At 59.5% G+C, this 55,555-nt stretch carries 54 protein-coding genes, 6 tRNA genes and 3 rRNA genes (2 of these 63 only partly in view); 33 read left to right on the forward strand and 30 right to left on the reverse strand.

Annotated features, from left to right (window positions below; translation table 11 throughout):
* Both O5O48_RS06545 and O5O48_RS06550 read right to left on the reverse strand, forming a co-directional pair.
* Positions 1-496: the 5' portion of a 2-hydroxychromene-2-carboxylate isomerase gene (locus O5O48_RS06545; protein ID WP_269688476.1), read on the reverse strand. 92 nt of this gene lie to the left of the window's left edge; the window shows 496 of its 588 coding nt (coding positions 1-496); it begins with the start codon at positions 494-496; its stop codon lies off the left edge, out of view.
* A gap of 21 nt (positions 497-517) precedes the next feature.
* Positions 518-1,249 (reverse strand): SDR family oxidoreductase, encoded by a 732-nt coding sequence (locus O5O48_RS06550; protein WP_269688477.1) that lies wholly within the window; start codon positions 1,247-1,249, stop codon positions 518-520.
* 107 nt (positions 1,250-1,356) lie between these two features.
* Between O5O48_RS06550 and O5O48_RS06555 the strand changes: the two genes are divergently transcribed.
* Positions 1,357-1,836 carry a winged helix-turn-helix transcriptional regulator gene (locus O5O48_RS06555; RefSeq protein ID WP_228247057.1) on the forward strand — a complete coding sequence of 160 codons (480 nt, stop codon included), beginning with the start codon at positions 1,357-1,359 and terminating at the stop codon, positions 1,834-1,836.
* A gap of 10 nt (positions 1,837-1,846) precedes the next feature.
* Here O5O48_RS06555 and O5O48_RS06560 read toward each other — a convergent pair whose 3' ends face one another.
* The 6 genes from O5O48_RS06560 to O5O48_RS06585 form a co-directional block, all read right to left on the reverse strand.
* A complete protein-coding gene (locus tag O5O48_RS06560) occupies positions 1,847-2,179 on the reverse strand; it encodes a DMT family transporter (protein ID WP_228247056.1) in 333 nt (110 codons plus the stop codon).
* 131 nt (positions 2,180-2,310) lie between these two features.
* Complete coding sequence (locus O5O48_RS06565) at positions 2,311-2,691, reverse strand: VOC family protein (protein ID WP_228247055.1); 381 nt, start codon at positions 2,689-2,691, stop codon at positions 2,311-2,313.
* Between the two features lie 123 nt (positions 2,692-2,814).
* Positions 2,815-3,237, reverse strand: coding sequence for a GFA family protein (locus O5O48_RS06570; protein ID WP_269688478.1), 423 nt, complete (start codon positions 3,235-3,237; stop codon positions 2,815-2,817).
* A 103-nt stretch (positions 3,238-3,340) separates the two neighbouring features.
* Positions 3,341-3,970: an SDR family oxidoreductase gene (locus O5O48_RS06575; RefSeq protein ID WP_269688479.1), complete on the reverse strand. Its 630-nt coding sequence runs from the start codon at positions 3,968-3,970 to the stop codon at positions 3,341-3,343.
* 79 nt (positions 3,971-4,049) lie between these two features.
* Positions 4,050-4,352, reverse strand: a complete 303-nt coding sequence (locus O5O48_RS06580) for a DUF2845 domain-containing protein (RefSeq protein WP_269688480.1) — start codon at positions 4,350-4,352, stop codon at positions 4,050-4,052.
* Between the two features lie 102 nt (positions 4,353-4,454).
* Positions 4,455-5,378, reverse strand: a complete 924-nt coding sequence (locus O5O48_RS06585; RefSeq protein ID WP_269688481.1) for a hypothetical protein — start codon at positions 5,376-5,378, stop codon at positions 4,455-4,457.
* A gap of 228 nt (positions 5,379-5,606) precedes the next feature.
* Between O5O48_RS06585 and O5O48_RS06590 the strand changes: the two genes are divergently transcribed.
* Positions 5,607-5,954, forward strand: a complete 348-nt coding sequence (locus tag O5O48_RS06590; RefSeq protein ID WP_228247050.1) for a hypothetical protein — start codon at positions 5,607-5,609, stop codon at positions 5,952-5,954.
* Positions 5,955-6,067: 113 nt separating this feature from the next.
* Here the strand turns inward: O5O48_RS06590 and O5O48_RS06595 are convergent, their stop codons facing one another.
* The 11 genes from O5O48_RS06595 to ubiE form a co-directional block, all read right to left on the reverse strand.
* The gene (locus O5O48_RS06595) at positions 6,068-6,364 is read right to left on the reverse strand and encodes a hypothetical protein (RefSeq protein ID WP_269688482.1); all 297 of its coding nucleotides are present in this window, start codon (positions 6,362-6,364) and stop codon (positions 6,068-6,070) included.
* Positions 6,365-6,626: 262 nt separating this feature from the next.
* Positions 6,627-6,971 carry a hypothetical protein gene (locus O5O48_RS06600; RefSeq protein WP_269688483.1) on the reverse strand — a complete coding sequence of 115 codons (345 nt, stop codon included), beginning with the start codon at positions 6,969-6,971 and terminating at the stop codon, positions 6,627-6,629.
* Positions 6,972-7,196: 225 nt separating this feature from the next.
* On the reverse strand, positions 7,197-7,904 hold the full coding sequence (locus O5O48_RS06605; RefSeq protein ID WP_269688484.1) for a 16S rRNA (uracil(1498)-N(3))-methyltransferase: 708 nt from the start codon (positions 7,902-7,904) through the stop codon (positions 7,197-7,199).
* The gene (gene tatC, locus O5O48_RS06610; protein WP_233048490.1) at positions 7,901-8,677 is read right to left on the reverse strand and encodes a twin-arginine translocase subunit TatC; all 777 of its coding nucleotides are present in this window, start codon (positions 8,675-8,677) and stop codon (positions 7,901-7,903) included. Before tatC ends, O5O48_RS06605 begins: the two co-directional genes overlap by 4 nt.
* Entirely contained in the window at positions 8,664-9,038 is a 375-nt protein-coding gene (gene tatB, locus O5O48_RS06615; protein WP_088276117.1) for a Sec-independent protein translocase protein TatB, read from the reverse strand. The genes tatC and tatB overlap by 14 nt, the downstream gene beginning before the upstream one ends.
* Before the next feature lie 21 nt (positions 9,039-9,059).
* Positions 9,060-9,293, reverse strand: a complete 234-nt coding sequence (tatA, locus tag O5O48_RS06620; RefSeq protein ID WP_233048489.1) for a Sec-independent protein translocase subunit TatA — start codon at positions 9,291-9,293, stop codon at positions 9,060-9,062.
* Positions 9,294-9,320: 27 nt separating this feature from the next.
* The gene (locus tag O5O48_RS06625) at positions 9,321-9,650 is read right to left on the reverse strand and encodes a phosphoribosyl-ATP diphosphatase (RefSeq protein ID WP_088276119.1); all 330 of its coding nucleotides are present in this window, start codon (positions 9,648-9,650) and stop codon (positions 9,321-9,323) included.
* The gene (gene hisI, locus O5O48_RS06630; RefSeq protein WP_088276120.1) at positions 9,643-10,059 is read right to left on the reverse strand and encodes a phosphoribosyl-AMP cyclohydrolase; all 417 of its coding nucleotides are present in this window, start codon (positions 10,057-10,059) and stop codon (positions 9,643-9,645) included. The genes O5O48_RS06625 and hisI overlap by 8 nt, the downstream gene beginning before the upstream one ends.
* A 54-nt stretch (positions 10,060-10,113) precedes the next feature.
* A complete protein-coding gene (ubiB, locus tag O5O48_RS06635; RefSeq protein ID WP_228247042.1) occupies positions 10,114-11,712 on the reverse strand; it encodes a ubiquinone biosynthesis regulatory protein kinase UbiB in 1,599 nt (532 codons plus the stop codon).
* The gene (locus O5O48_RS06640) at positions 11,709-12,332 is read right to left on the reverse strand and encodes a ubiquinone biosynthesis accessory factor UbiJ (RefSeq protein ID WP_269688485.1); all 624 of its coding nucleotides are present in this window, start codon (positions 12,330-12,332) and stop codon (positions 11,709-11,711) included. The genes ubiB and O5O48_RS06640 overlap by 4 nt, the downstream gene beginning before the upstream one ends.
* Positions 12,332-13,093, reverse strand: a complete 762-nt coding sequence (gene ubiE, locus O5O48_RS06645; RefSeq protein WP_228247040.1) for a bifunctional demethylmenaquinone methyltransferase/2-methoxy-6-polyprenyl-1,4-benzoquinol methylase UbiE — start codon at positions 13,091-13,093, stop codon at positions 12,332-12,334. Before ubiE ends, O5O48_RS06640 begins: the two co-directional genes overlap by 1 nt.
* A gap of 160 nt (positions 13,094-13,253) precedes the next feature.
* Here ubiE and O5O48_RS06650 point away from each other — a divergent pair, with 160 nt between their 5' ends.
* From O5O48_RS06650 to O5O48_RS06660, 3 genes are all read left to right on the forward strand, one after another.
* The gene (locus O5O48_RS06650) at positions 13,254-13,529 is read left to right on the forward strand and encodes a polyhydroxyalkanoic acid system family protein (RefSeq protein ID WP_269688486.1); all 276 of its coding nucleotides are present in this window, start codon (positions 13,254-13,256) and stop codon (positions 13,527-13,529) included.
* A 195-nt stretch (positions 13,530-13,724) separates the two neighbouring features.
* On the forward strand, positions 13,725-14,135 hold the full coding sequence (locus tag O5O48_RS06655; protein WP_228247038.1) for a phasin family protein: 411 nt from the start codon (positions 13,725-13,727) through the stop codon (positions 14,133-14,135).
* 20 nt (positions 14,136-14,155) lie between these two features.
* A complete protein-coding gene (locus O5O48_RS06660) occupies positions 14,156-14,917 on the forward strand; it encodes a phasin family protein (protein ID WP_233048486.1) in 762 nt (253 codons plus the stop codon).
* 75 nt (positions 14,918-14,992) lie between these two features.
* Here the strand turns inward: O5O48_RS06660 and O5O48_RS06665 are convergent, their stop codons facing one another.
* The 10 genes from O5O48_RS06665 to O5O48_RS06710 all read right to left on the reverse strand — a co-directional run bounded on the left by O5O48_RS06665 (position 14,993) and on the right by O5O48_RS06710 (position 27,613).
* Positions 14,993-15,607, reverse strand: a complete 615-nt coding sequence (locus O5O48_RS06665) for a TetR/AcrR family transcriptional regulator (RefSeq protein ID WP_233048485.1) — start codon at positions 15,605-15,607, stop codon at positions 14,993-14,995.
* A gap of 7 nt (positions 15,608-15,614) precedes the next feature.
* Positions 15,615-17,240, reverse strand: a complete 1,626-nt coding sequence (locus O5O48_RS06670; protein WP_269688487.1) for a PHA/PHB synthase family protein — start codon at positions 17,238-17,240, stop codon at positions 15,615-15,617.
* Between the two features lie 106 nt (positions 17,241-17,346).
* Positions 17,347-18,213, reverse strand: a complete 867-nt coding sequence (phaZ, locus tag O5O48_RS06675; RefSeq protein WP_088276131.1) for a poly(3-hydroxyalkanoate) depolymerase — start codon at positions 18,211-18,213, stop codon at positions 17,347-17,349.
* 24 nt (positions 18,214-18,237) lie between these two features.
* Positions 18,238-19,920 (reverse strand): class II poly(R)-hydroxyalkanoic acid synthase, encoded by a 1,683-nt coding sequence (phaC, locus tag O5O48_RS06680; protein WP_269688488.1) that lies wholly within the window; start codon positions 19,918-19,920, stop codon positions 18,238-18,240.
* A gap of 184 nt (positions 19,921-20,104) precedes the next feature.
* Entirely contained in the window at positions 20,105-20,485 is a 381-nt protein-coding gene (locus tag O5O48_RS06685) for a gamma-butyrobetaine hydroxylase-like domain-containing protein (RefSeq protein WP_228247033.1), read from the reverse strand.
* 80 nt (positions 20,486-20,565) lie between these two features.
* Entirely contained in the window at positions 20,566-21,906 is a 1,341-nt protein-coding gene (gene hslU / locus O5O48_RS06690; RefSeq protein WP_228247032.1) for an ATP-dependent protease ATPase subunit HslU, read from the reverse strand.
* Between the two features lie 19 nt (positions 21,907-21,925).
* Positions 21,926-22,456: an ATP-dependent protease subunit HslV gene (hslV, locus tag O5O48_RS06695; RefSeq protein ID WP_088276135.1), complete on the reverse strand. Its 531-nt coding sequence runs from the start codon at positions 22,454-22,456 to the stop codon at positions 21,926-21,928.
* A gap of 124 nt (positions 22,457-22,580) precedes the next feature.
* The gene (locus O5O48_RS06700) at positions 22,581-23,153 is read right to left on the reverse strand and encodes an SPOR domain-containing protein (protein WP_233048483.1); all 573 of its coding nucleotides are present in this window, start codon (positions 23,151-23,153) and stop codon (positions 22,581-22,583) included.
* 4 nt (positions 23,154-23,157) lie between these two features.
* Complete coding sequence (gene argS, locus O5O48_RS06705) at positions 23,158-24,903, reverse strand: arginine--tRNA ligase (protein ID WP_233048482.1); 1,746 nt, start codon at positions 24,901-24,903, stop codon at positions 23,158-23,160.
* Between the two features lie 493 nt (positions 24,904-25,396).
* Positions 25,397-27,613, reverse strand: a complete 2,217-nt coding sequence (locus O5O48_RS06710) for a primosomal protein N' (RefSeq protein ID WP_269688489.1) — start codon at positions 27,611-27,613, stop codon at positions 25,397-25,399.
* 221 nt (positions 27,614-27,834) lie between these two features.
* On the opposite strand from O5O48_RS06710, the gene rpmE reads away from it, so the two are divergent.
* The 12 genes from rpmE (at position 27,835) to O5O48_RS06770 (ending at position 40,296) form a co-directional block, all read left to right on the forward strand.
* Positions 27,835-28,047, forward strand: coding sequence for a 50S ribosomal protein L31 (gene rpmE, locus O5O48_RS06715; RefSeq protein ID WP_088276158.1), 213 nt, complete (start codon positions 27,835-27,837; stop codon positions 28,045-28,047).
* A 7-nt stretch (positions 28,048-28,054) separates the two neighbouring features.
* On the forward strand, positions 28,055-28,873 hold the full coding sequence (locus tag O5O48_RS06720; RefSeq protein WP_233048479.1) for a thermonuclease family protein: 819 nt from the start codon (positions 28,055-28,057) through the stop codon (positions 28,871-28,873).
* A 130-nt stretch (positions 28,874-29,003) separates the two neighbouring features.
* Positions 29,004-30,266, forward strand: coding sequence for a malic enzyme-like NAD(P)-binding protein (locus O5O48_RS06725; RefSeq protein ID WP_088276140.1), 1,263 nt, complete (start codon positions 29,004-29,006; stop codon positions 30,264-30,266).
* 715 nt (positions 30,267-30,981) lie between these two features.
* Positions 30,982-32,518, forward strand: a 16S ribosomal RNA gene (locus O5O48_RS06730).
* Positions 32,519-32,584: 66 nt separating this feature from the next.
* A tRNA-Ile gene (locus O5O48_RS06735) sits at positions 32,585-32,661 on the forward strand.
* Positions 32,662-32,685: 24 nt separating this feature from the next.
* Positions 32,686-32,761: transfer RNA gene (locus O5O48_RS06740), tRNA-Ala, on the forward strand.
* Positions 32,762-33,039: 278 nt separating this feature from the next.
* A 23S ribosomal RNA gene (locus O5O48_RS06745) occupies positions 33,040-35,928 on the forward strand.
* A gap of 138 nt (positions 35,929-36,066) precedes the next feature.
* Positions 36,067-36,182 (forward strand): 5S ribosomal RNA (gene rrf, locus O5O48_RS06750).
* The 16S, 23S and 5S rRNA genes sit together here with 2 tRNA genes alongside, the layout of an rRNA operon.
* Before the next feature lie 323 nt (positions 36,183-36,505).
* Positions 36,506-37,459, forward strand: coding sequence for a thiosulfate ABC transporter substrate-binding protein CysP (gene cysP / locus O5O48_RS06755; RefSeq protein WP_269688677.1), 954 nt, complete (start codon positions 36,506-36,508; stop codon positions 37,457-37,459).
* Between the two features lie 9 nt (positions 37,460-37,468).
* On the forward strand, positions 37,469-38,332 hold the full coding sequence (gene cysT, locus O5O48_RS06760; RefSeq protein ID WP_228247477.1) for a sulfate/thiosulfate ABC transporter permease CysT: 864 nt from the start codon (positions 37,469-37,471) through the stop codon (positions 38,330-38,332).
* Between the two features lie 9 nt (positions 38,333-38,341).
* Entirely contained in the window at positions 38,342-39,205 is an 864-nt protein-coding gene (gene cysW, locus O5O48_RS06765) for a sulfate/thiosulfate ABC transporter permease CysW (protein WP_228247478.1), read from the forward strand.
* A complete protein-coding gene (locus O5O48_RS06770) occupies positions 39,205-40,296 on the forward strand; it encodes a sulfate/molybdate ABC transporter ATP-binding protein (RefSeq protein ID WP_269688490.1) in 1,092 nt (363 codons plus the stop codon). Before cysW ends, O5O48_RS06770 begins: the two co-directional genes overlap by 1 nt.
* Here O5O48_RS06770 and O5O48_RS06775 read toward each other — a convergent pair.
* Positions 40,293-41,150, reverse strand: coding sequence for a LysR substrate-binding domain-containing protein (locus tag O5O48_RS06775; protein ID WP_228247480.1), 858 nt, complete (start codon positions 41,148-41,150; stop codon positions 40,293-40,295). The genes O5O48_RS06770 and O5O48_RS06775 overlap by 4 nt on opposite strands.
* Before the next feature lie 360 nt (positions 41,151-41,510).
* Here O5O48_RS06775 and birA point away from each other — a divergent pair, with 360 nt between their 5' ends.
* From birA to rpoC, 16 genes are all read left to right on the forward strand, one after another.
* On the forward strand, positions 41,511-42,482 hold the full coding sequence (gene birA, locus O5O48_RS06780) for a bifunctional biotin--[acetyl-CoA-carboxylase] ligase/biotin operon repressor BirA (protein WP_228247481.1): 972 nt from the start codon (positions 41,511-41,513) through the stop codon (positions 42,480-42,482).
* On the forward strand, positions 42,472-43,221 hold the full coding sequence (locus O5O48_RS06785) for a type III pantothenate kinase (protein WP_228247482.1): 750 nt from the start codon (positions 42,472-42,474) through the stop codon (positions 43,219-43,221). The genes birA and O5O48_RS06785 overlap by 11 nt, the downstream gene beginning before the upstream one ends.
* Positions 43,221-43,898: an SPOR domain-containing protein gene (locus O5O48_RS06790; protein ID WP_228247483.1), complete on the forward strand. Its 678-nt coding sequence runs from the start codon at positions 43,221-43,223 to the stop codon at positions 43,896-43,898. Before O5O48_RS06785 ends, O5O48_RS06790 begins: the two co-directional genes overlap by 1 nt.
* Before the next feature lie 133 nt (positions 43,899-44,031).
* Positions 44,032-44,116: transfer RNA gene (locus tag O5O48_RS06795), tRNA-Tyr, on the forward strand.
* Between the two features lie 24 nt (positions 44,117-44,140).
* Positions 44,141-44,214: transfer RNA gene (locus O5O48_RS06800), tRNA-Gly, on the forward strand.
* Positions 44,215-44,238: 24 nt separating this feature from the next.
* A tRNA-Thr gene (locus tag O5O48_RS06805) sits at positions 44,239-44,314 on the forward strand.
* An 85-nt stretch (positions 44,315-44,399) separates the two neighbouring features.
* A complete protein-coding gene (gene tuf / locus O5O48_RS06810; protein ID WP_228247484.1) occupies positions 44,400-45,593 on the forward strand; it encodes an elongation factor Tu in 1,194 nt (397 codons plus the stop codon).
* A 56-nt stretch (positions 45,594-45,649) separates the two neighbouring features.
* A tRNA-Trp gene (locus O5O48_RS06815) sits at positions 45,650-45,725 on the forward strand.
* Positions 45,726-45,763: 38 nt separating this feature from the next.
* A complete protein-coding gene (gene secE, locus O5O48_RS06820; protein WP_228247485.1) occupies positions 45,764-46,132 on the forward strand; it encodes a preprotein translocase subunit SecE in 369 nt (122 codons plus the stop codon).
* Positions 46,133-46,141: 9 nt separating this feature from the next.
* On the forward strand, positions 46,142-46,675 hold the full coding sequence (nusG, locus tag O5O48_RS06825) for a transcription termination/antitermination protein NusG (protein ID WP_269688491.1): 534 nt from the start codon (positions 46,142-46,144) through the stop codon (positions 46,673-46,675).
* Positions 46,676-46,793: 118 nt separating this feature from the next.
* Positions 46,794-47,225, forward strand: a complete 432-nt coding sequence (rplK, locus tag O5O48_RS06830) for a 50S ribosomal protein L11 (protein WP_228247486.1) — start codon at positions 46,794-46,796, stop codon at positions 47,223-47,225.
* Positions 47,225-47,920, forward strand: coding sequence for a 50S ribosomal protein L1 (gene rplA / locus O5O48_RS06835; protein ID WP_088278024.1), 696 nt, complete (start codon positions 47,225-47,227; stop codon positions 47,918-47,920). The genes rplK and rplA overlap by 1 nt, the downstream gene beginning before the upstream one ends.
* A 217-nt stretch (positions 47,921-48,137) precedes the next feature.
* Entirely contained in the window at positions 48,138-48,638 is a 501-nt protein-coding gene (gene rplJ, locus O5O48_RS06840) for a 50S ribosomal protein L10 (protein WP_088278026.1), read from the forward strand.
* Positions 48,639-48,710: 72 nt separating this feature from the next.
* On the forward strand, positions 48,711-49,082 hold the full coding sequence (gene rplL / locus O5O48_RS06845; RefSeq protein WP_088278028.1) for a 50S ribosomal protein L7/L12: 372 nt from the start codon (positions 48,711-48,713) through the stop codon (positions 49,080-49,082).
* A 217-nt stretch (positions 49,083-49,299) separates the two neighbouring features.
* On the forward strand, positions 49,300-53,370 hold the full coding sequence (rpoB, locus tag O5O48_RS06850) for a DNA-directed RNA polymerase subunit beta (protein ID WP_228247487.1): 4,071 nt from the start codon (positions 49,300-49,302) through the stop codon (positions 53,368-53,370).
* A 64-nt stretch (positions 53,371-53,434) separates the two neighbouring features.
* On the forward strand, positions 53,435-55,555 hold the 5' portion of the coding sequence (gene rpoC, locus O5O48_RS06855) for a DNA-directed RNA polymerase subunit beta' (protein ID WP_088278032.1). Its footprint extends 2,079 nt past the window's final position; 2,121 of the gene's 4,200 nt are visible here — the first part of the coding sequence; the start codon lies at positions 53,435-53,437; the stop codon falls past the right edge of the window.

The raw sequence follows: 55,555 nt of genomic DNA on the forward strand, positions 1-55,555 counted from the left end.
GGCGCCCGATCGCTTCCTCGGTGGCACGCTTGAGCTGCTCCTTTACCGCCGGGTCACTGGCTTTGGCCATCACCTCTTCAGGGTCAAACCCGGCCTCGACCAGCACCTTGCCGACGATCTCGGGCTCGCCCATGTTCAGCTCGCTGATCCACATGGCATTGAAGATTGCCGTCAGCAGAGGCTCGAACTGTGGTGTGCCCTGATAGGCGGTAACCGCGCGCATCAGTTGCAGGGTGTTGATCGGGAAGAAGGGGTTCTGGTTCAGGGTGACGCCATAGCGGTTGGCGAAGCGCTGCATGTCGATGCGCGAATAGGCGCCCTTGGCCGGCACGGTTGCCGGGGAGCTGTTGCCGGTGGCCATAAATACGCCGCCCAGCAGCATGGGTTTGTAGACCAGGGTGGCCCCGGTGCGCTGGGCAATCGCCGGCAGCTGGCTCCAGGCCAGATAGCTGGCCGGGCTGCCGACGTCAAAATAAAACTCGATGGTCTTGCTCATGTGTCTCTCTCCGGAGCGGGATTAAAAGGTTTCCATCCACGGACGCAGGTCCAGCTCGTGGGTCCAGCTGTCACGGGGCTGGGCGTGGAGGGCCCAGTACTGGTCGGCAATGTGGTCGGGGTTGAGGATGCCATCCTGGTCCTTTAGCGCATAGCGCTCGGGGAAGTTGTCGCGGATAAAGGCGGTATCGATGGCGCCGTCGATGATGGGATGGGCGACATGGATACCCTGCGGCCCCAGTTCGCGGGCCATGCTTTGGGCCAGTGCCCGCAGCGCAAACTTGGCGCCGGCAAAGGCCGAGAAGCCCGAACCGCCACGCAGCGACGCCGTGGCCCCGGTGAAAATAATGGTGCCCTTGCCGCGCGGCAGCATCACCCTGGCGGCTTCCCGGCCGGTCAGAAAGCCGGCGAACCCGGCCATTTCCCAGACCTTGCGGTAGACCCGGGCAGTGGTCTCGGTAATGCCGAAGCGCACGTTGGCACCGATGTTGAAGATCGCCACTTCAACCGGGCCGATCTCCCGCTCGATGTGCTCGAACAGACCCACCATCTCCTCTTCGCTGCGCGCATCGCAGCCGAAGGCGTGGGCCTTGCCGCCGTCTGCCTCGATCTGGTTGACCAGCTCGCTCAGGCTGTCGGCATTGCGACGGGTCACACAGAGGGTAAAACCTTCCCGGGCGAAGCGACGGGCAATGGCGCCGCCGGTGGCATCACCGGCGCCGATCACGACCGCTACGGGCGCAGTTGCTGTCATGGCATGATCCTCGTTATCTATGGTTCTTTTTTGGAACTGACATGATAGTGGGTTTCATTTTGGAACTTGTCAAGCTACCCTGAGCACATCAACTGGAGGGTCAATACATGCGCTGGGAAGAACTGGGTGAGCAGCCCTGCTCCATGTCTCGCACCTTGGCGGTGGTGGGTGACCGCTGGACGCTGCTGATTCTGCGCGACTGTTTTCTCGGCGTGCGCCGCTTCGACGCGTTTGAACGGCGTATCGGTCTGACCCGTCACCTGCTGGCTGATCGGCTGAAGAAACTGGTCGAGCACGAGGTGCTGGCCAAGGTGCCTTATCAGCAGCGGCCGCTGCGCGAGGAGTATCGGCTGACCGAGAAGGGCATGGCCTTGCACCCGGTAATTTTGTCGCTGGTCAGCTGGGGCGATACCTGGATGGCGGACGAACGTGGTGCGCCCATCGAGCACTATCACAAAGGCTGCGGCCAGCGGATGAAACCGGTGATGGTCTGTTCCGAATGCGCCGAGCCGCTGGGGCCGCGGGATGTGGATGTGCGGCCGGGTGCGGCCTTTGGCGAAGAGGCGGAGAAGTTGCTGGCGGGCTGAGCGGGAGGCTTCAGTGCCCGGCGGTGTTGGAAAACAGGTTGATGACCATGACGCCGCTGATGATCAGCCCCATGCCGATTAGCGCAGGCAGGTCGAGCCTCTGGCCGTACAGGAGCCAGGCCACGACCGATATGAGCACCACGCCCACCCCGGACCAGATGGCATAGGCAATGCCCACCGGAATGGTCTTGAGTGTCAGCGAAAGAAAGTAAAAAGAGACCAGATAGCCAATTACCACAACCACCGATGGCAGCGGTTTGGTGAAGCCAGTGCTGGCTTTCAGGGCGGAAGTGGCAATCACTTCGGACACAATGGCTGTGATCAGGTAGACCCAATGGTTCATGCGTATCGCCTCGGTTGGTCAGGCGATGTTACGCAGGCCGCTGGCGCAGGAACAGACTGTTTTTTTGCGGCGGGTTGTGCGCAATCCGGCGGCTGCGAAAGCCGCCGAACTGCTCAAGGGAAGGGCTTGCCTCAGGGCATGCGATACATCGCACACAGCTTGTTGCCGGCCGGGTCGCGCAGGTAGGCCAGATACAGCTTCATGCCGTTGCCTTCACGTACGCCCGGCGGATCCTCGCAGTCGGTGCCGCCAGCTGCCAGACCGGCTGCGTGCCAGGCATCAGCCTGTTCCGGGCTTTCCATTGCGAAACCGATGGTGCTGCCGTTGCCGCAGCTGGCAGGTTCGCCGTTGATCGGTTTGGTGATCGCAAAGACGCCGGTCGGTGTCATGTAGAAGACGCGGCCCTTTGGATCGGCAAAGCCGGGTTTGCAGCCGATAACGCCCAGAGTGGCGTCGTAGAACGCCTTGGATTTTTCCAGATCATTGGCGCCAAGCATGATGTGACTGAACATCGGGTGATCCCTTTTCGTTGGTGTTGTTTTTACTGGTACGTCAACGCAAGCCTCCGCGTAAGCCGCGCTGCCGTCAATGCCTCCGTAGGGGGAGATTGATCGGCCATAAGGCGTATTTATTGATCAGTCACTGCCGTGCAGCGCGAACAGTTCGTCGCCGGTCAGTTGCTCGGTGCGCTGGGCGAAGCAATAAAACTCGGGTCTCTGGTCAATAAACACTTCTCGGGTCAACTGCCAGTCCTGCTGGTCGTCAAACAAGCCGACCGGAATAGCGTAGAAAGGTTGATCAAGCAGGCGGTAGAACAGGTGGGTGCCGCATTCCTTGCAGAAGCCGCGTTCGGCCCAGTCCGATGAGGCGTAGACGCTGATCTGCTGTGCGCCGTCAAACGCTACCGGCTGGTCGCTCTCGATTGCGAGTAGCGGACCGCCGCCCCAGCGTCGGCAGGTTGCGCAATGGCAGGCGCCTACCTGACTGTGGTTGATGGCGGCGCGCAGGGTGACGGCCCCGCACAGGCAGTGGCCTTCAAGTGTTTTGATCGCTGACATGGCAGGGCTCCCGCTGCTGATACTGGACAGGTTTCAGAATAGCCGAGCCTGCCCGATGCTGCGGCAGGCTGCGTATTTGTCGCCAGTGAAGCAGTGATCCGGATCAGGCGATCAGATCAGCGAAGGGGGTATCGCCCCGATAGAGCTCGTAGGTGATGTTACGGCTTTGCCCGGTCCTGATCACATGGGCAATGATACGCGCGGTATCGGCACGGGAAATATGCTGGCGTTCGGCGTCTTCAGGACGACGGGTGGTGATGCAGCCGGTCGCGGCGTCGTCGGTCAGACGGCCCGGACGCAGGATGGTGTAGGGCACGCCGGAGCGCTGCAGATATTCATCGGCGAAGCACTTGGCTACCAGATAGGGTTTGATTGGCGAGTGGCCGCGATCCGGGTTGTCGGCACCGCGTGAACTGACCATGACAAAGTGCTTGAGGTGGTGCTTGAGAGCGTAGTCAACCGCCTTGCGGGCGGCCCACAGATCGACCAGCAGGGTTTTGTCTGCACCGGTGCTGGCGCCAGAGCCGGCGGTGAAGATAACCCGTTCGCAGCCGACAAAGGCGTGCTCGAAGTCGCTCTCCAGATCGCCTTCGATGATCTCCAGCCCCGCAATGCCGGCCAACTTACCGGGGTTGCGAGTCAGGGCAACGACTTTCAGACCTGCCTGCTGCAGCAGCGGCAGCAATTGCAGGCCGATCTGACCGGTACTGCCGATAACCAGTGTCTTGCTCATGGACAGACATCCTCACGCAAGTGTCGCACCCTCTGCGCGGGTGCGTTTGTTGTTATGGGTGCACCGCCGCCCCTGAGGGTCAGCGGATGCGGGTAATGCGTACCAAGCGGTTGCCTTCGAACTCAAGGCTCTGGTAGTTGCCGTGAATCTGGTAGATCCACTCCTCGATATTCATGACCCGGATACGGTCGTTCAATTGCACGCTGTCGACGTAGCCGATGACCTCGCGCGAGATCGGCTCGCCGCAGGCCTGCAGCACCTCGAACTTGAGGTCGCCCTCATCAACGATACTGGTGCCGCAGCGCAGTGCATGTGCCGGCAGGCTGAATAGCAGGGCCAGGAGCGCTGCAAACAGTGCCCGACGACGCGATCGACTTAACATCCCTAACCTCCTGTCAGTGGGAGTTCGTTTGTCGATACTCCCACCGGCTCCGGCCCGGATGCAAGGGCCGCAACACCAGCAGATGCGCGCCAGTAACCAAAATCAGAGCGCAGCGGCCTCTGCCTCGTAGTTGGCATAGGAGTGCTTGAGGGTGGCGTGGTTGAGCAGCATCTCGGCTTTGAGTACCTCGCCGCTGGCGTCATAGATGCGCGTCAGTACCCAGTAGGACTCGGTGCGCTTGCTCTCGGACAGGGCGACGATCTCGCGGCGGATCAGATAGTCCTCGCCGACCAGCAGCGGGCCGTCGATCATGCGGATTTCCTGATCGGCGAACAGGCCGATAACCGGTTGCTTGACCGGGAAGGCGGCGTCTTTGCTGGTGTACTCGGCGAGTACGCTGACCATCTCGGTCGGAATCACCGCGCGGCCCCAGGGCGTGCTGCTGCCATCGGAATACCAGGGCGAGTTCTCGGTGATGCCGGCCAGCTTCTGGTTCAGCGAGAACGGGTAGAGCTTGCCCATGTGCTGGTCCGGGTCCATGCGGACCTTTTCGTCTACCGCACCCTTCATGCCAACGTGCAGGTCCGACAGAATCACCAGCTTCTCCGGTGCCCGCAGTTTGGCCATGCGTTCGTACAGCAGGCTCTCGCCCGGGGCGGCATCGATGCTGGCGCTGGCCTCCAGGACCGGCGTGCCGTCTGCCTTTTCGGCCCAGCAGCGCACGCGGGTCTGACCCGGAGCGGGGCGCTCAACAAAGGCGCGTACCTGTTCGCCTTCGACCACCATGTTCTGGAAGTGCGAGGAAAAGCAGCCGCGCTCAAACCAGGCCTGGCCCCAGATCTCGACCAGCAACGGGGTGAACTGGCTGAAGTGGGTGGGACCTTCGATCGGGCCGGCGCGAAAGCCCAGTTTCTCGGCCATGCTGTCGTCGTGAATCGAAGAGTGACCGCTGTACTCCTGGTCGGCCAGCATCTGCTTGGGCTCGCGCAGCGGGCCGCAGAGGTAGAGGGGGGTATCGAAACTCATGGGCGGTGTTCCTGAAAAGGGTGGATAGCTGCACGGCGACGGGCACGTGCCTGACTGAACGACCGAGTTTAGGCGGCAGTTCCGGATCGCGGCAAATGCTCTGTGGCGCGCTATTCATCGGGGTTATCGGCGCGGCGCCGGGCGCGCATTGCAGGGTTTGGATAGCAGGTATGGCGGAGTATGATGGCCAGCACGCCGCGGCTGCGGTCTTTGTACAAGGAACTTCACATGAAACTGATCAAGTACAGTGCGCTGCTGGTTGCGGCCGCGCTGCTGAGCGCCTGCGGCGGTCACGACTTCGAGGGTGTCTACGAGAGCCGTGCCGGTTCCAGCAACGACGTGCTGAACGCCTTTGCGGAGATGGCCGGGGCTGACCGCATTGTGATCGGCGACGACTACATCGAGTCCGAGGGCCGGCGCACGACCTTCGACGATATCTTCGAGCGCGAGTCGGCGGGCAAGCGCTATCTGGTGTTCAAGAGCGGCGAAACCGAAGAGGTCTGGACCATCGTCGACGACAAGACCCTCATGCAGGGTAATGAACTGGTCAATATCAAGCTGGTGCGGGTGGAGTAATTCCGTTGTGTCGGATGGCGATTTGAATCGGTAAATACGGGGTCAGCCGCGTGACAACTTATCCACTGCCGTAAGCAGACCGAGCTGGTTTCAATGCTGGTTCACGCGTTGGGTTAAGGTTGTTGGTAGTTGAGCAGCTGCTGGCTGTACTCAAGGTCTGCTGCTGTCGCCTGCGGCTGCATCGACGGGTTGAGCGGGTAGCCCTGGTTGGTTGCCTTCAGTACCACATCTCCGACGCCCTTGGCGTGCACGATCAGGTCCTTCCAGCCGGCGGTCTGCTGCGCTGATACGGCCAGTGGCAGTTGCACAATGGTGGTTTTCGACAGCAGCTCGTAGCCTTCTGCGCTGCCCTTGAATACGAACAGGGTAAAACCCGCGGAGCCGCACCAGTCTGGGCCGAGCGCGTACACCAGCGCGTCATCGAAGCCGTCGGCGTTGAGGTCGACCGTCGCGCTTTGATGGGCCGGGATAGCCGCGTCGAACTGATCGGCAAGCGCCTGCTCAAGCGGTGTTTCCTGGGCGACGCTGGTGCAGGCGGACAGCAGCAGCGCTGTGGCCAGTCCGGTGTACTTCAGGCTCTCTCTCCTCAGCTCCGGACTATGGGTAGCGGATCAGGTTGCGGCGCGGTTCCGCAGTAGCTCGGCGGCCTGCGTTCAGTGCCTTGCCAGGCCTTCATTCCGTTTCTGCATCGGGTTCAGCCGGCCCTTTGAGTTCGTACAGGTTGAGCCGGATGTACAGCGCCATTAATGCGTTCAGCACACTGCTGCAGGCCAGGACGATGTCGCCGGTTTTCAAGCTGGCAGTGATGCTGATAAACGAAGCGACCATGACGGCAGCGTAAGTAAACGGATGTTTGAACCACAGCCCGACGGTGAGCGCCGCGCTGATGACAAATACAATCGCTGCGGCTGGGTAGATGAAGGTCATTGCCAGCGCCAGCAGCGTTGTTGCTCCCTGGATAAGCATAAGGATGCTGTTAAGCACACGCGGTAATGGTGGCAGCGCGAATCTGTCCATGAATGGATTGCTCCTTGTGTGGCCCGGGCTGGCCTTTTGTCTTGCTGCGAGGATAGCCCAGCACAGGGAAGCAGCAAAGTAGCCCTGCTACAGGCCTGCATTCAGCCGGCTCGAGTCAGTGCGTTCTGATGTTCGAGCCTTGTCGCTAGTCGATGTGTCCGGAGCAGGCGTGCAATACTCGTCCCGTGTGATGTGGCCGTTCCGCTGCAAAAAGCGGGGCTGGTTTCAGAACAGGCGTGATATCAGCGCGGTGACCGCCGTCTCCACCCGCAGGATACGGTCGCCCAGTTGCACCGGCTGCATGCCGGCCTCGATCAGTTTGTCGACCTCATAGGGAACCCAGCCGCCCTCGGGGCCGATGGCCAGCGTCAGCGGCTGGTCGATGCCGCGTGGGCAGGCCGGGAAGTTGCCGGGGTGGGCAACCAGCGCCAGACGGTCGTCGATGATGCCGGGCAGGCTGTCCTCGACGAAGGGTTTGAAGCGTTTCTCGATGCGCACCGCCGGCAGCACGGTATCGCGCGCCTGCTCCAGGCCCAGCAGCAGGTTGTCGCGCACCACCTCCGGTTGCAGGAATGGGGTCTGCCAGAAGCTCTTTTCCACCCGCACGCTGTTGAGCAGGATGATCTCGGGTACGCCGAGGGTGGCGCAGTGCTGCAGAATGCGGCGGAACATCTTCGGGCGGGGCATGGCCAGCAGCAGGGTCAGCGGCAGTTTGGCGGGTGGTTGTTCGTTCAGCACGACGTTGAGCAGAGCGCTGTTCTTGTCCAGATCCAGCACCGTGCCCTGGCCCATCAATCCGTTGATGCGGCCGACACGCAGGGTGTCGCCAACGCCGACCTGCTGGATGTCCAGCATATGGGCCAGGCGGCGGCCGCTAAGGCGAACATGGTCCGCGTCGATGAAATCAGTCTCTTCAAGCAGCAGCAGGTTCATGCCTGCGGGCTGTCCTGCTGATCTTCTGACGTGCGCGGGCGAACCATTCGGCTGAACAGGATGCCGACTTCATACAGCAACCACATCGGTACCGCCAGCAGGGTCTGGGAGATCACGTCCGGCGGAGTCAGTACCATGCCGACGGTGAAGCAGCCGACGACCACGTAGGGGCGCGCCTTGCTAAGGCTTTGTACGTCAACGATGCCGACCAGCACCAGCAGCACGGTGGCGACCGGAATCTCGAACGACAGGCCGAAGGCCATAAACAGCGTGAGCACGAAGTCCAGATAGCTGTTTATGTCGGTCATCACCGCCACGCCATCCGGCGCGGCGCTGGTGAAGAAGCCGAACACCAGCGGAAAGACCACAAAGTACGCGAACGCCATGCCGCCGTAGAACAGCAGGATGCTGGAGACCAGCAGCGGGATGGCGATGCGCTTTTCATGCTTGTACAGCCCGGGTGCGATAAAGCCCCAGATCTGATGCAGCACGAACGGCATGGCGATAAACAGCGCGCTGACCAGGGTCAGTTTGAACGGGGTCAGAAACGGCGAGGCCACGTCCGTGGCGATCATGCTGGTGCCGGGCGGCATCAGCGCCCGCAACGGTTCGGAAATGAACGCGTAGATGTCGTTGGCGAAGTAGAACAGGCCGGCAAAGATCAGCAGCCAGATCAGCACGATGCGCAGCAGGCGCGAGCGCAGCTCGGTCAGGTGCGCGACCAGCGGCATGTCACCGGCAGATTTGGCTGGTGGCAGTTCAGGGTTGCTCATGGCGGGTGTCTTGCTGCTCATTGACGGGCTCGGCGCTGGATTTATCGGCGGTCGGGCCAGTTTGCGACGACTGTGTGACGGGCTTGTTACCGCTGGCAGTGTGCAGCTGATTGCTCGGGCTGCCGGCGTTCAGGCCCTGTTTTTCCAGTTCGGCGAGGATGCGCTCGTTGTGCAGCTGCTGACGAATTTCGTCGGCACCGATCTCACGCTCGACCTGGCTGCGCACCTCGGAGAAGCCGCGCTTGATCCGTCCTACGGTCAGGCTGACGGTGCGGATGGCACCGGGCAGCCGTTCGGGGCCGAGTACCAGCAGGGCGATGATCGCCACCACCAGCATTTCCATAAAGCCGATGTCGAACATGAGACGGAACCTGTCGGCGAATTACTGCTTGTTGGACGGAGCGTCCTGCTTGTGCTCTTGCGCCTTGGCGTCGAGCGTTTCTCCCGGCTTGTTTTCGACCGAGGGTTTGTCCTCATCGTTCATCGCCTTGCGGAAACCCTTGATTGCGCCGCCCAGATCGCCGCCGATGTTCTTGAGCCGCTTGGTACCGAACAGCAGTACCACGATGACCAGTACGATCAGCAGTTGCCACAGACTAATGCCACCAAAACCCATGTTTGCCTCCGGGGCCTATTGCCCAGTTTATTTGCTGCGGGACGCCTTTTCTTCCAGACCGGAGAGGTCGAAGCGGCGTGCCAGTTCGTTCAGGATGTCGTCCGGACCGAGGCCGAGATGACTGAGCATGACCAATGAGTGGAACCACAGGTCAGCGGTCTCGTAGATCAGGTCGGACTTGTCGTCGCTGTGCTGACAATCCTTGGCGGCTAGCAGTGTCTCGGTGCACTCTTCACCGACCTTTTCGAGAATCTTGTTCAGGCCCTTGGCGTGCAGGCTGGCAACGTAGGAGGTGTCGGCAGACGCCTGCTTGCGTTGTTCCAGTACGGCAGCCAGTTGGCTCAGGGTGTCAGACATGTTTTGGGTGCTCGTATAACGTTTTCGGGTCCTTGATGACGGCGTCGACGGTTTGCCACTGGCCGTCCTTCAGAACCCGGTAGAAACAACTCTCACGACCGGTATGGCAGGCAATGCCGCCGATCTGCTCGACCTGCAGGATGATCACGTCGGCGTCGCAGTCCAGCCGCAGCTCGTGCAGCTTCTGCACGTTGCCGGACTCCTCGCCCTTGCGCCACAGGCGCTGACGCGAACGGGACCAGTAAATGCCGCGGCCTTCCTGCACGGTCAGCTGGAGGGCTTCGCGGTTCATCCAGGCCATCATCAGGATACGCTGGGTATGTACATCCTGGGCAATGGCGGGAACCAGGCCGTCGGCATCCCAGTGGATGCTGTCGAGCCAGTCACTGGCGGGGGTCGAGTCGGTCATGGCGGGTCGTCTTTGAGTTAATGTCGCAAGTTTGCCAGTTCTGCGGGGTGCTGACTATCCGCGGCGCAGAATCAGCCAGCTTCCCAGTGCGATCAGGCCCCACTGGGCCGGGGCGGCGTCAAGCCAGAGCGCCGGGTCCGCGCCGCCCAGAGCGCTGGCGCCGAAGACCAGCAGAGCGATCCCGGCCAATTGCAAAGGCCAGCGCGAACGCTGTTGCGCACGGGGTTGCTCGGGCGCTCTGGCCAGCTTTCCCAGCGCCTGGTTGGTGGTATCAATCAGGGCCGGTACGCGTTCCAGATGCTGTTGCCAGGTCTTGAGCTGATGCTGCGGCAGCATGCGTTCGCGCATCCAGCGCTCCAAGTAGGGCTGGGCGGTATTCCACAGATCCAGATCCGGATACAGCTGGCGGCCCAGACCTTCGATGTTGAGCAGGGTTTTTTGCAGCAATACCAGTTGTGGCTGCACTTCCATGTTGAAGCGGCGTGCGGTCTGGAACAGGCGCAGCAGCAGCTGGCCGAAGGAGATATCCTTCAACGGGCGCTCGAAGATCGGCTCGCAAACACTGCGGATCGCTGCTTCGAACTCGTTGACCCGGGTATCGGCCGGCACCCAGCCCGAGTCGATATGCAACTGCGCCACGCGCCGGTAGTCACGCTTGAAAAATGCCATCAGGTTGCGCGCCAGATAGCTCTGGTCTTCCGGCGTCAGGCTACCGACGATGCCGAAGTCGATGGCGATGTACTGCGGCTCCCACGGGTGCTTGCGGGAGATGAAGATGTTGCCCGGGTGCATGTCGGCGTGGAAGAAGCTGTCACGGAACACCTGGGTAAAGAAGATTTCGACGCCGCGTTCGGCCAGTTTTTGCATGTCGGTGCGCTGGTCTGCGAGGGCGGCCAGATCGGTCACTGGAATGCCGTCGATCCGCTCCATCACCAGCACCTTGTGGCGACACCAGTCCCAGTGGATGCGGGGGATATATAGCAGCTCGGAGCCCTCGAAGTTGCGCCGCAGCTGCGAGGCATTGGCGGCTTCGCGGTGCAGGTCCAGCTCGTCGAAGATGGTCTTTTCGTAATCCTCGACCACCTCGACCGGGCGCAGACGACGACCATCGGCAGAAATGCGCTCCAGCAGGCGCGCAGCCAGAAACAGCCACTGGATATCCTGATCAATGGTTTCGCCAATGCCCGGGCGAACCACCTTGACCACCACCTCACTGCCATCTTTCAGGCGGGCAGCGTGGACCTGGGCTACCGAGGCGGAGGCCAGCGGCTGGTCGCTGAACTCGGCGAAGACATCCTCAATGCGTTGACCGAGCTGCTCTTCAATCCGTGCCCGGGCCCTGGGGCCTGGGAAGGGCGGTACCTTGTCCTGCAGACGGGCCAGTTCAAGGGCGATGTCTTCGGGCAGCAGGTCGCGGCGGGTAGACAAAATCTGGCCGAACTTGATGAATACCGGGCCGAGGTCTTCGCAGGCCTTGCGCAGCCGCGCGCCGCGGCTCAGGTCGCGCGGGGCCGGTCGCAGACGCCAGGGGCCGAGCTGCAGCGCCAGGCGCGCCAGCCACGGCAACGGCAATGCCAGCAGGATCTGGTCCAGACGGTAGCGGGCGAAGATATGCAGGATGCGCAGCAGGCGCGAAAAGGCGGTGAGTCTCATGCGTCGGGCGAGTCCGGTGCGGTAGGAGTGAGCAACGCAACCCGGGCTTCCAGGCGGTCGAGTTGCAGGCGCAGTGCGTGCAGCTGTTCGGCGCGGGCGCGGGCCTCGGCCTGGCCGACCAGCTGACGGCTCTCTTCGGTCAGGTACTCGGCCAGGGTCTGGCGCAGGCTTGCGCGGCTTTCGCGGCCCCATTGGTGGCTGCGGCGCAGCGCGCTGCCGATGGCGTGACCGGCGACCGGGCCGAGCCAGCGGGCCAGTTCGGCCTCACCGTCGAGCCTGAGGTCGGTCATGATGTTCTGCAGTGTGACCAGCACCTGGCTGTCGCCGACCAGCTCGACGTCCGGCTCCTGCAGCAACGCCTTGCGGTCGCTGCTGATCAGCAGGCGGGCAAGCAGGGCACTGGGCGCGTGCAGTTCGCAGTCGGCGGGCTGTTCGCTGGCGTTGCGCAGGGCAATTTCGCCCTCGGCCGGCAGCAGCCAGAGTTGCCAGCCCGGGTCACGGGCCGAGATCAGCACAGATTTGCCCTGCAGTGCGCCGAGCCGTCTGGCGGTCACACTGTCACGGGCCAGTGCCGCAGCAATGCTGCGCTCGGCCGCCTTGAGCAGCGCAGCCGACAGCATCAGGGTTTGATGCCCCGGTGCAGGGCGACGATGCCGCCGGTCATGTTGTGGTAGGTCACCCGGGCAAAACCGGCTTCTTCCATCATCGCCTTGAGGGTTTCCTGATCCGGGTGCATGCGAATCGACTCGGCCAGATAGCGGTAACTCTCGGCATCGTTGGCGACCAGCTTGCCCATCAGGGGGAGGAACTTGAAGCTGTACTGGTCATAGACCTTGGACAGCAGCTCGCTCTTGGGTTTGGAAAACTCCAGCACCAGCAGTCGGCCGCCGGGCTTCAATACGCGCAGCATTGAGGCGATGGCGGTATCCTTGTGGGTGACGTTACGCAGGCCGAAGGCGATGGTGATGCAGTCAAAGTAGTTGTCCGGGAACGGCAGGGCCTCGGCGTCGGCCTGGACGAAGCGCACGTTGCCGGCGACGCCCAGATCGAGCAGACGGTCACGGCCGACCTTGAGCATGGAGGCATTGATGTCGGCGAGGATGACTTCACCGGTCGGGCCCACCCGTTTGGCGAAACGGCGGGTCAGGTCACCGGTGCCGCCGGCAATGTCGAGCACCCGGTTACCGGTGCGTACACCCGACAACTCGATGGTGAAGCGCTTCCACAGGCGGTGAATGCCGCCGGACATCAGGTCGTTCATGATGTCGTACTTGGCGGCTACCGAGTGAAAGACCTCAGCGACGCGCTGGGCCTTTTCGGACTCGGCGACCGTCTGATAGCCGAAGTGGGTGGTTTTGTCGCTGTCGTGTCGATCGCTCATGGATTCCGTCTGCGCTGGAAAATGTGCCCCATTCTAACCATTTTTTGCCCCCGGAAGCGCTGCCCATTTGCCGCGCCCGGGTTTTGCCGCGGGTGATGACGCCTGTCTTCATTTGCGGCATGCTGACGAGCTTTGCTAACAACACTGGATGGAACAAGCGATGCCGACCGTAGACATTACCCGCGAACACAGTCTGGGCAAGGAAGAGGCGCGTCAGCGCGCCCAAAAGCTGGCCGACAAGCTGGTCCAGAAGCTGGACGCCAAGTGCAGCTGGGAAGGTGACCGCTTGACCTTCAAGCGCAGCGGCGCGGATGGCTGCATCACCGTGTCTGATGCCGACGTGCGGGTACAGGTCAATCTGGGCATGATGCTCACGCCGATGGCCGGCATGGTGAAAAGCGAAGTGCAGAAGGCACTGGACAAGTACCTGGTTTAATTGCTGTGTCATCGTGTCGCAGGCTCCGGCTGTAACGGCTGTCCCAGAGCCTGCGTGCACGTCCTCGCGGACAGGCTGCTCTGCCCGGTCCCGGTTTTTAGTATGTGTTTTCTAATTTTGCTGGGTAAGTTCGTCTTCAAGGATCGGTAACCGGTCCATTGCAGTATCCCAATCTACTGAACTGGAGTTACGAACATGGCCAAGAACACCGCAAAGAAAATTGAAGAAAGCACCGCTGGTTTTGCTGCTGACGTGAAGAAATACGCCCATCAGATCTGGCTGGCAGGCCTGGGTGCCTATGCCAAGGCCGGTAAAGAAGGTGCGGACTATTTCAAGGCGCTGGTAAGCGAAGGCGAAGCCGTCGAGAAACAGGGCAAGGAACTGGTCGCCAGCCAGGTTGAAGCCGCCAACAGCCGCATCGAAACCTTCAAGGAAAAGGTGCAGGAAAAGACCGGCGGTCGCTTCAGCAAGGTTGAAGAAGTATTCGACGAGCGCGTTGCTTCCACCCTCGGTCGCATGGGTATTCCGAGCAAGAAAGATATTGATCAGCTGTCTGCTAAGCTGGATGATCTGAGTGCTGCACTCAAGTCGCTGCAAAGCAAGTAAGGTCACAGAGGAGTTGCTCCATGGCGGGTAAAAAGAAGGACAAGGATCCAAGTTGGGTTGCGGATATCGAAAGTTATTCGCGGCAGATCTGGCTGGCAGGTCTGGGTGCCTACGCCAAGGTCGGGAAGGAGGGCGTGAAGCTCTTCGAAACCCTGATCAAGGACGGAGAGGTTGCCGAGAAGAAAGCCAAGGCCGAGATCGACAAGCAGGTCGACACCCTCAAGGGTAAGGCGAAAGCCGGCAAGAGCCCGCTTGATGAAGCCAAGTCCAAGGCCGAAAAGGCCAAGGGCAAGCTGACAGGCAAGTGGAATGAGCTGGAAGAAGCCTTCGACAAGCGTCTCAACAGTGCTGTTTCCCGCCTTGGGGTGCCCTCACGTGATGAAGTGAAGGCGCTGAACGACAAGGTCGATGAGTTGACCAAGCTGATTCAGGGTATGGCTTCCGGCAAGGCGCCGGCTGCCAAGGTTGCGCCGAAAGCCAGCCCTGCGGCTGCCAAACCGGCGGCGAAACCTGCTGCCAAGCCGGCAGCCAAGCCGAAGACCGCAGCTGCCAAGCCCGCAGCGAAACCGGCCGCCAAGCCAGCCGCGAAGGCCGCACCGAAGCCGGCTGCCAAACCGGCGGCGAAGACTGCTGCGGCCAAGCCGAAGGCACCAGCCAAACCGAAAGCCCCGGCCAAGCCGAAGGCGACTCCGGCTGTTAAGGCACCCGCTGCGGCGACCCCTGCTCCGGCACCTGCAGCGCCCGCTGCGGCACCGGCGGCGGACAAGCCCACCGACGCCTGATTGCGCTCAGTCGTACCGGACCCCGCACTGCTTCGGCATTGCGGGGTTTTTTATTGGCTGCTTGAGAGTGGGCGATCAGTTGTAGCGGTCGATCAGCAGCTGCATCCATTCGGCGGTCTCCTCGTCGAGGCAGGGGCGCAACAGGCCGAGCATCTGCTGTACGCCGCCGGCGGCATCGACTTCGCCGTCTCCGGCGACGCGCTGGTAGTCGAGCCAGAACAGGGTGGTCTGGCACAGCGCGTCAAGCAGCCGTTGCTCCGCGTCCTCATCGCAGATCAGATGGCCACTGTTGCGCAGGGCCCGCAGCACCTGATTCAGTCGGCTGCGCAGCGCCGCCAACCACGGGCGCATGGCATGGCGCAGGAACGGATAGCGCCCCATCAGGTTGGACAGATCCTGGAACAGGAAGCGGTGAGTGGCGATGGCTTCGAAGAGCAGGTGCAGCAGCAGCCAGAGGTCGTCGGGTGAGGCATCGTCGGGTTCTTCTGGGCTGACCAGCAGGCTGTGGGTGGAAAGCAGAAAGTCATCGACCAGCGCCTCCAGCAGTGCTTCCTTGCCCTTGAAGTGGTAATACAGGTTGCCCGGACTGATCTCCAGCTCGTTGGCGATGTCCAGGGTGGTGACGTTGGGCTCGCCGTCGGCATTGTAGAGTTCCAGAGTGCAGAGCAGGATGCGATCGCGGGTCTTCATCGGTTACTCATTGCTGTTGAACGTATTGGCCGGGCGCCGGGCCGTGGCCGCCATCGGCGTGAGTCGGTGCGCTGATCAGATCGCCGCTGTAGCGCTTCAGCCAGCCAGTCCAGGCCAACCACCAACTGCCCTGCTGTGCTTCGGCTGTGGCCAGCCAGGCGTCGGCAGAAGCGCAGGTGACCTGGCCGTGCTGGAAGTGCGCGCGTGGATGGCCGGGCGGGCACAGCAGGCCCTGAATATGGCCACTGTGGCACAGATTGAAGACTTTCTCGCCCCCCAGACGGGTACCGGGGTAGGTGTTTTGCCAAGGCACGATGTGATCCCGCCGCGCGGCCAGATGCCAGCTGGGCAGGGTCACTGCGCTGAGGTCGATTGCTTCACCGTTCAGCTGCAGGCTGCCGGGCTGGCCAAGCGGGTCGCGGTCGAACAGGTCGAGCAGGTCCTCGACCAGTTGCGCCGGCAGGCGGGTGTGATCGTGTCCCCAGGTGCTGACCGGGCAGTCCTTCAGCTCGCGGCCCAGCCCGTAACGGGTGACGGCCGGTATCCAAACCAGTTGTTCCGGCCGCATCCAGCCGAACAGGGCGCCGCTGCTGCGGGCGTCGAGGTAGCCGTCGCGCCAGACCCGCTGGCGCAGGCGCTGTCGGGTTGCCGGGCCGCTCAGGCGCATCAGGTCGGTCTGCAGGCGAGTATCCAGCGGGGTCACCAGCAGACTGAGTGCATTCAGTTGGCTAGGGCGGCCTGCGGCCTGCTGCCAGGCGCAGACCAGGGCAGCGATCAGGCCGCCGCTGCAGACACCGGTGAGTGTTGCCTGGGGGCTGGCGCTGTGCTGCAGGCACTCGCTCAGCGCGCGCTGGCTAGCGCTGACGTAGCGGCCCAGCCCCCAGTTGCAGTGGCTGGGATTGGGATTGCGCCAGCTGATCAGGTAGACCTGCAGCCCCTGTTGCAGGGCATGGCGGATCAGACTGGTGTCCGGGGTCAGATCAAGCAGGTAAAAGCGGTTGATCGGCGGCGGAACGATCAGCAGCGGAGTGTTGTGGACGCGGTCAGTCAATGGCTGATAGCAAAGCAGCTCGAACTCGGCGTGGCGGGCGATTACCTGGCCAGGGCTGCAGGCGATGTCACGCCCGAGCAGGTGACGGGTATCCAGATTGGGTTGGGCAAAGGGGCGACCGCTGGCCAGGTCGGTCCAGAGGTTATGTGCGCCCCGGCACAGGCTATGACCCCGGCTTTGGCGGGCGGCGTCGAGCACCTCAGGGTTGAGCAGGCTGTTGCTGGGTGCTACGGCGGCAGCCACTTGCTCCAGCAGCCAGCGCAGTTGCGCGCGCTCGTGCTCTGCCATCTCCAGGCCGTTGAGCCATGCGTTCAGCGGCTGCTGCCAGGCGTACCAAAGCTGCAAAATGCGTTGTGGCATGGTTGCCTGCCAGCCCGGGTGGCTGAAGCGGGGGTCGCCCTCCGGTACGTCGATATCCAGCTGGCCGAGCAATGCTTGCAGGGCCTTGCCCAGGGTTTGGAGCAGGTAATCTGCATGGTGGCAGGGTTGTTGGCTCAGGCTGCGCAGCAGTGCCAGCAGACTCTGCGACAGGTCTCGCCCGATAGCGCTTTGGCGCGTTCGTCCTTGTGAGTGCTCGGGCATCCAGCGTTCCTGATCCAGATCCGTGTCTCGTGTCGCAGTCTAACGCAAGCAGGCCCTGTACGGGGCTGTGTCGAGGGTGCCTTGCTGGCGTTGGCGCTGTGCCTGATCAGCCATGCCCGGGAGCCTGCTTGATGGAGGCAGGGTGCCGGATGACGGCGGGCTGTTTCTCCTCTGACAGAAACGCCATGATCATCGGAGCGACACTCTGTGCGCGCGTCACCAGAAACAGGTGGCCGTCGTCGATCACATGCAGCTCCGAGTTGGGAATGCGCCAGGCCAGCAGCTTCATATTGATCAACGGAATGATCGGGTCGTCGTCACCGGCCAGAATCAGCGTCGGCTGCCGGATCTTGTGCAGCCAGTGCACGCTGGTCCAGCCCAGCCCCGCGAACAGTTGCCAGTAGTAGCCCAGCTTGCCGGAGGATCGCACCTTGGCTGCGTGCTTCTCGGCCAGATGCGGGTCGCGGCGGAATGCGCCGCCATAGATATCGGGGGCGATGGTGACGCCGTGCGAGGGCTGAATGTAGCGCCGCGGGCTGGCCATCTTCATCAGTACGGCCGGCCGACCGGGGACCATTACGGCTCCAGCCGAGGTAGCCGCCAGAATCAGCTTCTTGCAACGCTCGGGGTGGCTGTAGGCAAACTGCTGCGCCAGCGCGCCCCCCCAGGACACGCCGATGACGTTGACCTGGGAGTAGTCGAGGTAGTCGAGCATGCGTGCGGCCAGCTTGGCCAGACCGGGGAACCGGAACGGCGTCATCGGCGTGGATGAGCCGCCGACACCGGGCACATCGAAGGCGATGACCTCCAGGTCCGGGTCCAGCGCTTCGATGAACGGAAACACCAGTTCCAGGTTGGCGCCAATGCCATTGAAGATCAGCAGCGGAGGCAGCGAGCTCGAGCCCGGGCGAACGGCTGTACGCAGGTACTGACCGTCCAGCTCGATGGTGCGAAATATGATGGACTGCGGCATGGGCTGCTCTCAGTTTTGCGCCGATCAGCGCTCGTGTACGTAAGTGCCGGGTGCGGGCTCCAGCGCCGGATACGACTGGTTGCCAAGCACCGCAGGGGCCGGCTTGCGCTTGCCGCCGCGGGCATGCAGCCAGTCCCGCCAGTATTGCCACCAGGAGTCGGACTGTTTGGTCGCGGTTTCCAGCCAGTGTTTGGCATCGCCACTCATGTCGCCGCTGGTAAAGAAGCGCGCCTTGGGGTTGCCTGGCGGATTAAGAATACTCTGGATGTGGCCGCTGGAGGACAGTACGAATTCACACTTGCCGCCCATTAGTTTGGCTGATTTGTAGCACGATTCCCATGGCGTGATGTGATCGTTTAGCCCGGCAATGACAAAGAAGTCGCTCTTGACCTGCTTCAGGTCGATCGGCGTGCCGCTGACTTCCAGTGCGCCGGGGCGGGTCAGCGGGTTGGTCTTGAACATCTCCAGGAATTCGCCGTGCAACGCGGCCGGCAGGCGGGTGGTGTCGTTGTTCCAGAACAGGATGTCGAATACCGGCGGTTCGTTGCCCAGCAGGTAGTTGTTGACCCAGTAGTTCCAGATCAGGTCGTTGGGGCGCATCCAGGCAAAGATGCGTGCCATGTCGCGGCCTTCCAGTACGCCGCTCTGGTAGGACATGCGGCGAGCGGCCTCAATTGAGCGCTCGTCGGCAAACAGCGCGACCTGGGTCTTGAGTTCGGTATCCAGCACGCTGACCAGCAGGGTGTAGGAGTGGACCTTCTTTTCCTTCAGCGCCGCGTAGTGGCCGAGCAGGGAGACGGTGGTGATGCCGCCGGAGCAGGCGCCAAGCATGCTCAGGTCCTTGCTGCCGGTCACGTCCAGTACCACGTCGACGGCTTCCTTGAGGGCGTCGATGTAGGTACTCAGACCCCACTCACGATGGCTCTTGGTCGGGTTGCGCCAGCTGACCACGAAGCCCTGCATATGGTTGCTGACCAGGTAGCGGGCCAGGCTCTTGTCGGGTGACAGATCGAAGACGTAAAACTTGTTGATCTGCGGCGGTACCACCAGCACCGGGCGTTCATAGACTTCTTCGGTCAGTGGCTTGTACTGGATCAGTTCCAGCACCTCATTGCGGAAAATCACCGAGCCGCGAGTGGTGGCCAGGTTGCCGCCGACCTCGAAGGCATTCATGTTCACCTGGCTTGGCATGCCACCGTTGTGGGCGATGTCCTTGGCCATGTGGGTGAGACCGTCGAGGATGCTCTTGCCGCCGGTCTCGAAAAAGCGCTTGAGTGCAGCCGGATTGAGTGCGGTGTTGGTCGGCGACATAGCCTCGGTCATCAGGGCGATGACAAACTGGGCGCGGCTTATGTCCTGGGCCGACAGATCGGAGCTGGTAATCCAGCTGTTCAGTTCCTTGCGCCAGGCCAGATAGGTCTGCATGTAACGGCGGTACAGCGGGTTCTGGCTCCAGGTCGGATCGACAAAGCGGCGGTCGTCGGCACTGGGAGCCAGTTGCGAGCGACCGAGCATCACATCGGTCACCGCCATGCCGAGGCGACCCAGATGGCGAATACTGTGCAGCGGTTGTTTGACAGTTTGCCTCAGCACCATGCGGGCAGTGCTGACAAGATCACGTGCCGGAACACCAACCACGGGGTTGGGGCCGAGAATATGTTCGCTGGCCTTGTTGGCCAGATTTTCATTATTGGTTTTATCGCCCATTTTCAACGCTCCAGTCTGAGGCAGGGAAGCCGCTCCGAATGCAGTCCAGCAAGAATTGAACCAGCTTGTTGGTGTCGCATTCTTGAGACACGTTAGCATGCGGCTTGATTGCTGTTAACGCCTTTTTAGGCAGGTCAACTAAATCAGAGCCATATGTCAAACAGGTGTTGAGGCGAGCGCCCTGTCAGGGGATGAAGCGGATTGCGCTGACGTCAGGGTCGCGCGATGCACCAGTCTGGTGCAGCTCGTCAAGGTAGGCTTGCCAGCGCTGCGCCTGTTCGGTGGCGAGGCGGTAGAGATAGTCCCAGCTGTAGAGGCCGCTGTCGTGACCGTCATCAAACACCAGCTTCAGGGCGTAGCGCCCGGCTGGCTCGACGCCGACTAGGGCAACGTTGATCTTGCCGGTCTGCAGGACGGGACGGCCATGTCCGCGCACCTCGGCAGAGGGTGACAGCACGCGCAGGTATTCGGCGGGCAACTGATAGCTGCGACCGTCGGCATATCCCAGCTCCAGCGTGCGCGAGGCCTTGTGCAACTTGATGCGGGTCGGGATAGGTGCAGGCATGGCAGAGTCCTGAGCTTCAAGCAGATCGCATGGCGCGCACGATCTGCTGTTCGCTTGCCGCTTGAAGCTTGCGGCTTGAGTTAAAGAATATAGCGTGACAGGTCTTCGTTGACGGCCAGCTCACCGAGGTGACTGTCGACGTAGGCGGCGTCGATAACCAGCGGCTGATCGTCGTGCTTGGCGGCCAGATCGGCGGCGCTGAACGAGACTTCTTCCAGCAGGCGCTCCAGCACCGTGTGCAGACGACGGGCACCGATGTTTTCAGTCTTCTCGTTGACCTGCCAGGCGATTTCCGCGAGGCGGCTGACGGCATCAGGGGCGAACTCGATGTTCAGGTTCTCGGTCGCCATCAAAGCGCGATACTGCTCGGTCAGCGAGGCATCCGGTTCGGTCAGGATGCGCTCAAAGTCGCTCGGCGTCAGCGATTGCAGTTCAACCCGAATCGGCAGGCGGCCCTGCAGCTCGGGAATCAGGTCCGAGGGCTTGGTCAGGTGGAAGGCGCCGGAGGCGATGAACAGGATGTGGTCGGTCTTGACCATGCCGAACTTGGTGTTGACCGTGCAGCCTTCGATCAGTGGCAGCAGGTCGCGCTGTACGCCTTCGCGGGAAACGTCGGCGCCGCTGCCGCTGTCGGCCCGCTTGCTGACCTTGTCGATCTCGTCGAGGAAGACGATGCCGTTCTGCTCGACGGCGTTGATCGCGCGGGTCTTCAGGTCGTCTTCATTAACCAGGCGCGCAGCCTCTTCATCGCGCACCAGCTTGAGCGCATCGCGGACCTTGAGGGTGCGGGTTTTCTTCTTGCCCTTGCCCAGGTTGGAGAACATGTCGCGCAGCTGGCTGGTCATCTCCTCCATGCCCGGTGGGGTCATGATCTCGATGCCGGCCGGCGCATCGGAAACCTCGATCTCGATGTCCTTGTCATCCAGCTCGCCTTCGCGCAGGCGCTTGCGGAACAGCTGACGGGTGCTGCTGTCGGTGCGCTCCGGCTGGTCGCCGGTAGCCGGGCGGGCGCCGGGCAGCAGGGCGTCGAGGATGCGCTCTTCGGCAGCGTCTTCGGCGCGGTAGCGAACCTTGGTCATCTCCTGTTCGCGCAGCAGCTTGATGGCGGCATCGACCAGATCACGGATGATGGATTCGACGTCGCGGCCGACGTACCCCACCTCGGTGAACTTGGTGGCTTCGACCTTGATGAACGGTGCCTGGGCCAGTTTCGCCAGGCGACGGGCGATTTCGGTCTTACCGACACCGGTCGGGCCGATCATCAGGATGTTCTTCGGGGTGACTTCATTGCGCAGCGCCTCGGGCAGCTGCTGACGGCGCCAGCGGTTACGCAGGGCGATGGCGACGGCGCGCTTGGCATCCTGCTGACCGATGATGTGTCGGTCCAGCTCGTGCACGATCTCACGGGGTGTCATGGACATGGGGTTGAATCCGGTCGCCTCAGGTATTGGCGTCCAGCTCCTCGATAGTCAGGTTGCGGTTGGTATAGATGCAGATGTCGCCGGCAATGTTGAGGCTGGTTTCGACGATCTCGCGAGCAGACAGCTCGGTGTGCATCAGCAGGGCGCGCGCGGCGGATTGCGCGTAGGGGCCACCGGAACCGATGGCGATCAACCCTTCTTCAGGCTCGATGACATCGCCGTTGCCGGTGATGATCAGCGAGGCGTCCTTGTTGGCGACGGCCAGCAGGGCCTCAAGCTTGCGCAGGGCGCGGTCGGTGCGCCAGTCCTTGGCCAGCTCGACGGCGGCGCGGACGAGGTTGCCCTGGTGTTTTTCCAGTTGGGCTTCAAAGCGTTCGAACAGGGTAAAGGCATCGGCGGTACCACCGGCGAAACCGGCAATGACCTGATCCTTGTAGAGGCGGCGTACCTTGCGGGCGTTGCCCTTCATGACGGTGTTGCCGAGGGATACCTGGCCGTCACCACCGATCACGACCTTGCCGTGGCGGCGTACGGATACGATTGTAGTCACGCGCAACTCCTGGTTGGCTGTGGGGGAAAAAGTGGCAGGATCGCTGCCTTGCATCCTGATCTGGGGGCACTGATCAGGATTTCAAGGCAAAGCTGGATGCGCCCGAGCAACGGGCGCGAGAGGCTCAGCGCTGTTGCGGCAGCAGGTTGCTGAAGCCGTTGCCGCTGAGGGTGCGCTGGGCCTGGGTCATGCTGTCCTTGTTGTTGAACGGGCCAACCTGAACGCGGTACCACTGGTCGCCATTGATGGTGGCGTTCTCCAGTTTCACGTCCATGCCCAGCAGCAGGATCTGCGCGCGCAGCTGGTCGGCATCCGAACGCTGGCGGAAGGAGCCCGCCTGCAGGTAATAGGATGGCCCGCTTGAGGCCGGTTTGCTGGCCTCGGGCGCCGGTGTTGGTGCCGGCGTAGTCTGCGTCGCCTGCTGCGGAGTGCTGACCTCGGACTCCGGCAGCAGTGTGTAGAAATCGTACTGCGGCTTGGGCGTCGTTGGGGGCGCGGCGGGTGTGTTGCTTGGCTTGGGTGGCTCGGGCGAGCGTCGGACCCCCTCGCGGCCCGGTTCGAGTTGCAGCAGGAAGGTAACGAACACACCAATCACCAGACCGCTGACCAGCCACAACCAGCCGGGAATGCCTTTGCGCCGTGGCGCTGATTGCGCGCGGCTGGCGCCGCGGCGAGGGGCTTTGCGTCCTTTTGCCATGCCCTTACATACGCTCCAGAGTGTTGATGCCCAACAGGTTCAGACCCTGCTTGAGGGTACGGCCGGTCAGTGCTGCCAGGCGCAGACGGCTGTCGCGCTGGGTCTCGCTGTCCGCTGCGAGGATCGGGCACTGTTCATAGAAGCTGGAGAAGCGACCGGCCAGCTCGTACAGATAGGTGCAGAGTACGTGCGGGGTGCCTTCGCGAGCAACGTAATTCAGCGTGGCGTTGAATTGCGCCAGATGCGCGCCCAGCTCGGTCTCGGCCGGCTCGACCAGAGCCATAGGTGCCAGATCGGCGACCGAATCCATGCTGCGTTCCAATTTGCGGAATACGCTGGCAACACGGGTATAGGCGTACATCATGTAGGGCGCGGTATTGCCCTCGAAGCTCAGCATCAGGTCGAAGTTGAAGCTGTAGTCGCTGCTGCGGTGCTTGGAGAGGTCGGCGTACTTGACCGCGCCGATACCCACGGCGGTGCCGATGGCGCGCAGCTCGTCGGACGGCAGCTCCGGGTTCTTCTCTTTAACCAGGCGCAGAGCACGCTGCTCTGCCTCGTCGAGCAGGTCGACCAGCTTGACGGTGCCGCCGTCGCGGGTCTTGAACGGCTTGCCGTCGGCACCGTTCATGGTGCCGAAGCCCATGTGCTCAAGTTGCATGTCGGCGGGAACAAAGCCGGCTGCCCGGGCCACGGCAAACACCTGCTGGAAGTGCAGCGCCTGACGCTGATCGACAAAGTACAGCACGCGATTGGCGTGCAGCTCGGCATGGCGGTAGCGCATGGCGGCCAGGTCGGTGGTGGCATACAGATAGCCGCCGCCGGCCTTTTGTACGATCACCGGCAGCGGGTTACCCTCTGCGTTCCTGAACTGCTCGAGGAATACGCACTGGGCGCCATCGCTCTCGGTCAGCAGACCGGCGCTGCGCAGATCGGCAACGATGCCCGGCAGATCGGCGTTGTAGGCGCTTTCGCCGCGCACATCTGCGGGCGTCAGGCTGACGCCGAGGCGGTCGTAGACGGCCTGGCAATGGCCGAGGGAAATGCTGTTGAAGCGTTCCCACAGAGCCAGACAGGACGGCTCGCCAGCCTGCAGGTCGACCACGCGCTGGCGCGCGCGGGCGGCGAAGTCTTCGCTCTCGTCGAAGCGCTTCTTGGCCTGGCGGTAGAAATTCTCCAGATCGCCCAGCTCGGCTTCGGCGTCGACGCTGTGCTCTTCCATATAGGCCAGCAGCATGCCGAACTGGGTGCCCCAGTCGCCCACATGATTCTGACGGATCACGGTGTGGCCGAGGAATTCGAGGATGCGGGCAACGGCGTCACCGATGATCGAGGAGCGCAGATGGCCGACGTGCATCTCCTTGGCCAGGTTTGGCGAGGAGTAATCGACGACGACGCGCTGGGCGGGAACCTCGGCGCGCACGCTCAGTTGCGGGTCGGCCAGCGCGGCTTCAAGCTGACCGGCCAGCCAGCCGGCATCCTGGAAGAAGTTGATAAAGCCCGGGCCGGCGATGTTGACCGACGCCACCGCCTGATGGGCGGGCAGGGCGGCGATCAGCTTCTCGGCTAGATCGCGCGGCTTCATGCCGGCCGGCTTGGCCAGCATCATCGCCAGGTTGCTGGCGAAGTCGCCGTGGGCCTTGTCGCGCGCGTTCTCGACCTGAATGGAGGGCGAAAGGTCGGTCGGCAGGACGCCGTCGGCCTTGAGGCGGTCTACAGCATCGGCAAGCAGTTGGCTGATCAGGTTCTTCATTTAATGGAGTATCCGGCAGGTGCCCAGTGAAAACCCGACATTATCCGTTTTATGGGGCGGCTTGCCAAACCCTGTGGTCGGTTGGGGTTTGTCGTTGCGGCTGGCGCGGGCTTTATGTAGCTCTGCGGTGGCTGCACAAGGGTGATCGTTCTCTGCAAGGTGCTTTTGTCGAGTTTGCTTTTCGCCTTTTACGGCGAGCCAAGGGGGGCTGCTTGCCCAGCCCCCCTTAGCGATCCCCCGGGCACCCGGCTACGCGGCCCTGCGGGTTCGCTGCGTTGCTCGGCTTGGCAGGGGCCGGCAGAACTCGGCTCTTCGAGCCTCAAACAGGCTGCCGTCCTTTTTCCTGCCAATCCTGCGCTACTCGCCCGCGTAAACGGGGAGTGGGTCCGTGCAGTCTTCACGCATTGCGCCCTCTTTCTGATGGCTCAACCGCAGCGCGATGCAAATACCGGGCGATGGTTCTTTGTCTGTCAGCCTGCCTGATATCAACCTTCTAAAACATATCCAGCGGATCAATATCAATCGACCAGCGCACCTTGCGCGCCTGCGGGTGCTGTTCCAGCATTGGCAGCAGCATGTGCACCAGTTGGTGCAGGGCTGAGCGCTGGGCCGCTTGCAGTAGCAGTTGGGCGCGGTGGCGTCCGGCGCGGCGTTCCATGGGTGAGGGGACCGGGCCGAGCAGGTCGATATCCGGCAGGTTGTGTTGGCCGATCAGCATCTCGGCCTGCTCCAGCGCGGCTTCGAGAAAGTCCTCGGCGGCGCTGGCCTGATTGGCTTCGGCGCGCAGCAGCGCCATGAAACGATAGGGCGGCAGCTGGGCCATTTCGCGCTCGGCCAGTTCGCGCTCGGCAATCGCCGGGTAGCCGCGTTCGGTCAGTTCGATCAGCAGCGGGTGCTCGGCCATGTGGGTCTGAATGATCACCTGCCCCGGCTTTTCGGCGCGTCCGGCGCGTCCGGCGACCTGGGTAATCATCTGTGCCATGCGCTCGGGGCCGCGAAAGTCGGCGGAGAACAGCCCCCCGTCGGCGTCCAGAATGGCGACCAGGGTGACGTTGGGGAAGTGATGCCCCTTTGCAAGCATCTGGGTGCCGACCAGAATGCACGGCCTGGCGCTCTGGATGGTGTCCATCATGTCCTGCATGGCGCGCTTGCGGCTCATGCTCTCGCGATCGATGCGCAGTACGTCGATGTGCGCAAAGCGTTCCTTGAGGAACTCCTCGGTGCGCTCGGTGCCGGCACCCAGCGGGCGCAGGTCCTCGCTCTGGCATTTGGGGCAGTGGCGATCGAGCGGGCGCTGGCTGTTGCAGTGATGGCAGTGCAGGTGCGGCGGCGACTGGTGCACGGTCATGCGCGCGTCGCAGCGCCGGCACTCGGCAATCCAGCCGCAGTCGTGGCACATCAGGGTCGGGGCAAAGCCGCGGCGGTTGATGAACACCAGGACCTGATTGCCGCGCTTGAGGTGTTCGCCGACCAGCTCGGTCAACGGGCGGGAGAGGCCGCCTTCCAGTGGGCGACTGCGGATGTCGAGGCACTGGAAGGTTGGGGCCTTGGCATTGCCGGCGCGAATGGTCAGGCGCAGGTGCCGGTAGCGGCCCTGTTGCACGTTGTGCAGGCTCTCGAACGATGGCGTCGCCGAGCCGAGGATCACCGGGACCTGTTCCAGATGGCCGCGGTAGACCGCGAGATCCCGCGCGTTGTAGCGCAGACCGTCCTGCTGTTTATAGGAAAGGTCGTGTTCCTCATCGACGATGATCAGGCCGGGCCGCGCCAGCGGGGTGAAGATCGCCGAGCGGGTACCAATAACAATGGATGCGTCGCCGTCGCGGGCAGCGATCCAGGCATCCAGTCGCTCGCGATCATTCAGGCCGGAATGGAGAATCACCACCGGTGCGCTGAAGCGCTGTTGAAAGCGGCTCAGGGTTTGGGGGGTCAGGCCGATCTCCGGGATCAGTACCAGCGCCTGGTGGCCGCTGAGCAGGCAGCGCTCAATGGCCTGCAGATAGACCTCGGTCTTGCCGCTGCCGGTTACCCCTTCCAGCAGCCAGGTATGAAAGCCCTCGGCACCGAGAATCGCGTCCAGTGCCGCCTGCTGTTCGGCGTTGGCAGTAAGGTGCGCCTGCCTTAATAAAGGCAGCGGTTCGGCGACATGGTGAGGTGAGCGCTCAATGCGCTGTACCAGGCCCTTGCTCTCAAGGGTAACCAGCGTGTCGCGGCTCAGCCCCCATTGACCGATCAGCGCGTGGGACAGGCCATGCGGATGCTGGGCGAGAATCTGCACCGCCTGCTTTTGCTTGGGCGCACGTTGCACCGCCGGGTGCTCGGGGTAGGCGCCGGGCTGCAGCTGCCAGAGCTGGTCCTGACGGGCTAACGCCGGTTCGCCCTGGCGCAGCAGGACCGGCAGGGCGACACTGAGAGTATCGCCCAGGCCGTGCTGGTAGTAGCGCGCGGTCCATAGACACAGGCGCCAGAGGCTGTCGGGCAGAACTGGCGTCAGGTCGAGTAGTGCCTCGGCGGGCTTGAGTCGATTGGCCGGTACCTCGGTGTGGTCACTGATGCCGGCAATCATGCCCACCATGGCGCGATTGCCGAACGGTACGCGAACCCGCTGGCCCACCTGCAGGTCGGCCGCACTGACTCCCCGCGGCGCGCGGTAGTCGAACAGGCGTCTCAGCGGTGAGGGCAGGGCAACTTGCAGGATAGGTCCGGTCACGCAGATCACTCCATGGGGCGTGGCGCTGATGTTACCACCGACGGGCGCAAAACAATGGTGCTTGCTTCGCTGGCGGATTCTGTTATCATCGCCGGCCTATTTTCCGGTCACTCTGTATGCGCCGCTTGTGGCATGCAGTCACTTGGCTGGTAGAACAGATTCAGAGTGCGGTGCCCGATCAGGTTGATCCGGTGGCGGCACAAACCAACCGAGGACATACCATGAAAGCTGATTTGCATCCGAAGTACGAAGAAATCGAAGCGACCTGCAGCTGCGGCGCGGTGATCAAGACCCGTTCCACCCTGTGCGCTCCGATCCACCTGGACGTCTGCTCCGAGTGCCACCCGTTCTACACCGGTAAGCAGAAGGTTCTGGACACCGGCGGCCGTATCGAGCGCTTCAAGGCTCGCTTTGGTGCGGTCAGCAGCAAGTAAGTTTGCCATGCAGGCCCTTGTGGTTCTGGCGAACGAAAAGAAGGCGTCCCTTGTGGGCGCCTTTTTTCTTGCCTGCAGTTTACTGGCTGGCTGCGTTCAGGCTGACCCGCCACAGGCTTCCTGCGTCATGCCGCCGGGCGTTGAGACGGTGTCTGTACGCAGCGTTACTGATGGCGACACCTTGCGTTTGACCGATGGTCGCCGGCTGCGGCTGGCGGGTATCAATACCCCCGAGATCGGGCGTGACGGCAAGGCGTCGGAGCCCTGGGCGCAGGCCGCGCGGCGCGAGCTGCTGGCGCTGGTCAGCGGCGAGTCGCTGCAGCTCAAGGTCGGTGATGATCCGCGGGATCATTACGGTCGTACGCTGGGCTACCTGTTCGACAGCCACGGCCGCAGCGTTGAGGCGGAGCTGCTGCAGTCCGGTCTTGGTTATGCGGTCGTCATTCCGCCCAATGATGCGTTGGCCGAGTGCCACCTGGCGGCTGAGGCGAATGCGCGTCAGGCTCGGCGAGGGCTCTGGCAGTCTGGTGTGGTGCGCCCGGTGACGCACCTTGATCGTGGTGGCTTTCAGTTGCTGCGTGGCAGCGTCGTTGCGGTCAGTCAGGCCCGTCAGGCGATCTGGATCGACTTGGAAGGGCCGCTGACGCTCAGGCTGGCCCGCCGGGACCTGGTGAACTTTGCGTCTGCGCCGGGCGCCAGTTGGGTTGGGCGAGAGATTGAAGTGCGTGGCTGGGTAGTTGACCGTCGCGAACAGCAAAACGGTTTTCGCCGCTACATGATCAGCCTGCGCCACCCCGCTCAGCTACACCTGTTCAGCAGTGACTGACAACGTCAAGATGACTCAAAGTTGTAAGAGAATGTCCTTGACATTGATCTCGTGAATAACCTTGCGAGGGTGTTTCGTTTTATGTACTCTCCGTCGTCCGCATGAGCAACCTGACCGGAAAATAGTGACCATGTCTGATTTGAGAACTGATGCACTCGCCTATCACGCCAACCCGCGTCCAGGCAAACTGAGCGTTGAACTGACCAAGCCGACCGCGACTGCCCGCGATCTGGCTCTGGCGTACAGCCCGGGTGTAGCAGAGCCGGTGCGTGAAATCGCCAAGGATCTGGAAAACGCCTACAAATACACCGGTAAGGGTAACCTGGTTGCCGTTATCTCTGACGGTACTGCCATTCTGGGTCTGGGTAACCTCGGCCCGCTGGCGAGTAAGCCGGTTATGGAAGGCAAGGGTGTTCTGTTCAAGCGCTTTGCAGGCGTTGACGTATTCGACATCGAAGTTGAAGCCGAAAGCCCGCAAGCCTTCATTGATACCGTCAAGCGCATTTCCTGCACCTTCGGTGGTATCAACCTGGAAGACATCAAGGCGCCCGAGTGCTTTGAAATCGAGCGCGCGCTGATTGAGCAGTGCGACATTCCGGTATTCCACGATGACCAGCACGGTACTGCGATCGTAACCGCAGCCGCGATGATCAACGCGCTGGAACTGGCCGACAAGACCATCGAAGACGCCAAGATCGTCTGCCTGGGTGCCGGTGCTGCTGCTATCGCCTGTATGAAGCTGCTGGTCAGCATGGGCGCCAAGACCGAAAACATCTACATGCTCGACCGCAAGGGCGTGATCCACGCTGGCCGTGATGACCTGAACGAGTACAAGGCCATCTTCGCCACCGAGACTGACAAGCGCACCCTGTCCGACGCCATGAAAGGTGCTGACGTATTCGTTGGTCTGTCTGGCCCGAATCTGCTGCAACCGGCTGAGCTGAAGCTGATGGCTGAAAATCCGATCGTGTTTGCCTGCTCGAACCCGGATCCGGAGATCGATCCCGAGCTGGCTCACGCTTCGCGTCCTGACGTGATCATGGCTACTGGCCGCTCCGACTACCCGAACCAGGTTAACAATGTTCTGGGCTTCCCCTTCATCTTCCGTGGTGCCCTGGACGTTCGCGCGACCCGCATCAACGAAGAAATGAAGATCGCTGCGGTTCACGCTATCCGCGAACTGGCCAAAGAGCCGGTGCCGGACTACGTTTCCGAAGCGTACGGCGGGATTGCTCTGGAATTCGGTCGTGAGTACATCATTCCGAAGCCGATGGATATTCGCCTGATCGAGAAGGTGCCGGCTGCCGTTGCGCAAGCTGCCATCGACTCCGGTGTGGCGACTCTGCCTTATCCGGCGCACTACCCGCTGAAGTCTGTTGAAGACGTGAAGTAAGCGCTTGGTGCAAGAAAAGCCCGCTTCGGCGGGTTTTTTTGTGCCTGCGCAGTCGTCTCGTTGTTCGGGTGGGTGTGAGTTGCGGGTTGCAGGTTTGGTCTGCGGCCGGACTGGTCGTCGCAGGCGCAACGCCTGCAAGCGGCTTATTTATCGTTCGGTGTGAATTGCTGAAAAAAGGCTTGACGGAAAATCTGACGGGCCTATAATTCGCCTCCTCGTCGGGCAGGATGCTTCGCTTAAAGCGCTTATTAATCAATAAGTTAGCTTTAAAATGAAGCTTGACAATCCAGCGAGATGGCGTAGAATGCGCCGCCTCGAAAGGGTTGTTCGAAAGACGCCAGTTCGAGTGAGATGAGAAGTTCTCATCAGGTTGTTTGGAAGGTGTTGACAGCAGGGTTTGATCCTGTAGAATGCGCCTCCCTGACCCGGAAAGCGAAGGCTTTTCCAGGTTGCTCAAGCGGGTTTTGAAGCGGTTAAAAACTTCAAATAAAAGCTTGACAGAACATAAGGTTAGCGTAGAATTCGCGGCCTTGGTTGAGCGGAAACGCTGACCGAATCGCTCTTTAACAATTTGAATCAAGTAATTCGTGTGGGTGCTTGCTGAATGTGCTCGATGATCAGAAAGATTATCAGCCTAGCAAGTAACTCTGTGAATTCATGAGTTTTTTGTAAAGCTGAGCCAAGTTTAGGGTTTTCTCAAAACCCAATCAGTATTTAACTGAAGAGTTTGATCATGGCTCAGATTGAACGCTGGCGGCAGGCCTAACACATGCAAGTCGAGCGGATGAAGGGAGCTTGCTCCCGGATTTAGCGGCGGACGGGTGAGTAATGCCTAGGAATCTGCCTGGTAGTGGGGGACAACGACTCGAAAGGGTCGCTAATACCGCATACGTCCTACGGGAGAAAGTGGGGGATCTTCGGACCTCACGCTATCAGATGAGCCTAGGTCGGATTAGCTAGTAGGTGAGGTAATGGCTCACCTAGGCAACGATCCGTAACTGGTCTGAGAGGATGATCAGTCACACTGGAACTGAGACACGGTCCAGACTCCTACGGGAGGCAGCAGTGGGGAATATTGGACAATGGGCGAAAGCCTGATCCAGCCATGCCGCGTGTGTGAAGAAGGTCTTCGGATTGTAAAGCACTTTAAGTTGGGAGGAAGGGTTGTAGTTTAATACGCTGCAATCTTGACGTTACCAACAGAATAAGCACCGGCTAACTCTGTGCCAGCAGCCGCGGTAATACAGAGGGTGCAAGCGTTAATCGGAATTACTGGGCGTAAAGCGCGCGTAGGCGGCTTGATAAGATGGGTGTGAAATCCCCGGGCTTAACCTGGGAACTGCATCCATAACTGTCTGGCTAGAGTACAGTAGAGGGTGGTGGAATTTCCTGTGTAGCGGTGAAATGCGTAGATATAGGAAGGAACACCAGTGGCGAAGGCGACCACCTGGACTGATACTGACGCTGAGGTGCGAAAGCGTGGGGAGCAAACAGGATTAGATACCCTGGTAGTCCACGCCGTAAACGATGTCTACTAGCCGTTGGAATCCTTGAGATTTTAGTGGCGCAGCTAACGCACTAAGTAGACCGCCTGGGGAGTACGGTCGCAAGATTAAAACTCAAATGAATTGACGGGGGCCCGCACAAGCGGTGGAGCATGTGGTTTAATTCGAAGCAACGCGAAGAACCTTACCTGGCCTTGACATGCAGAGAACTTTCCAGAGATGGATTGGTGCCTTCGGGAACTCTGACACAGGTGCTGCATGGCTGTCGTCAGCTCGTGTCGTGAGATGTTGGGTTAAGTCCCGTAACGAGCGCAACCCTTGTCCTTAGTTACCAGCACGTTATGGTGGGCACTCTAAGGAGACTGCCGGTGACAAACCGGAGGAAGGTGGGGATGACGTCAAGTCATCATGGCCCTTACGGCCAGGGCTACACACGTGCTACAATGGTCGGTACAGAGGGTTGCCAAGCCGCGAGGTGGAGCTAATCCCATAAAACCGATCGTAGTCCGGATTGGAGTCTGCAACTCGACTCCATGAAGTCGGAATCGCTAGTAATCGTGGATCAGAATGCCACGGTGAATACGTTCCCGGGCCTTGTACACACCGCCCGTCACACCATGGGAGTGGGTTGCACCAGAAGTAGCTAGTCTAACCTTCGGGAGGACGGTTACCACGGTGTGATTCATGACTGGGGTGAAGTCGTAACAAGGTAGCCGTAGGGGAACCTGCGGCTGGATCACCTCCTTAATCGAAAGATCTCGGCTGTTCCTCAAGCACTCACACGAATTACTTGATTCAGAAAGAAAGGCGATTGGGTCTGTAGCTCAGTTGGTTAGAGCGCACCCCTGATAAGGGTGAGGTCGGCAGTTCGAATCTGCCCAGACCCACCAATTGTCGAGGTGTAAGGTCTGAACGGGGCCATAGCTCAGCTGGGAGAGCGCCTGCCTTGCACGCAGGAGGTCAGCGGTTCGATCCCGCTTGGCTCCACCAGGACGACGCAGCACACGCCATAGAATGGAACTCAGAGTTCATATATGAACAATCAAGCCCTTGATTGTTGATATCTGGTCTCTGAACCAGACGCTCTTTAAAAATTTGGATATGTGATAGAAGTACAGACACATGGCATGTTTCACTGCATGCAATGTGGCTAAGGTAAACTTGTAATCTCAAGTGCAAGTTCCGGAATTGTCGTTAATTCTGTTTTAAACCGATATCACTGAATAATCTGAGTTAAGTAATTAACTTAAGATTGTTTGGGGTTATATGGTCAAGTGAATAAGCGCATACGGTGGATGCCTTGGCAGTCAGAGGCGATGAAAGACGTGATAGCCTGCGATAAGCTTCGGGGAGGTGGCAAATGACCTTTGATCCGGAGATCTCTGAATGGGGAAACCCACCCAGCATAAGCTGGGTATCACACACTGAATACATAGGTGTGTGAGGCGAACCAGGGGAACTGAAACATCTAAGTACCCTGAGGAAAAGAAATCAACCGAGATTCCCCAAGTAGTGGCGAGCGAACGGGGACCAGCCCTTAAGCAGTTTTGAGTTTAGTAGAACGCTCTGGAAAGTGCGGCCATAGTGGGTGATAGCCCCGTATACGAAAGACTCTTAGCTGTGAAATCGAGTAGGTCGGCGCACGTGAAACGTTGACTGAACATGGGGGGACCATCCTCCAAGGCTAAATACTCCTGACTGACCGATAGTGAACCAGTACCGTGAGGGAAAGGCGAAAAGAACCCCTGTGAGGGGAGTGAAATAGAACCTGAAACCGTATGCGTACAAGCAGTGGGAGCAGACTTGTTCTGTGACTGCGTACCTTTTGTATAATGGGTCAGCGACTTATATTCAGTGGCGAGCTTAACCGTCTAGGGGAGGCGTAGGGAAACCGAGTCTTAATAGGGCGTTTAGTCGCTGGGTATAGACCCGAAACCGGGCGATCTATCCATGGGCAGGTTGAAGGTGCCGTAACAGGCACTGGAGGACCGAACCGACTACCGTTGAAAAGTTAGCGGATGACTTGTGGATAGGAGTGAAAGGCTAATCAAGCTCGGAGATAGCTGGTTCTCCTCGAAAGCTATTTAGGTAGCGCCTCGTGTATCACCACTGGGGGTAGAGCACTGTTTCGGCTAGGGGGTCATCCCGACTTACCAAACCGATGCAAACTCCGAATACCAGTGAGTGTCAGCACGGGAGACACACGGCGGGTGCTAACGTCCGTCGTGAAAAGGGAAACAACCCAGACCGTCAGCTAAGGTCCCAAAGTTATGGTTAAGTGGGAAACGATGTGGGAAGGCTTAGACAGCTAGGAGGTTGGCTTAGAAGCAGCCATCCTTTAAAGAAAGCGTAATAGCTCACTAGTCGAGTCGGCCTGCGCGGAAGATGTAACGGGGCTCAAACCATACACCGAAGCTACGGGTTCATCGTAAGATGAGCGGTAGAGGAGCGTTCTGTAAGCCTGTGAAGGTCAATTGAGAAGTTGGCTGGAGGTATCAGAAGTGCGAATGCTGACATGAGTAACGACAAAGGGAGTGAAAAACTCCCTCGCCGGAAGACCAAGGGTTCCTGCGCAACGTTAATCGACGCAGGGTGAGTCGACCCCTAAGGCGAGGCCGAAAGGCGTAGTCGATGGGAAACGGGTTAATATTCCCGTACTTCTAGTTACTGCGATGGAGGGACGGAGAAGGCTAGGCCAGCACGGCGTTGGTTGTCCGTGTTTAAGGTTGTAGGCTGGTGACTTAGGTAAATCCGGGTCGCTAAGGCCGAGAGCTGATGACGAGTGTTCTTTAGAACGCGAAGTGGTTGATGCCATGCTTCCAGGAAAAGCTTCTAAGCTTCAGGTAACTAGAAATCGTACCCCAAACCGACACAGGTGGTCAGGTAGAGAATACCAAGGCGCTTGAGAGAACTCGGGTGAAGGAACTAGGCAAAATGGCACCGTAACTTCGGGAGAAGGTGCGCCGATGAGGGTGAAGCATTTACTGCGTAAGCCCATGTCGGTCGAAGATACCAGGCCGCTGCAACTGTTTATTAAAAACATAGCACTCTGCAAACACGAAAGTGGACGTATAGGGTGTGACGCCTGCCCGGTGCCGGAAGGTTAATTGATGGGGTTAGCTTCGGCGAAGCTCTTGATCGAAGCCCCGGTAAACGGCGGCCGTAACTATAACGGTCCTAAGGTAGCGAAATTCCTTGTCGGGTAAGTTCCGACCTGCACGAATGGCGTAATGATGGCGGCGCTGTCTCCACCCGAGACTCAGTGAAATTGAAATCGCTGTGAAGATGCAGTGTATCCGCGGCTAGACGGAAAGACCCCGTGAACCTTTACTATAGCTTTGCACTGGACTTTGAATTTGCTTGTGTAGGATAGGTGGGAGGCTTTGAAGCGTGGACGCCAGTCTGCGTGGAGCCAACCTTGAAATACCACCCTGGCAACTTTGAGGTTCTAACTCTGGTCCGTTATCCGGATCGAGGACAGTGTATGGTGGGTAGTTTGACTGGGGCGGTCTCCTCCCAAAGAGTAACGGAGGAGTACGAAGGTGCGCTCAGCACGGTCGGAAATCGTGCGTAGAGTATAAAGGCAAAAGCGCGCTTGACTGCGAGACCAACACGTCGAGCAGGTACGAAAGTAGGTCTTAGTGATCCGGTGGTTCTGTATGGAAGGGCCATCGCTCAACGGATAAAAGGTACTCCGGGGATAACAGGCTGATACCGCCCAAGAGTTCATATCGACGGCGGTGTTTGGCACCTCGATGTCGGCTCATCACATCCTGGGGCTGAAGCCGGTCCCAAGGGTATGGCTGTTCGCCATTTAAAGTGGTACGCGAGCTGGGTTTAGAACGTCGTGAGACAGTTCGGTCCCTATCTGCCGTGGACGTTTGAGATTTGAGAGGGGCTGACCTTAGTACGAGAGGACCGGGTTGGACGAACCCCTGGTGTTCCGGTTGTGTCGCCAGACGCATTGCCGGGTAGCTACGTTCGGAAAAGATAACCGCTGAAAGCATCTAAGCGGGAAACTTGCCTCAAGATGAGATCTCACCGGGAGCTTGACTCCCCTAAAGGGCCGTCGAAGACTACGACGTTGATAGGTTGGGTGTGTAAGCGCTGTGAGGCGTTGAGCTAACCAATACTAATTGCCCGTGTGGCTTGACCATATAACACCCAAGCAATCTGGTGTTATCGAGCCAAACAGAATCAAACAACTTCGCGAACTTGCGAGATTGCAAGCACCTTAGCTTCTGTCACACATCCAAGCTTTTTAAGCTGCACGCCTAGCGGGCAGCAACAAATTGCTTGACGACTATAGAGCATTGGAACCACCTGATCCCATCCCGAACTCAGAAGTGAAACGATGCATCGCCGATGGTAGTGTGGGGCTTCCCCATGTGAGAGTAGGTCATCGTCAAGCGCCTATACCGAACACCCCGATCAGTCATGGTCGGGGTGTTCTTCTTTGCGCGCACGGAAAATTCGCCTGGGTCAGCGCTGCTGCGGGCGGCAGGATCAGGTCGATAATCCGGACGCCTGAACCCGTCAATTGCTTATGTCTTAGCGTTAGATGGAATAAGCAAATCCGTCTAAGCCGAATGTTGTTCTAAGTCTTTGCGGCTTGTAATCTTGGCGTCCTATTCAAAAAGGCGCCTTGTGCGTGTGGAGGATGCAATGTTTCAGTCACCCGGCAAACTGATCAAGCGATTGGTAGTTACTCTGGCCGTTACCGGTAGTGTGGGCATGGCAAATGCCCAGGCAGCTGACCAGGAGATTCTGAACTCCTCCTACGATATTGCCCGCGAGCTGTTTGCCTCGTATAACGAGTTGTTCACACAGCACTGGCTGGATGAAACCGGCAAAACCGTCGAGATCAAACAATCCCACGGTGGCTCTTCGAAGCAGGCACAGGCAATCATTCAGGGGCTGCGTGCGGACTTGGTTACTTACAACCAGGTTACCGACGTGGACATTCTCCACCAGCGCGGGAATCTGATTCCGGCCGACTGGCGTAAGCGGCTGCCGAACGCGTCCTCGCCTTACTACTCGACCATGGCGTTTCTGGTGCGCAAGGGTAATCCGAAAAACATCCAGAACTGGGACGACCTGGTGCGTGACGATGTCAGCTCTGTTCTGCCAAACCCGAAAACCTCGGGTAATGGTCGCTATACCTATCTTGCGGCGCTTGGTTATGCACAAAAGACGTTTGGCGACGATCAGGCTGCCATTGACGAGTTCCTGCGTGACTTTCTCGGCAACGTCGCTGTATTTGATACCGGTGGGCGCGGTGCGACCACCACCTTTATCGAGCGGGGCATCGGTGACGTGCTGCTGACGTTTGAGTCGGAAGTTAACAACATTGCTGCCCAGTATCCGCCGGGTGAGTACCAGGTCGTAGTACCTAAGGTCAGCTTCCTTGCCGAGTTTCCGGTTACTTGGATAGATCGCAACGTTGAGCGTAACGGCACGGCCGATGTTGCCAGGGAATATCTGGAATACCTGTATAGCGAAGAGGCTCAGCGCCTGATCGCCGGCTTTAATTACCGCGTCCATGACCAGGCGGTGCAAGCCGAGTTTGCTGATCGCTTCCCCGAGCTGGAGCTGCTGCCGATCGAGGAGATTGCCGGCGACTGGGAGACGGTTATGACCGTTCACTTTGGCAGTGGCGGCAAGCTGGATCAACTGCAGCGCAGGTAAACAAGCACTATGAATCGTAGTTCCAGCGGTTGGTCGCTGTTTGATGCAAAACCCGGCAAGCGAGTGCTGCCGGGTTTTGCGCTCAGTATGGGTATCTCGCTACTGTTCATCAGCCTGGTGCTGCTGCTGCCGGTGACGGGGCTGATTGCGCAGACAGCTGATATGTCCTGGTCGCAGTACTGGGCTGTCATCACAGACGAGCGTGTGGTCGCCTCCTACAAGGTCACGCTCTGGGCTGCATTCTTTGCCTCACTTTTCAACGGTGTTGTAGGGCTGTTGCTGGCCTGGGTGCTGGTGCGCTACGAGTTTCCCGGCAAGCGTATCATTGACGCGCTGATCGACCTTCCGTTTGCCCTTCCTACTGCGGTTGCCGGGATTACTCTTGCGGCACTGTTTGCCGAAAACGGTTGGTACGGCCAGATGCTTGCGCTATTGGGCATTAAGGTGGCGTTCACGCCGCTGGGTATCATTGTCGCGATGGCTTTTACCAGCTTGCCGTTTGTAGTCCGCACGGTTCAGCCGGTGCTCGAGGATCTGGCGCCTGAGGATGAAGAAGCGGCTGTGACCATGGGGGCTTCGGATCTCACGGTGTTTCGCCGTGTCGTGTTTCCCGCCCTGTGGCCGGCACTGATGACCGGTGTTGCGCTGTCGTTTACGCGCAGTCTGGGTGAGTTTGGAGCAGTGATCTTTATCGCCGGCAACATGCCGTATGTCAGTGAGATAACCAGTTTGATGATCTTTATCCGGCTGCAGGAGTTCGACTATGCAGCCGCGAGCGCGATTGCGTCCGTTGTGCTGATGGCCTCGCTGGTGCTGCTGTTTTCGATCAATATCTGGCAGGCGCGTTATCTGCGTCGGCTGCACGGCCGGTGAGAGTCCAATATGCATAAGCAGGCACGGTTGCGTATCGCCGATCAGGCATGGGTCAAGTGGTCTCTGGTGAGTCTGGCTTTGCTCGTTGTTGCGCTGGTGCTGGTGGTACCGCTGGCGATCATTTTTGTGCAGGCGTTTTCCGCCGGCGCTGAAACCTTCTGGGCCAATCTGACGGATGAATACACGCTGAGTGCGATTGGTCTGACGCTGCTTGTCGCGGCGCTTACGGTGCCGATCAATCTGGTGTTCGGTATCTTTCTGGCCTGGCTGGTTACCCGTTTCGAGTTTCCCGGCCGCAAGGCATTGATCACCCTTATCGATATTCCGTTCGCGGTATCCCCGGTGGTCGCCGGCTTGTTGTACCTGTTGCTCTACGGCAGTAACGGCTGGCTCGGTGGGTGGCTGATGGATTACGACATGCAGTTGATGTTTGCCTGGCCAGGCATCGTCATGGTCACCGTGTTCGTGACGTGTCCGTTCGTTGCGCGTGAGCTGATTCCGTTGATGCAGCAGCAGGGGCGCGAGGAGGAAGAAGCGGGTGTTGTTTTGGGAGCCAGCGGGTGGCAGCTGTTCCGGCGCGTTACCTTGCCCAACATCCAGTGGGCGCTGATTTATGGTGTTGTGCTGACCAATGCCCGGGCCGTTGGCGAATTCGGTGCGGTGTCGGTTGTCTCCGGTAACATCCGCGGCGAAACCAACACGCTGCCGTTGCACGTTGAGTTGTTGTATCAGGACTACAACGCAGTCGGGGCATTTACCAGTGCTTCGCTGCTGGCCGGTATTGCGCTGCTGACGCTGCTGGTCAAAAGCATGATCGAATGGCGTCAGGCTCGTCAGCAGGCGACGCCGGCGCTACAGACGGATTCACACTGATGAGTATTACCCTCGAGAACATCGACAAGTCATTCGGTAGCTTCCGTGCCCTGCGCGACATTTCGCTGGAGATCCCGGATGGAGAGCTGGTTGGTCTGTTGGGGCCGTCCGGCTCCGGCAAGACCACGTTGCTGCGGATTATTGCGGGGCTGGAAAGTGCCAATGCCGGACGCATTCTGTTTCACGGGCAGGATGTAACCCGTCTGCACGTGCGTGAGCGCAAGGTCGGTTTCGTCTTCCAGCACTATGCGCTGTTCCGCCACATGACCGTTGCAGACAACGTCGCCTTCGGGCTGGATGTACTGCCGCGCCGCCAGCGTCCTTCGGCAGCGGAAATACGCAAGCGCGTTGGTGAGTTGCTGGAGATGGTGCAGTTGTCTCATCTGGCGGGCCGCTATCCCTCTCAGCTATCAGGCGGACAGAAGCAGCGAATCGCCCTGGCGCGAGCGCTAGCGATGCAGCCGCAGATACTGCTGCTGGATGAGCCCTTTGGTGCGCTTGATGCGAAGGTGCGCAAGGATCTGCGCAGGTGGTTGCGAAACCTGCATGACGAATTGAACTTCACCAGTGTGTTTGTGACCCACGACCAGGAAGAGGCGCTGGAGCTGTCTGATCGTGTTGTGGTGATGAGTGCGGGCCAGATCGAGCAGGTCGATCAACCGCAGGCGCTGTATGCCCGTCCGGTCAGCCAGTTTGTATTCGACTTTCTCGGTCATGTAAATGTGCTGACGGGCGAGATAGCCGATCAGCGAATTGCTCAGCGCGATGCCTGGATACGCCTGCCCGAGGCAGTTCCTTCCGCGGCAGCTCAGCTGTACTTGCGCCCCCACGAGGTTCGCCTTCAGCTCCATCCTGTGGATCACGCGCATTTGCCGCTGCAGGTGGAGTCGATCAGTCTGGTGGGGGCTGAAGTGCGACTCGAGTTGCGGCCTTGTGGATGGGATGCGCCTCAGCTTTGGGAGGTGGGCATTACCCACGCCGAGTACAATGGCTGGCAACCGCAACGGGGTGATCGCTGCTTCGCTGTGCCGGATGTAGGCCACCTGTTCCGGCCTGATTGCGCAAGTCCGGGCACCTTCTATTGGGGTTAGTGCTGACGGAAGCCCTCGGCAATATGCTCGGCAAGACATTCGGTAACCGGTGACTGGCTGCGCGGGTTACGCAGCAGCACGATGCTTGCCATGGGCATGTCTGGTAATCCTTCTTCCTTACCGATGATGCGCATGTCAGCCGGGATAAGACTCCGTAGCTGTGCCGTGATCGCCAGCCCTGCTCCGACCACGGCCAGAATCGCCGACAGACTCGGGCTGCTGTAGGCCACGCGATAATCGCGGTTCAGGGTGTCCAGCGCATTACAGGCCCAGTTGCGGCAGAAGCAATCTGCGTTGAACATCGCCAGCGGCAGGGTGCTGCGCTCGTGCAGCATGGCGTTTTCTGCCTGCGCCCACACCACCTCTTCCTGACGCAGCAGTTGGCCGATTTCCTTGCCTGGCTCTCGAGTGACGATGGTCAGATCGAGATCCTGGCGCTGGAGTAGCTGAAACGATGGCTCGCAGTGCATCTCGACTTGCACCAGTGGAAATGCTTGCGCAAAGCGGGCCAGTACGCCCGGCAGGAAGCGCGTAACGTAATCGTCGGGTGTGCCGATGCGTACCAGGCCGACCATGTGCGGTGCGCGCAGGCTGTTCAGCGCTTCCCCCTGCAGGCGCAGGATTCGTCGTGCGTAGCCCAGCAATAGTTCGCCTTCGGCGGTAAGCAGCATCTGACGTCCGTTGCGCTGAAACAGGCTGCGCTGTACCACGTCTTCCTCTAGCCGTTTCATCTGCATGCTTACAGCAGATTGCGTGCGATTGACCTGTTCCGCTGCTCGGGTATAGCCGCCTTGATCTGCAATGGCGACGAAGGTGCGAAGCAGCTCGCTGTCGATAGTTGGGTAACTGGCCATTCATCAATCCTGAAGATGGTTTGCATAAAAAGCATTCGTTGGATTGATGCTATGCCGATCGGGACAATTTCTCCAGTGCGATCTGGAGGAATGCTTATGTGCAAGTGTGTTGGACGAGGTGGGTGTGCTGCGTTGGTGTGGCGAGCGGGAAGGCGCGCGCTTGGGCGCTGGCGACGTTGGTGCTACGAGCGCCGTCTGTTGGCGACGATGACTGAGGCAGAGATGAAGGATGTGGGTATCAGTCTCGCAGATGCTCACGAGGAGTTGCGGCGTCCATTCTGGTCGCGTCGGCCGAGAGGATAGCGACGGTCGGCCGCCAACGGTATCATGTGCCGTTCATTGCCACAGGTACAGCCAACCATGCTCAGCGAGATACTTGCATTGCTAGCCGACGGGCGCTTTCACTCCGGCGAGGCTATCGGCTCAGAGCTGGGAGTTAGTCGCGCTGCAGTCTGGAAGGCTCTCAAGCGGCTGGAGGACGATGGCTATCCGCTACAGCGCGTCCGCGGCAAGGGGTATCGGCTGCCTCCCGGTGCGAGCATGCTCAATGCCGGGAAAATACAGTCATTGCTGCCGGCAGAACTTGCAGCGCGCTGGCGGTGGTTTGTGCATGAACAGGTTGACTCAACCAACGCGCAGGCGCAGCGCGCTCTGGATCCGCAGCAGCCCCTGCCGCTTATCGTGCTGGCGGAGCAGCAGCTGGCTGGTCGCGGGCGGCGCGGACGGCAATGGGCAAGTCCGTATGCCCAGAATATCTATATCTCCCTGGCCGAGCCTGTCTCTGCTGGCGGTGCGGGGCTCGAGGGGCTCAGCCTGCTCGTCGGATTATGTCTTGTGCAGGCGCTTGAAGATGTCGGCTACCGAGGTTGCCAGCTCAAGTGGCCGAATGATGTGTTGCTTGATAATGCCAAGCTCGCCGGCATTCTTCTCGAAATCTCGGGTGACCTTACGGGCGACGCCGTTGTCGTCATTGGCGTGGGCGTCAACGTGCTACTCGACTCTGCGGCCAGTATTGATCAGGCATGGACGTCGCTTTTGCGCTCCGGGCAGCATGCGACGCTGGATCGCAATGAGTTGATTGCTGCGCTCCTTCGGCGCTTGGCTCCAGCGCTGGACGCTTTCCATCGCCAGGGCTTTGCTCCGTTCCAGCAGCAATGGATGACGCGTAACGCATGGGCGGGCAAGGCCGTAAAAGTGGTGTCCGGGAGTAATGAGCTCTATGGAGTGGATGCGGGTGTCAATGCCCGGGGCGCGCTGCTGCTGCATACCGAAAGCGGTGACGTTGAAATCAGCGGTGGTGAAGTGAGTCTGAGGTTGAACCATGCTTCTTGAGTTGGACTGCGGCAATACCCTGATCAAATGGCGGCTGCTGGATCGGGAGGGGCGCGTCCGTGACCGGGATATGGCGCCCGACCTGGTCGAGCTGCAACGGTTGCTGGGTGGTCAGGAGCGAGAAATCCACGGCTGCCGGCTGGTCAGTGTTCGTTCCGCCGAAGAGAACCAGGTCGTAATGGATCAGCTTACAAGCTGGCTGAAGCTGCATCCGGTGCTTGCGCGTAGCGCCCAGGAGTTGGCGGGTGTGCGCAATGGTTATGCGGATTTCAGCAAACTCGGAATGGATCGCTGGCTGGCACTGGTGGCCGGCTACAATCTGTGTCGCCGTGCCTGTGTCGTGATTGATCTGGGAACCGCGGTGACGGTCGATTTTGTCAACGCGGCGGGCCAGCATCTGGGGGGATACATTGCGCCGGGCAGCAAGCTGCTGAGGGGAAGCCTCAAGCGTCACACCAGACTGATCCGCTATGAGCAGTCACTGCGCGGCGATCTTGCGCTGCCGCAGCCGGGTGAAAGTACCGCCGAGGCCGTGGAGTTCGGCTGTGATCTTATGCTGGTCGGCTTCGTTCGCGAGCAGCTTCGTGTCGCGCGCCACACGCTCGGCGAAGAAATGGTGGTAATTCTGACCGGTGGGGATGCCGAGCGAATGGCCGAAGCGCTGCCGCAAAACTGCCATATCATCAACGATCTGGTTTTCGATGGGCTGGCGCTGGCTTGTCCCATGGAGATTGATTGATGCGTTCGCTGTTCCTTTTTCTGCTGCTGCTAAACATTCTGTACGCACTTTGGCAGTTGCAGAGCGGCGAACTGGTGCCTGATCGCGAGCTTGACGTGTCGGCTCTGCCGGTGCCTGATTCCCTTGTCGAGTCATCGATGATCAGCTCGCACCCTGCATCTCTCTCAGGTGCCGATACTTCGCCCGCAGCGCTGTGCATTCGTCTCGGTGTCTTTGCAGATCGTGAGGAGGCGGCGCAGTTGCTTCAGCGGCTGCTTGCGCTGGACGTAACGGCGGAGGTGGTAGCGGATGAGATTGTCAGCAGTAGCGATTACTGGCTTGTAATGTCGGTAATGGGTGGGGCTTCGGGCGCACTGGCGAAGCTGTCGTCGCTGCAGGAGCGAGGGATTGATAGCTTTGTGATAACCGAAGGCCCTCTGGCTGGCAACATCTCTCTAGGTGTATTCAGTCGGGAGGATTATGCGGCCGCCCGACAGGCTCAGTTGCAGTCAGACGGTTACGACGTGCGTATCGAGCGAGTGGAAAAATTGCGCAGCCAATACAGTGTCCAGGTGGCTCCCGAAGCGCGCAGGCTGGTAGGCTCGGAGCTGCTGCTCAAGCTGCGGGAGGACTTCCCTGCAATGCAGCATCAATATCAATCGTGCGCACCCGTTGCCAATGAGCGCAACATCCCCTAGAATTGCGCCCGCTTCACGGCTCGGCAGTCCCGGACTTCCGGCCAGTCGGTAAAAAATATCTTCAAGTAAGTGTTTTTGCTGATAAAAGTGTTGACAGAGGGTCGCCAAGTGATGAAAATGGCGCCTCTTTTACGGAGGGGTTCCCGAGCGGTCAAAGGGATCAGACTGTAAATCTGACGGCTTAGCCTTCGAAGGTTCGAATCCTTCCCCCTCCACCAGATTTCGCGTAGTCAGGCTACTTGGCGGGTATAGTTCAATGGTAGAACCTCAGCCTTCCAAGCTGATGGTGCGGGTTCGATTCCCGCTACCCGCTCCAGTCTGACGATGTAATGGTTTGTAAGCTCATGTAGCTCAGTTGGTAGAGCACACCCTTGGTAAGGGTGAGGTCAGCGGTTCAAATCCGCTCATGAGCTCCAATATCAAGGCAGATATGCGAATATCTGCCTTTTATTTAATGGTCGCGTGACACGCGCATTGCTCTCACGAATAGGGGATCTCTCGATGGCTAAAGAGAAGTTCGAACGTAGCAAACCGCACCTGAACGTAGGCACCATCGGTCACGTTGACCATGGCAAGACTACCCTGACTGCAGCTCTGACCCGCGTTTGTGCAGAGTCCTACGGCGGCGCTGCCCGTGCGTTCGACCAGATCGACAACGCGCCGGAAGAGAAGGCTCGCGGTATCACCATCAACACCTCGCACGTAGAGTACGATTCTCCGACTCGTCACTACGCGCACGTTGACTGCCCTGGCCACGCCGACTATGTGAAGAACATGATCACCGGTGCTGCTCAGATGGATGGCGCGATCCTGGTTTGTTCCGCAGCTGACGGCCCGATGCCGCAGACTCGCGAGCACATCCTGCTGTCCCGTCAGGTAGGCGTTCCCTACATTGTCGTGTTCCTGAACAAGGCCGACATGGTTGACGACGAAGAGCTGCTGGAGCTGGTCGAGATGGAAGTTCGCGACCTGCTGAGCGCGTACGACTTCCCGGGCGACGACACTCCGATCATCATCGGTTCTGCTCTGATGGCGCTGGAAGGCAAAGACGACAACGAAATCGGTACTACTGCCGTTCGCAAGCTGGTTGAGACTCTGGATGCCTACATTCCTGAGCCTGAGCGTGCGATCGACAAGCCGTTCCTGATGCCGATCGAAGATGTGTTCTCCATTTCCGGTCGCGGTACCGTAGTAACCGGTCGTGTTGAGCGCGGTATCGTCAAGGTTGGTGAAGAAGTCGAAATCGTTGGTATCAAGGCGACTACCAAGACCACCTGTACCGGCGTTGAAATGTTCCGCAAGCTGCTGGACGAAGGCCGTGCTGGTGAGAACGTTGGTGTTCTGCTGCGTGGTACCAAGCGTGAAGACGTTGAGCGTGGTCAGGTTCTGGCCAAGCCGGGCACCATCACTCCGCACACTCGCTTCGAAGCTGAAGTGTACGTGCTGGGTAAAGATGAAGGCGGTCGTCACACTCCGTTCTTCAAGGGCTACCGTCCGCAGTTCTACTTCCGTACTACTGACGTGACCGGTTCCTGCGAACTGCCGGAAGGCGTTGAAATGGTAATGCCGGGCGACAACGTCAAGCTGGACGTTACCCTGATCGCTCCGATCGCAATGGAAGACGGTCTGCGCTTCGCGATTCGCGAAGGTGGCCGTACCGTTGGCGCCGGTGTAGTAGCCAAGATCATCGAGTAATATTGGTTGATCTTGAACTGTCGGGCCGGTAGTATTGCCGGCTCGACTGCGATTACAGGCCAGTAGCTCAATTGGCAGAGCGGCGGTCTCCAAAACCGCAGGTTGGGGGTTCGATTCCCTCCTGGCCTGCCAGATTAAAATCTGGCTTCCAAAACAGGACTTGAAGATTCATGAGTGCTAAGGCAGAGCTTAACGATAGCCGCTTCGATGTGATCAAGTGGGTTGTTGTGGCTTTAATTGTCTCCGTCGGTGTTTTTGGGGATTCCTACTTCTCTGCCGAGCCTGTTTTGTACCGCGCGATCGCGCTTGTTGTTCTTGCTCTGGTCGCGGGCTTCGTTGCACTGCAGACAAGCAAGGGCAAGGCGTTCTGGTCGCTGCTCAAAGAAGCGCGTATCGAAATACGCAAGGTCGTTTGGCCTACTCGGCAAGAAACCACACAAACAACCATGATCGTTGTTGCGGTGGTTCTGGTTATGGCCCTGATCCTCTGGGGGCTTGATAGCTTGCTGGGTTGGATCGTCTCTCAGTTCATTGGTTAAAGGTGCTCCGTGTCTAAGCGTTGGTACGTAGTGCATGCCTATTCGGGCTTCGAAAAGCATGTAATGCGCTCTCTCCAGGAGCGTGTCAGGCTGGCCGGAATGGAAGACCAATTCGGCGAGATTCTGGTTCCCACCGAAGAAGTGGTGGAAATGCGCAACGGTCAGAAGCGCAAGAGTGAGCGCAAGTTCTTCCCGGGGTATGTGCTTGTTCAAATGGAAATGAACGAGGGAACATGGCACCTGGTCAAGGATACTGCGCGAGTTCTCGGTTTTATTGGTGGTACCGCCGACAAGCCGGCGCCGATCACTGATAAGGAAGCCGAAGCCATTCTTCGTCGCGTTGCAGATGGCACCGACAAGCCGAAGCCGAAGACGCTGTTTGAGCCCGGTGAGGTTGTTCGTGTTACCGACGGTCCCTTTGCTGACTTCAATGGGGTTGTTGAAGAAGTTAACTATGAGAAGAGCCGTGTTCAGGTGGCTGTTCTTATTTTTGGTCGCCCCACGCCAGTGGAGCTAGAGTTCGGCCAGGTCGAAAAAGGCTGATCTCTCCTGATTTCCTGAGCCCTGCAGCGCCTAGCGCGTTGCGGGGCTTTGTTGTCGGTATCAGGGGCTGTTTTTAAACGGGAAGCCGCAAGGCGCTATTACCCTTCGGAGAAAGACAATGGCAAAGAAGATTCAGGCTTATATCAAGCTGCAAGTCAAGGCCGGTCAGGCCAACCCGAGTCCGCCGGTTGGTCCGGCTCTGGGTCAGCACGGCGTAAATATCATGGAATTCTGCAAGGCGTTCAACGCCAAGACTCAGGGCATGGAACCTGGTCTGCCGACTCCGGTGATCATTACTGTTTACAGTGACCGTAGCTTTACTTTTGAAACCAAGAGCACCCCTGCAGCCGTTCTGCTGAAAAAAGCAGCTGGTCTGAAGAGCGGTTCTCCGCGTCCGAACAGCCAGAAAGTGGGTACCGTCACCCGTGCTCAGCTGGAAGAGATAGTCAAGGCCAAAGAGGCTGATCTGACCGCTGCTGATCTGGAAGCTGCCCTGCGCACCATCGCTGGTTCCGCGCGCAGCATGGGCCTTAACGTGGAGGGTGTGTAATGGCTAAGCTGTCCAAGCGTCAAAAGGCAATTGCCGAAAAGGTACAGGCTAACAAGGCTTACACCTTCGAAGAAGCTGCAGCCGTTCTGGCTGACGTATCCAACGTCAAGTTTGTAGAGTCGTTCGACGTTGCTGTAAATCTGGGCGTTGATCCGCGTAAATCCGACCAGGTCGTACGTGGCGCAACCCTGCTGCCAAACGGTACTGGCAAGACTGTGCGCGTTGCTGTGTTCACCCAGGGTGCCAACGCTGAAGCAGCTCTGGCTGCCGGCGCTGACAAAGTCGGTATGGACGATCTGGCCGCCGAAATGAAGGCTGGCGATCTGAACTACGACGTTGTTATCGCCTCTCCGGATGCAATGCGCGTTGTTGGTCAGCTGGGTCAGGTTCTGGGTCCGCGCGGCCTGATGCCGAACCCGAAGGTTGGTACCGTTGCTGCAGACGTCGCCACTGCCGTGAAGAACGCCAAGGCTGGTCAGGTTCGTTATCGCACCGACAAGAACGGCATCATTCACTGCTCCGTAGGCAAGGTAGGCTTTGACGCCACCGCACTGAAGGAGAACGTCGAGGCGCTGCTGGCTGACCTGAAAAAGGCCAAGCCGTCCACCTCCAAAGGCGTATATATCAAGCGCGTAACCCTGAGCACCACCATGGGTCCGGGCGTACAGATCGATCAGGCTTCCCTGAACATCTGATGTTGTTGGAGTGCGCCGTATGCACGGTGCGCTCTTCTTTGATTGGGGTCCCTGCATGGCGGGGGCTGTCCAAGACCGTAGGCGGCGCAAGCCTTAAACCCCGGGAGTGATCCCTCAGGCCTACGCAGATGGTGCTCCCGATTCAGTGCAGGCTGGATCAGACACCAAAACACGCTGCCCGCAAGGGCGGTTAATGGTAAATCCAGGAGTAAAACCCGTGGCAATTAAGCTCGAAGACAAAAAAGCCATCGTCGCTGAAGTCAACGAAGCTGCCAAAGGTGCGCTGTCTGCCGTTGTGGCTGATGCCCGCGGTGTGACCGTTGCTGCTATGACTGGTCTGCGCAAGGAAGCACGCGAAGCCGGCGTTTACGTACGTGTTGTACGTAACACCCTGCTGCGTCGTGCGATCGAAGGTACTCAGTACGAGTGCCTGAATGAAACTTTCGTAGGCCCGACTCTGATTGCCTTCTCCAACGAACACCCGGGCGCTGCCGCTCGTCTGTTCAAGGAGTTCGCGAAGAATCAGGATAAGTTCGAGATCAAAGCAGCTGCGTTCGAAGGCAACTTCCTTGCAGCAGGTGAAATCGACAAGCTGGCTTCTCTGCCGACTTACGACGAAGCAATCGCACAGCTGATGAGCGTTATTCAAGGCGCCACCAGCAAGTTCGTTCGTACTCTGGCTGCAGTCCGCGATCAGAAGGAAGCCGAAGCTGCCTGATCGGCGCCTTCAGTTTCCCTTTAACGCTTTTTTTCGACGGCTCCGCCGTCCCCAATACAGGAATTTAGAGTCATGGCTCTGACCAACGAAGATATCATCAACGCCGTATCCGAAATGTCCGTAATGCAGGTTGTTGAACTGATCGCCGCTATGGAAGAAAAGTTCGGCGTTTCTGCTGCTGCTGCTGTTGTAGCCGGTCCGGCTGCTGGTGGCGCTGCTGCTGCTGAAGAACAGACCGAGTTTGACGTTGTTCTGACCGAAGCCGGTGAGAAGAAAGTTAACGTCATCAAGGCTGTTCGTGAACTGACCGGCCTGGGCCTGAAAGAAGCCAAGGCACTGGTTGACGGCGCTCCGGGCACCATCAAGGAAGGCGCTTCCAAAGAAGAAGCCGAAGCTGCCAAGAAGGCGCTGGAAGAAGCAGGCGCCAAGGTCGAGCTCAAGTAAGCTCGCCCGACCTTGCGTCGACAATCTGGTTCTATCCAATCAGATTGATGGCTGGTGGCCTGTGTGCCACCGGCCTTTTTCCGTTGTATCACGCCAAACTGGCGTACAACGCCCGCACTCCGAGGGAGTGAGCAAGACGAAGGGCTTGCACGCATTTTCAGGTTTTCCCGCGAAGCGGGGAGGCCAATCAAGCAGGTGACCAAGCTGGGGAACGCTGATGGCTTACTCATATACTGAGAAAAAACGTATCCGCAAGGACTTTGGCAAACTGCCGCATGTGATGGATGTGCCCTACCTGTTGGCCATTCAGCTGGACTCCTATCGGGAGTTTCTCCAGACTGACGCCGGCCAGGGCCAGATCCGTGATATCGGTCTGCACGCGGCCTTCAAATCTGTTTTCCCCATTATCAGCTATTCCGGTAATGCGGCCCTCGAATACGTCGGTTACCGCCTTGGCGAGCCGGCCTTCGACGTCAAGGAATGTGTGTTGCGCGGGGTTACCTTCGCGGTACCGCTGCGCGTCAAAGTGCGCCTGATCATCTTTGATCGCGAGTCGTCCAACAAGGCGATCAAGGACATCAAGGAGCAGGAAGTCTACATGGGGGAAATCCCCCTGATGACCGAGAACGGTACCTTCGTCATCAATGGTACCGAGCGTGTCATCGTTTCCCAGCTGCACCGCAGCCCGGGTGTGTTCTTCGACCACGATCGTGGCAAGACGCACAGTTCCGGCAAGCTGCTGTACTCGGCTCGCGTGATTCCTTACCGCGGCTCCTGGCTGGACTTCGAGTTTGACCCGAAAGACTGTGTCTTTGTTCGTATCGACCGTCGCCGCAAGCTGCCGGCGAGCGTTCTGTTGCGCGCACTGGGCTACCAGACAGAAGAAATTCTGGACATGTTCTACGACACCAACGTGTTCCAGGTTCAGGGTGAAAACCTGATGCTCGAACTGGTGCCCCAGCGTCTGCGTGGTGAGATTGCTACCTTTGACATCAAGGACAGCAAGGGCAAGGTCATCGTCGAAAAAGGTCGACGTATTACCGCGCGCCACATCAATCAGCTCGAGAAAGCTGGTATCACCAGCCTGGAAGTGCCGTTCGACTATCTGATTGGTCGTACCATCGCCAAGCCTGTGGTGCACCCGGCTACCGGCGAAATCCTGGTTGAGTGCAACACCGAGATTACCGCTGACCTGGTACTCAAGCTGGCCAAGGCGCAGGTTGCCCGTCTGGAAACCCTGTACACCAACGAGATCGACTGTGGTCCGTTTGTGTCCGACACCCTGCGTATCGACAACACCAGTACCCAGCTGGAAGCTCTGGTCGAAATCTATCGCATGATGCGCCCCGGCGAGCCGCCGACCAAAGACGCGGCTGAGACCCTGTTTGCGAACCTGTTCTTCAGCAGTGAGCGCTACGACCTGTCTGCTGTTGGCCGTATGAAATTCAACCGCCGTATCGGTCGCGAAGAGATCGAAGGCGCTGGCGTTCTCAGCAAGGAAGACATCGTCGAGGTGCTGAAGACTCTGGTTGACATCCGTAACGGCAAAGGCGTCGTTGACGATATCGATCACCTGGGTAACCGCCGTATTCGCTCGGTTGGTGAAATGGCAGAGAACCAGTTCCGCGTTGGCCTTGTGCGTGTTGAGCGTGCGGTCAAGGAACGTCTGTCCATGGCCGAAAGCGAAGGCTTGATGCCCCAGGACCTGATCAACGCCAAGCCGGTCGCTGCCGCAGTCAAGGAGTTCTTCGGTTCCAGCCAGCTGTCCCAGTTTATGGACCAGAACAACCCGCTGTCCGAGATTACCCACAAGCGTCGTGTATCGGCTCTTGGCCCGGGCGGTCTGACCCGTGAGCGTGCAGGCTTCGAAGTCCGTGACGTACACCCGACCCACTACGGTCGTGTATGCCCGATCGAAACCCCTGAAGGTCCGAACATCGGTCTGATCAACTCGCTGGCAACTTACGCGCGCACCAACCAGTACGGCTTCCTTGAAAGCCCGTACCGTCGTGTGAAAGACGCGGTCGTTACTGACGAGATCGTATTCCTGTCTGCCATCGAAGAAGCGGACCACGTGATCGCTCAGGCGAGCGCAAAGGTCGAGGGCGGCAAGCTGGTTGACGACCTGGTAGCGGTTCGTCACATGAACGAATTTACCGTTAAGGCGCCGGAAGACGTCACCCTGATGGACGTTTCGCCGCGTCAGGTTGTGTCCGTGGCTGCCTCGCTGATTCCGTTCCTCGAGCACGACGACGCCAACCGCGCACTCATGGGCTCGAACATGCAGCGTCAGGCGGTTCCGACCCTGCGTGCCGAGAAGCCGCTGGTCGGTACCGGTATGGAGCGCAACGTTGCTCGCGACTCCGGTGTTTGCGTTACCGCGCGCCGCGGTGGTGTGATCGATTCGGTCGACGCCAGCCGTATCGTTGTCCGCGTCAACGACGACGAAGTTGAAGCCGGCGAAGCGGGTGTCGACATCTATGTCATGACCAAGTACACCCGTTCCAACCAGAACACCTGCATCAACCAGCGTCCGCTGGTGAAGAAAGGTGACAAGGTTGCACGCAAGGATATCCTTGCTGACGGTTCCTCCGTCGACATGGGTGAACTGGCGCTGGGTCAGAACATGCGCGTCGCGTTCATGCCCTGGAACGGTTACAACTTCGAGGACTCCATCCTGGTGTCCGAGCGCGTTGTACAGGAAGACCGCTTTACCACTATCCACATTCAGGAACTGACCTGTGTGTCCCGTGACACCAAGCTTGGGCCTGAGGAGATCACCTCCGACATCCCGAACGTGGGTGAGGCGGCACTCGGCAAGCTGGACGAGGCGGGTATCGTCTACGTTGGCGCTGAAGTGGGCCCGGGCGACATTCTGGTTGGCAAGGTGACGCCGAAGGGCGAGACCCAGCTGACCCCGGAAGAAAAGCTGCTGCGTGCGATCTTCGGTGAAAAAGCCTCTGACGTGAAAGACACTTCCCTGCGCGTGCCGACCGGCACCAAGGGCACCGTCATTGACGTTCAGGTGTTCACCCGTGACGGCGTAGAGCGCGACAGCCGTGCACTGGCTATCGAGAAGGAGCAGCTCGACGAGATCCGCAAGGACCTGCAGGAAGAGTTCCGTATCGTTGAAACCGCGACCTTCGAGCGCCTTGCTGCCGCACTGGACGGTCAGATCGTCGAGGGTGGTGCCGGCCTGAAAAAAGGTACTGCACTGAACGCCGAGATCCTTGCTGGTATCGAGCGTGGTCAGTGGTTCAAGCTGCGAATGAGCGAAGACGCGCTGAACGAGCAGCTGGAGCTGGCTCAGGCCTATCTGGTTGACCGTCGCAAGTTGCTCGACGAGAAGTTTGAAGACAAGAAGCGCAAGCTCCAGCAGGGCGATGACCTGGCACCTGGCGTACTCAAGATCGTCAAGGTTTACCTGGCAATCAAGCGTCGCATCCAGCCGGGTGACAAGATGGCTGGCCGTCACGGTAACAAGGGTGTTATCTCGGTCATCATGCCGATCGAAGATATGCCGCACGACGAGAACGGTACACCGGTCGACATCGTACTGAACCCGCTGGGTGTTCCGTCGCGTATGAACGTCGGTCAGATCCTCGAAACCCACCTGGGCCTGGCCGCCAAGGGGCTGGGTGAGAAGATCAACCGCATGCTCGAAGAGCAGCGCAAGATTGCTGATCTGCGCAAGTTCCTCGATGAGGTCTACAACAAGGTAGGCGGTCGTCAGGAGAATCTGGACGAGCTGAGCGATCAGGAAATCATCGAGCTGGCGAACAACCTGCGCGGTGGTGTGCCGATGGCAACGGCCGTATTTGATGGCGCCGCGGAGAGCGAGATCAAGCACATGCTGCGTCTCGCCGATCTGCCGGACAGCGGTCAGATGCGTCTGTGGGATGGCCGTACCGGTAATGCATTCGACCGTCCGGTGACCGTTGGTTACATGTACATGCTCAAGCTCAACCACCTGGTTGATGACAAGATGCATGCACGTTCCACCGGTTCCTACAGTCTGGTAACCCAGCAGCCGCTGGGTGGTAAGGCGCAGTTTGGTGGTCAGCGTTTCGGGGAGATGGAGGTCTGGGCTCTGGAAGCATACGGCGCTGCCTACACCCTGCAGGAAATGCTGACAGTGAAATCGGACGACGTGAACGGCCGTACCAAGATGTACAAGAACATCGTGGACGGAGACCATCGCATGGAGGCCGGCATGCCCGAGTCCTTCAACGTTCTGGTCAAGGAAATCCGTTCGCTCGGTATCGATATCGAACTGGAATCCGAATAATCACCAACTGCCCACGTCTCGGGCGGCGAGCGCCGCCCTTGAGACACTGCGAGGAGTATAGGCCTTGAAAGACTTATTGAACCTGCTCAAGTCCCAGGGACAGATTGAAGAGTTCGATTCCATCCGAATCGGCTTGGCATCCCCGGAGATGATCCGGTCCTGGTCCTACGGCGAAGTTAAAAAGCCGGAAACCATCAACTACCGTACCTTCAAGCCGGAGCGTGACGGCCTGTTCTGCGCCAAGATCTTTGGCCCGGTGAAGGACTACGAGTGCCTGTGCGGCAAGTACAAGCGCCTCAAGCACCGTGGCGTCATCTGCGAGAAGTGCGGCGTCGAAGTTGCACTGGCCAAGGTGCGTCGCGAGCGCATGGGTCACATTGAGCTGGCTTCGCCGGTTGCCCATATCTGGTTCCTGAAATCGCTGCCGTCCCGTATCGGCCTGCTGCTGGACATGACCCTGCGTGATATAGAGCGCGTGCTTTATTTCGAGAGCTACGTTGTCATCGAGCCGGGCATGACTACCCTGGAAAAGGGTCAGTTGCTGAACGATGAGCAGTATTTCGAAGCACTGGAAGAGTTCGGTGACGACTTTGACGCCCGTATGGGTGCCGAGGCTGTTTACGAGCTGCTCAGCTCCATGGATCTGGCTCACGAGATCGGCAAGCTGCGTGAAGAAATTCCGCAGACTACGTCCGAGACCAAGATCAAGAAGCTGTCCAAGCGTCTGAAGCTGATGGAAGCATTCGACGGCTCCGGCAACAAGCCGGAGTGGATGGTTATGACCGTTCTGCCGGTACTGCCGCCGGACCTGCGTCCGCTGGTTCCGCTGGACGGTGGTCGCTTTGCAACCTCCGACCTGAACGACCTGTATCGCCGCGTCATCAACCGTAACAACCGTCTGAAGCGCCTGCTTGATCTGGCTGCGCCGGATATCATCGTGCGCAACGAGAAGCGCATGCTGCAAGAGTCGGTTGATGCGCTGCTGGACAACGGTCGTCGCGGCCGTGCCATCACCGGCACCAACAAGCGTCCGCTCAAGTCCCTGGCCGATATGATCAAGGGTAAGCAGGGTCGTTTCCGTCAGAACCTGCTCGGTAAGCGCGTGGACTACTCCGGTCGTTCGGTGATCGTGGTTGGTCCGACTCTGCGTCTGCATCAGTGCGGTCTGCCCAAGAAGATGGCTCTGGAGCTGTTCAAGCCCTTCATCTTCGGCAAGCTGGAGCACCGTGGTCTGGCGACCACTATCAAAGCGGCCAAGAAGATGGTTGAGCGCGAGCTGCCGGAAGTCTGGGATATCCTGGCTGAAGTCATTCGCGAACACCCGGTTCTGCTGAACCGTGCACCGACTCTGCACCGTCTGGGTATCCAGGCATTCGAGCCGGTTCTGATCGAAGGTAAGGCTATCCAGCTGCACCCGCTGGTCTGTGCGGCCTACAACGCCGACTTCGACGGTGACCAAATGGCCGTGCACGTTCCGCTGACCCTCGAGGCCCAGTTGGAAGCGCGTGCGCTGATGATGTCCACTAACAACATCCTGTCGCCGGCGTCGGGCGAGCCGATCATCGTGCCGTCCCAGGACGTGGTACTGGGTCTGTACTACATGACCCGTACCCGCATCAACGCCAAGGGCGAAGGCATGGCGTTCGCCAACGTCAACGAAGTCGAGATGGCGTACCGCAGCGGTCAGGTTGAGCTGCACGCGATGGTCAAGGTGCGTATCACCGAAACCGTCAAGCACAAGGACGAAAGCTGGACCACCGAGACTCGCATTGTCGACACCACTGTCGGCCGCGCGTTGCTGTTCCAGGTTCTGCCCAAAGGTCTGCCGTACGAAATGGTCGATCAGCCGCTGAAGAAGAAGGCGATTTCCAAGCTGATCAACCAGTGCTATCGCGTGGTGGGTCTGAAGGAAACCGTTATCTTCGCCGACCAGCTGATGTACACCGGCTTCGCCTACTCCACTATCTCTGGTGCGTCCATCGGCGTGAATGACTTCGTCATTCCTGACGAGAAGGCGCGCATCATTGACGAGGCGACCGAAGAAGTTAAGGAAATCGAAGACCAGTACGCTTCCGGTCTGGTAACCCAGGGCGAGAAGTACAACAAGGTCATCGACTTGTGGTCCAAGGCCAACGACGAAATCTCCAAGGCCATGATGGACAACCTCAAGACCACGCGCGTACTT

The sequence above is a fragment of the Halopseudomonas sp. MFKK-1 genome, from assembly GCF_027474385.1.
GTDB lineage: Bacteria > Pseudomonadota > Gammaproteobacteria > Pseudomonadales > Pseudomonadaceae > Halopseudomonas > Halopseudomonas aestusnigri.

Bases quoted from the DNA above. Each gene is read 5' to 3' on its own strand.
- O5O48_RS06550 (WP_269688477.1), bottom strand. From the start codon at position 1,249: ATGACAGCAACTGCGCCCGTAGCGGTCGTGATCGGCGCCGGTGATGCC.
- O5O48_RS06555 (WP_228247057.1), top strand. From the start codon at position 1,357: ATGCGCTGGGAAGAACTGGGTGAGCAGCCCTGCTCCATGTCTCGCACC.
- O5O48_RS06560 (WP_228247056.1), bottom strand. From the start codon at position 2,179: ATGAACCATTGGGTCTACCTGATCACAGCCATTGTGTCCGAAGTGATT.
- O5O48_RS06565 (WP_228247055.1), bottom strand. From the start codon at position 2,691: ATGTTCAGTCACATCATGCTTGGCGCCAATGATCTGGAAAAATCCAAG.
- O5O48_RS06570 (WP_269688478.1), bottom strand. From the start codon at position 3,237: ATGTCAGCGATCAAAACACTTGAAGGCCACTGCCTGTGCGGGGCCGTC.
- O5O48_RS06575 (WP_269688479.1), bottom strand. From the start codon at position 3,970: ATGAGCAAGACACTGGTTATCGGCAGTACCGGTCAGATCGGCCTGCAA.
- O5O48_RS06580 (WP_269688480.1), bottom strand. From the start codon at position 4,352: ATGTTAAGTCGATCGCGTCGTCGGGCACTGTTTGCAGCGCTCCTGGCC.
- O5O48_RS06585 (WP_269688481.1), bottom strand. From the start codon at position 5,378: ATGAGTTTCGATACCCCCCTCTACCTCTGCGGCCCGCTGCGCGAGCCC.
- O5O48_RS06590 (WP_228247050.1), top strand. From the start codon at position 5,607: ATGAAACTGATCAAGTACAGTGCGCTGCTGGTTGCGGCCGCGCTGCTG.
- O5O48_RS06600 (WP_269688483.1), bottom strand. From the start codon at position 6,971: ATGGACAGATTCGCGCTGCCACCATTACCGCGTGTGCTTAACAGCATC.
- O5O48_RS06605 (WP_269688484.1), bottom strand. From the start codon at position 7,904: ATGAACCTGCTGCTGCTTGAAGAGACTGATTTCATCGACGCGGACCAT.
- tatC (WP_233048490.1), bottom strand. From the start codon at position 8,677: ATGAGCAACCCTGAACTGCCACCAGCCAAATCTGCCGGTGACATGCCG.
- tatB (WP_088276117.1), bottom strand. From the start codon at position 9,038: ATGTTCGACATCGGCTTTATGGAAATGCTGGTGGTGGCGATCATCGCC.
- tatA (WP_233048489.1), bottom strand. From the start codon at position 9,293: ATGGGTTTTGGTGGCATTAGTCTGTGGCAACTGCTGATCGTACTGGTC.
- O5O48_RS06625 (WP_088276119.1), bottom strand. From the start codon at position 9,650: ATGTCTGACACCCTGAGCCAACTGGCTGCCGTACTGGAACAACGCAAG.
- hisI (WP_088276120.1), bottom strand. From the start codon at position 10,059: ATGACCGACTCGACCCCCGCCAGTGACTGGCTCGACAGCATCCACTGG.
- ubiB (WP_228247042.1), bottom strand. From the start codon at position 11,712: ATGAGACTCACCGCCTTTTCGCGCCTGCTGCGCATCCTGCATATCTTC.
- O5O48_RS06640 (WP_269688485.1), bottom strand. From the start codon at position 12,332: ATGCTGTCGGCTGCGCTGCTCAAGGCGGCCGAGCGCAGCATTGCTGCG.
- ubiE (WP_228247040.1), bottom strand. From the start codon at position 13,093: ATGAGCGATCGACACGACAGCGACAAAACCACCCACTTCGGCTATCAG.
- O5O48_RS06650 (WP_269688486.1), top strand. From the start codon at position 13,254: ATGCCGACCGTAGACATTACCCGCGAACACAGTCTGGGCAAGGAAGAG.
- O5O48_RS06655 (WP_228247038.1), top strand. From the start codon at position 13,725: ATGGCCAAGAACACCGCAAAGAAAATTGAAGAAAGCACCGCTGGTTTT.
- O5O48_RS06660 (WP_233048486.1), top strand. From the start codon at position 14,156: ATGGCGGGTAAAAAGAAGGACAAGGATCCAAGTTGGGTTGCGGATATC.
- O5O48_RS06665 (WP_233048485.1), bottom strand. From the start codon at position 15,607: ATGAAGACCCGCGATCGCATCCTGCTCTGCACTCTGGAACTCTACAAT.
- O5O48_RS06670 (WP_269688487.1), bottom strand. From the start codon at position 17,240: ATGCCCGAGCACTCACAAGGACGAACGCGCCAAAGCGCTATCGGGCGA.
- phaZ (WP_088276131.1), bottom strand. From the start codon at position 18,213: ATGCCGCAGTCCATCATATTTCGCACCATCGAGCTGGACGGTCAGTAC.
- phaC (WP_269688488.1), bottom strand. From the start codon at position 19,920: ATGGGCGATAAAACCAATAATGAAAATCTGGCCAACAAGGCCAGCGAA.
- O5O48_RS06685 (WP_228247033.1), bottom strand. From the start codon at position 20,485: ATGCCTGCACCTATCCCGACCCGCATCAAGTTGCACAAGGCCTCGCGC.
- hslU (WP_228247032.1), bottom strand. From the start codon at position 21,906: ATGTCCATGACACCCCGTGAGATCGTGCACGAGCTGGACCGACACATC.
- O5O48_RS06700 (WP_233048483.1), bottom strand. From the start codon at position 23,153: ATGGCAAAAGGACGCAAAGCCCCTCGCCGCGGCGCCAGCCGCGCGCAA.
- argS (WP_233048482.1), bottom strand. From the start codon at position 24,903: ATGAAGAACCTGATCAGCCAACTGCTTGCCGATGCTGTAGACCGCCTC.
- rpmE (WP_088276158.1), top strand. From the start codon at position 27,835: ATGAAAGCTGATTTGCATCCGAAGTACGAAGAAATCGAAGCGACCTGC.
- O5O48_RS06720 (WP_233048479.1), top strand. From the start codon at position 28,055: ATGCAGGCCCTTGTGGTTCTGGCGAACGAAAAGAAGGCGTCCCTTGTG.
- O5O48_RS06725 (WP_088276140.1), top strand. From the start codon at position 29,004: ATGTCTGATTTGAGAACTGATGCACTCGCCTATCACGCCAACCCGCGT.
- cysP (WP_269688677.1), top strand. From the start codon at position 36,506: ATGGCAAATGCCCAGGCAGCTGACCAGGAGATTCTGAACTCCTCCTAC.
- cysT (WP_228247477.1), top strand. From the start codon at position 37,469: ATGAATCGTAGTTCCAGCGGTTGGTCGCTGTTTGATGCAAAACCCGGC.
- cysW (WP_228247478.1), top strand. From the start codon at position 38,342: ATGCATAAGCAGGCACGGTTGCGTATCGCCGATCAGGCATGGGTCAAG.
- O5O48_RS06770 (WP_269688490.1), top strand. From the start codon at position 39,205: ATGAGTATTACCCTCGAGAACATCGACAAGTCATTCGGTAGCTTCCGT.
- O5O48_RS06775 (WP_228247480.1), bottom strand. From the start codon at position 41,150: ATGGCCAGTTACCCAACTATCGACAGCGAGCTGCTTCGCACCTTCGTC.
- birA (WP_228247481.1), top strand. From the start codon at position 41,511: ATGCTCAGCGAGATACTTGCATTGCTAGCCGACGGGCGCTTTCACTCC.
- O5O48_RS06785 (WP_228247482.1), top strand. From the start codon at position 42,472: ATGCTTCTTGAGTTGGACTGCGGCAATACCCTGATCAAATGGCGGCTG.
- O5O48_RS06790 (WP_228247483.1), top strand. From the start codon at position 43,221: ATGCGTTCGCTGTTCCTTTTTCTGCTGCTGCTAAACATTCTGTACGCA.
- tuf (WP_228247484.1), top strand. From the start codon at position 44,400: ATGGCTAAAGAGAAGTTCGAACGTAGCAAACCGCACCTGAACGTAGGC.
- secE (WP_228247485.1), top strand. From the start codon at position 45,764: ATGAGTGCTAAGGCAGAGCTTAACGATAGCCGCTTCGATGTGATCAAG.
- rplK (WP_228247486.1), top strand. From the start codon at position 46,794: ATGGCAAAGAAGATTCAGGCTTATATCAAGCTGCAAGTCAAGGCCGGT.
- rplA (WP_088278024.1), top strand. From the start codon at position 47,225: ATGGCTAAGCTGTCCAAGCGTCAAAAGGCAATTGCCGAAAAGGTACAG.
- rplL (WP_088278028.1), top strand. From the start codon at position 48,711: ATGGCTCTGACCAACGAAGATATCATCAACGCCGTATCCGAAATGTCC.
- rpoB (WP_228247487.1), top strand. From the start codon at position 49,300: ATGGCTTACTCATATACTGAGAAAAAACGTATCCGCAAGGACTTTGGC.